Below are 57,671 nucleotides of genomic sequence, written 5' to 3'. Positions count from 1 at the left end.
GGCTGGTGGCAAAAGCGATGTGCGAAGGCGCCTACGGCTTCTCGACCGGCCTGTTCTACGCCCCGCAAAGCTTCGCCAAGACCGACGAAGTGGTCGCCATCGCCCGCGAAGCCGCGATCCGCGGCGGGATGTACGACACCCACCAGCGCGATGAGTCCAACTACAGCATCGGCCTCATCAATTCGACCAAGGAAGTGATCGAGATCGGCCGAGAGGCAAAAATGCCGGTCCACATCGCGCACCTCAAGGCGCTCGGCGTCGACGTACAGGGCAAGGCCCCCGAACTGATCGCGGTGATCGAGGCGGCACGGAAAGCCGGCCAGAACGTCACCGCCGACCAATATCCCTGGCTCGCGTCGGGCTCCAGCGTCGACGCCTCGCTGGTCCCGCGCTGGGCCAATGACGGCGGCTATCCGCGCCTGATCCAGCGGTTCGACAACCCGGCGACGCTGGCCAAACTCAAGCAAGAGATGGCCGAAAACCTGCGCCGGCGCGGCGGCAAGGACTCGCTGCTGCTGACCAGCGCGGGGATGCCATGGACCGGCAAGACGCTGGGCCAGATGGCGACGCAGTGGAACCTCGACCCCATCGACGCCGCGATCAAGATCCTGCGCGTCGCCGATGCCACGGGCAAGGAACCGGCCGGCGTCTCGGTCGCCAGCTTCAACATGGTCGACGCCGACGCCGACCTGATCATGCAGCAACCATGGGTCGTGACCAGCTCCGACGGATCGAACGGCCACCCGCGCCAGTACGCGACCTTCCCGCGCAAATATCAGACCTATGTTCGCGAACGGAAGGTCATCTCGCTGCGCGACTTCATCCACCGCTCGACCGGCGCGACCGCCGACATGTACCGCATGGACCATCGTGGCTACCTCAAGCCCGGCTATTATGCCGATGTCGTCGTGTTCGATCCCGTCGGCTATGCGCCACGCGCAACCTACGTAAATCCGCGCGTGCCCAGCGTCGGGGTGAAGGCGCTGTTCGTAAACGGCAAACTCGCACTGAGCGACGGCGCCACCACCGGCACCGCCCCCGGCCGCGCCCTGCTGCGCCCCACGCCGAAACAGTGCCCGGCCACCTGACCTCCCCGTCACCCCGGGCTTGACCCGGGGTCCCGCTTCTCCTTCCTCCAACGCCAAAAAAGAAGCGGGACCCCGGATCAAGTCCGGGGTGACGACGATAGTTGCGGCCTTCCGACCACCCCATAACCCTGCGCTATACCTCCCCCCGACAGCACGATATGACGTGCGCGACCACCCCGCCCTATCCCGATGGTCCATACAGCCAGCAGGGTGCGCGATGATCCCCGGTCCCTTCCTCCTTTATCTCGGCCATTCCGACGACGCGGTCGGTATCAAGACCTCGCGCGGGGTCGCCACCTTCCGCCCCGACGACTGCGTCGGCGAATGGCGGCACGACGACTGCCCGCTGACCCTGGGCCTGCCACGCATGGATGCGGCAGAAGGCCGCGCCGCCGGGGCCAATACCCTGATCCTCGGCATCGCCAATGCCGGCGGCCGCATGGGCGATGCGCTGATCCACGACGCCCTTGCGGGGATTGCCCAGGGCATGCACGTCGCCTCCGGCCTGCACCAGCGGCTGCGCGATGTTCCGCAGATCGCAGCAGCGGCAAAGCAAGCCGGCGTCCAGCTGTTCGACGTCCGCGATCCGCCGGAAAACCTCCCCGTCGGCAATGGCAAGCGTCGCGCGGGCAACCGCCTGCTGACCGTCGGCACCGACTGTTCGGTTGGCAAGATGTATTCGACCCTCGCCCTGCACCGCACGATGGTTGCGCGCGGGATAAGGGCCGATTTCCGCGCCACCGGACAGACCGGCATCCTGATCGCGGGCTCGGGCGTTCCCGTCGACGCGGTGGTCGCCGACTTCATTTCCGGCGCGATCGAAACGATCACCCCGGCGCGCACCGACGATGGCTGGGACCTGATCGAGGGACAGGGCTCGCTGTTCCACCCGTCCTTCGCCGGGGTGTCGACCGGGCTGCTCCACGGTGCGCAGCCGCGCGCGATCGTCATGTGCCACGATCCCGCACGCGACCATATGCGTGGGCTTCCGCACTATGCCGTGCCCGGCATCGCCGAATGCCTCGCCGCCAACCTGTCGGTCGCACGGCTGACCAGCCCCGATGTGCAGGCGGTCGGCATCGCGCTCAACACCGTGAAGCTGCCCGAGGACGAAGCCCGCCGCCTGTGCGCCGAAACCGCCGACGCGCACGGCCTGCCCTGCACCGATCCCTATCGCTTCGGCGCGGACCCGATCATCGACTGGATGCAGACATGCTTCGACATCTCGACGTCGCCCATGACCGTTTCGGCCTGAGCACCCCGTTCCGCATCTCGCGGGGGGTCAAGACGGCGGCCGATGTCGTCACGGTGACGGTCGCACAGGGCGACGTCACCGGCCGGGGCGAGGCAGTGCCCTATGCCCGCTATGGCGAGGGGATCGAGGACACGATCGCCGCGATCCGCGCCATCGCCCCCGCGCTGGCCGATGGCGCCTGCCGCAAGGACCTCGCGACCCTCCTCCCGGCGGGTGCCGCGCGCAACGCCGTCGACTGCGCGCTGTGGGACCTTGAGGCACGCCTCGCCGGCCGCAGCGTCGCCGCGCTCGCCGGCCTGCCCGAACCGGTTGCGCTGCCCTCCGCCATCACCATCGGCCTCGACACCGCAGACGCCATGGCCCGTGCGGCGGCCAAGGTAGCGAGCGTCCCGCTGCTGAAGATCAAGGTCGACCGCAGCGACCCCGCCGCGCAGATCGCCGCCGTCCGCGCCGCCGCGCCCTCCCCCCGCCTGATCGTCGACCCCAACGAAAGCTGGACGATCGACACGTTGCAGGCGCTGAAACCCCACCTCCTCGACTGGCGCGTCGACCTGCTCGAACAACCACTGCCCGCCGGCGAAGACGGCGCGCTGGTGCAGTTCGACAGCCCGGTACCCATCGCCGCCGACGAAGCGCTCCACACCGCCGCCGATCTCGACCGCCTCGCCGGCCGCTATGACGTGGTGAACATCAAGCTCGACAAGACCGGCGGGCTGACCGAAGCACTCGTGCTGGCCCGCAGGGCGCGCGAAAAGGGATTCGGGTTGATGGTCGGGTGCATGGTCTGTTCGTCGCTGGGCATCGCACCGGCCATGCTGCTGGGGGCCGAGGCCGAGTTCGTCGATCTCGACGGCCCGCTGTGGCTATCCGAAGACCGCCCCGGCGGCGTCACCGACGATAACGGCATGTTGTCGCCCCCCGCCCCCGGCTTCTGGGGCAATTGATGCGCCGCTGGTTCAGGGTTCCCCTGTGGCAACGGGTCGTGGCTGCGCTGTTCCTCGGCGTCGCGATCGGGCTGTTGTGGCCGGACGGCGCAGCGGCGATCAAAATCATCGGCGACCTGTTCGTGCGGCTCATCAAGATGCTGGTCGTGCCGGTCGTTCTCATCACCATCGCCGCCGGCATCGCGTCGCTGGGCGATCCGCGCCGGTTGGGCGGGATCGGCGGGCGGACGGTCGCGCTGTTCGCCTTCACCACGCTGGTCGCGGTATCGGTCGGCATGGGGTTCGGCCTGCTCCTCCAACCGGGCAGCGGCATCGCGCTGGCCGGCGTCGCGCCGCATGTGCTGGGGCCACCGGTCACCCCCGCCGACCAGTTGCTCGGCATCGTGCCCGTGAACATCATCGACGCGCTGGCAAAGGGCGACATGCTCGCCATCATCTTCGTCGCGGTCCTGCTCGGCATCGCCAGCGTGGTGTCGGGCGAGGCCGGCAAGCCGGTCGTGGCGCTATTGCAGGGCCTGTCCGCCGTCCTGCTCCACCTCGTCCGCATCGTGATGGAGGTCACCCCGTTCGGCGTCCTCGCCCTCATCGCCAACGCGGTTGCGGGCAGCGGGCTGGCGGTGTTCGTCCATGTCGGCTGGCTGGCGCTGTGCGTGATCTTCGGCACGCTGGCCCAGATGGCGTTCCACGCCGGCCTGCTCCGTTTCGTGGCAAGGCTCCCGGTGGTCCGCTTCTTTCGCGGGATCGTCGACGCGCTGATCGTCGCCTTCTCGACCGCCTCGTCCTCCGCCACGCTGCCGGTGGCGCTGCGTGTGTCCCAGGACAATCTCGGCATCGCCCGCCCGATTGCCTCGACCGTGCTGCCGCTGGGGGCGAGCATCGGCAAGGACGGGACGGCGATGTATGTCGGCCTGCTCGGCCAGTTCGCGTTGCAGGCGCTGGGCATCGCGCCCGATGGCTGGATGCTCTGCGTCATGCTCGCGACCGGCGCGCTCGCCGCGTTCGGCACCGCGCCGGTCCCCTCCGCCTCGCTGTTCATGCTCGCGGCGATGCTCGGCGCGGTCGGGGTCGGCGCGGAGCAGACCGCGCTGGTCGTCGGCCTCGTCCTGCCGTTCGACCGGCTGCTCGACATGACCCGCACCGTCGCCTCGGCCAGCGCCAACCTGACCGTCGCGACGCTGGTCGCCCGCGCCGAAGACGGGCTGGACGAGGGCCGCTATCGGGGCCACACGAGACCATGAACCTGCGCCATATCGAGATTTTTCACGCCGTCTACGTCAACGGATCGGTCAGCGCGGCGGCTCGCGCGCTCAACATCTCGCAGCCCTCGGTCTCCAAAACGCTGCGCCATGCCGAGACATTGCTCGGCTTCGAACTGTTCCAGCGCACCAACAGCCGCCTGGTCCCGACCGAAGACGCCCACGCCCTTTTCGGCGACGTCGCCGACATTCAGGAACGCGTCCGGGCGCTGCGCGAAGCCGGCCGCAACCTGCGCAGCGGCGGCGGCGCGACGCTGCGCATCTCCGCGCTCCCCAGCCTCGCGCTCGGCGCGCTGCCGACGGCGGTCGCGCGCTTCATGACGAAGCGCCCCGACGTCCGCTTCGACCTGCAAACCGTCCATCACGACGACCTGCTGCGCAAACTGTACGAGCGCGAGACCGACATCGCGATCGCCGCCGAAGTCCCGCGCGGCGCACCGCTCGGCAAGGTGTGGCTCGGCGAAGGCGAACTGGTCGTCCTCTACCGCGACGCTGATCTTCCGGCCGCCGCCCAGCGGATCGAGCTGCCACAACTGGTCGGCCACCCGTTCATCACGCTGGCCGCCAGCGGCCCGATCGGCCAACTCTTCGCGCAGGAACAGGAACGGCTCGGCATCGAGCTTCAGGAGGTTGCCTCCGCCCGCACCTTCTACATCGCCGCCGCGCTGGTCCGCGCGGGCGTAGGGCTGAGCGTCGTCGACAATTTCACCGCCGAAGCCTCGCTCGCCGACGGCCTCGCGATGCGCCCACTCAAACCTTCGCTGACCTTCGACGTCCACGCGATGCACCTGCTCGACCGCCCGCCAAGTGCCCTCGCCAGCGAATTCCTAGGCGTCCTGCGCGAAGTCATCGAAGCGCCATAAGGGTCCCCCCCCCTAACCCCGACCAATCGTCACCCCGGGCTTGACCCGGGGTCCCGCTTCTTCTTCTCCGACAGCCGGAAACGCGCCCCAAGCTTTCCTACAAACCGCCGCCCCGCTACCCTATGCGGGCTCTTTCAAACCGCCGCATCTCGCCCAACACCAAACGCCACACGAAAACGTGGCAAGTGTGAACTTTGTGAACTTTGAAATCGCCCCTAACCGCTAACCCACTGATAACCCATCAAACCCTGCCACCACCGCATCCCCGGTCGCCGGCCGCAAGTCGAAAATCCCGCTGTCGAAATGCCGCGTCGGATGCACTCGATTGGTCAGCAGCGTCCACGCCAGCCCGCGCTCGAAATCGACCCACAACCCGGTCCCGGTAAAGCCGGTATGCCCGATCGTCCCCGCCGAACACGCCTGCCCCCCGGACCACCCCGGAAAGCGGATTTCCCATCCCGCCGTCCGATGCCCCTCGACCGGCGTCCGGATCGCGTCGAGCATCGCCGCCGACGCCCCGCTTCCGTCCAGCAGCCCCAGAGCGAAGTCCAGCACCCCGTCGACCGTCCCGAACAGCCCGGCATGGCCCGTCCGCCCGCCCATCGCCGAACAATTCTCGTCATGCACCTCGCCGACCAGCACCCGCCCGCGCCACTGGCAATGCTCGGTCGCAACGGCAGGTCCCGGCGGCGGCCCCCAGCTCAATCCCGGCCCCAGCGGCAGCGCGTCCAGCCCGGCATCGATGATCCGCTCGACCGCGATGCCCAGCAGGATGAAGTTGATGTCCGAATAGACCGGCGGCCCGTGCCGCCATTCCCGCTGCAACACGAACGCCCGCAACCGCGCGGGATCGTCGCCATAGGTATAGATCGGCTCGACCGCCGGCAGGAAGGTGCGATGGACCAGGCAATCGCGAAACGTCAGCCGCCGCTCCGCCGCGCCCGCCACATCATATTGCCTGAGGTCCGGGATCGCATCGATCAGCGGCCGGTCGAGATCGATCCGCCCCTCCTCGGCCAGTCGCAGCACGAACCGCGTGGTCGCGATGACCTTGCTGACCGACGCCAGATCGAACCAATGCGCGCGTGTCAGCGGCTCCTCGACCGGCACACGCTGCGCCAACCCCGCGACCCGCACCTCGCGCCGGCCATCGGCGGTGACGATGCCCAGCGTCGCCCCCGGTATCCGCCCCTCCGCGACAGAGCGCGCTGCTTCGCTGAACGCCCGGTCGATCACGCATCATTCTCCCGCGCCCGAATCTTTGACAGCGCCGGCAGCAGCGGAATGGCGGCAAGGCTGACCGCCCCCGACAACAGGAAGAACCCGTCATAGCCGATGACGCCCACCATCGATCCCCCCGCCCCGGCCAGCATCCGCGGCAACAGGAACGCAAAACCGGTCAGAAACGCATATTGCGCCCCCGGATAGCGCGGGTTCACCAGCAGCGAAAGATAGACGACGAACACCGCACCCGCGAAACCGTTGCCGAACTGGTCCAGCGCGGTCGCAACATATAACGTCGCTTCACTGACCGGCTGATGCGCCAGCCACACGAACCCGAAATTGCCGATCGCCGCGACGACCGCCCCCACCGCCAGCGCCCACAGCATCGGCCGCCGCGTGACCATCCATCCGCCTAAGCCAACGCCGATCATGCTCGCCGCCAGCGCGACCACGCCGTCCGCCCGCCCGATCTGGCTGAGCGAATAGCCCAGCCCCTTTATCATCGGCTTCGACAGGTTGAGCGCCAGCACGTCGCCCATCCGGTACAGCGAGACGAAGACCATCAACAGGATCGCGGCATACTGAAACCGCCAGAAGAAATCGACATACGGCCCGATCGCGGTCGAGGTCCGGATCGGCGCGGTCGGCGGTGCCTTCCGGATCCACGGCAGCGCGGCGGCCATGCCGAGGAACGGCACCATGCACAGCCCCAGCACCCACGGCGTGACATTGCTCTTCGCATCGATCCCGATCGCGGCGGCCGTGCCCAGCAGGACATAACCGACCCCCGCCGTCACCGCACAGGCCGCCGCCAGGATCACCGCCCCGCCACCGATCCCGGTCAGCAGCGCGACGATCCGCCCGCCACCGCGCCCCGCCTCCGGCCGCATGGCGGCAAGGATCGGGAACGGCAGAAACGCCGCCACCGCGACCAACAGATAGGCGAGCGTCCAGCCGCCATTGTCGGCCAGCAGCAACGCCCCGCTCCCGGCCGCGACCATCGCCGTGCGATACCCCCACAGGTTGGCGGCGACGATCGGCCCCTGCTGGTCCTGGGTCGGGAACAGCTCGATCCGCCACGCGTCCGCCGCGACCTCCAGCGTCGTGGTCCAGAACGCCAGCAGCACCGCGAACAGCGCGGTTACGGGCAGCGACGCATCGTCGGCGGTCCACGCCATCGCCCCCATCGCGCTGACAATGCCCAGCTGCGCCAACATGATCCACCCGCGCCGTTTCCCCCAGAAGCGGCTGAACCCCGGCACGTCATATTTGTCGAGCAGCGGTGCCCACACGAACTTCAGCGTCGGCAGCAGCTGCACCCAGGCAAAGAACCCCAGCACCGTCAGCGCGACGCCATGCGCCTGCAACCGCAGCGCGAGGACGGTCGAGAACATGTAGAAGGGCAGCCCGGCGGCAAAGCCCAGCAACCCGTAGAGCAGCATCGCGCTGCGCCCCGGATGCGGGGCGGCGTCGGCGGCGGGCGGGACCGCAGCGGCGGCGGATGCGGACATGGCTACTCCGGGCACGGGTAAAGCGCGAACCTCAATCGATCCGCCCCCGCCGTCAACCGGCCCATGGCCGCCGGTTATACCCCGCGACGCTTTTCGGCTCAATCGCGCACCAGTCCCCACTGGTCATAGCGATATTGCTGGCCGCCCAGCGCGAACCGCTGCCCGTCGATCCGTTCGACCGCGGCCGCACCGACGCCTTCGGCCATCCACGCCGGGATGGCGATCCGGTCGATCGTCCCGCCGAACGCCCCGTCCAGCGGCGCGGGCAGGTCGATCAACAGGTCGCGCGCACCCAGCCGCGTCGCGACATCCTCGCCCCCGATCGGAAAGCGCAGTTCGGTAAACCGCTTGCCGAGGTCCAGCGCGACGGTGTGCGCCGTCTGCGCATCGCCCGCCGTCCCGCCATTGCGCTGCCGTCGATGGTTCTGCCAGTCGCTGCCCAGCCGGTCGGCCAGGTCGTCGAGCAGGTCGGGGTGCAGCGCACGCTCGACCAGCATCCGGTTGTCGCGCGGGATGACGATCTGCGGCATCGTCTCCAGCAGCCGCAATGTCGCCTCGATCGGCAGCAGGTCGGGATAGGGCACGACCCGCTTCGTGCCCCCCAGCCCGTGCAACGCCCGCCCGCGCAGCAGCGGCGTCAGGTCGCGCGCCGCCGGCCGCAGCACGACGACACGGGCCTGCGCGAACGCCCCCCGCTCGCGCCCGGCATGCCGGTGCAGCCGCCCGATCCGCTGCAACAGCACGTCGATCGGCGCCAAGTCGGTGACGAGCAGGTCGGCATCGATGTCGAGCGACTGTTCCAGCGTCTGGGTACCCACCAGCACCCGCCCGCCACCGGCCCGCCCCTTGCCGAACGTCCGCGTCACCGCATCGTCCAGCTTCTTCCGATCCGCCGCCGCAAACCGCCCGTGATGGACCGCCGCCACGCGATCCACCGTGAACGCGAGGTCATCGGCCAGTCCAGCCACCGCCTGTGCGACGGCCACCGCGCCGGCCACGCTGTTGCGCACCACCAGCACCGCCGCCCCGGCCCGCGCCGCCGTGACCGCCCGCATCGCGATCGCCCGTGCATCGTCGAGGATCGGCGCGACCTCGACCGACACCGTCTTCTCGCGTCCCGCCGCCCCGCCCGCCGCACGCGGCGGGACGCTACGCCCCGACAGCGCGGGATACGGCACCGCCTCCGCTTCCTCGGGCGACGGACAGGGTTGCCGCAACAGCTTAGCCCGCGCCGCCGCACCCAGCGTCGCCGACAGCAGCAACGCCTGTCCGCCCGCCGCGACATGCTGGTCGATCAGCCGGTCGAGCAGCCCGGTCATATACGCGTCCGACGCATGCACCTCATCGACCACCAACAGGCTGCGCGCCAGCACGCTGGATCGGAACAGCGCATGTTCGACCGGCAACGCCCCCAGCAATGCCTGGTCGATCGTCCCCACCGCAACCCGCGCCGCGAGGAACCGGTTCGCCCGCTCCGCCGCCCAGCGTTCCTCGCCCTTATCGCCATCGTCCCAGCGCACCGCATAGCCCGGCAGCGCCTGCCCCTCCACGTCGCCGGCCCGCAGATATCCCGGCACCGCCAGCACCGCGCGCGGCCCGTCTGCGCCCCAGACGTCCGTCAGCATCTTGTCGACCCGCGCGTGCAGCTGCACCGCCGCCGACCGGGTGGGCAACGCAAAGAACAGCCCGTCGACCCGGCCAGCACGCCGCAGTTCCAGCCACCGCCACAGCGCCGCCTCGGTCTTGCCCGACCCCGTTTCCGCCTCGATCAACGCGACCGCCCCCAGATCGCCCGCCGCCTCGCGCTGAAACTCGAACGGGCTGTTGCCAAACGCCGCAACGAAATCCCCCGGCGGCGTATCGAGCGACAGGAACCCCCGCGCCCCCGCCGCCGCCAGCGCCGCCTGCGCCCGCAGCACGACCCGCTCCGCTCCATGCGGCCCCTCGATCGGGAAGCAGCGCGAGTCCGATCCCAGCCAGTCGGCCAGCGTCACCAGCCCCGCGAACATCGCCACAAAGCGCGGCGCCGACGGCAGCGCCGCCCCCGCCGCCCAAGCCAGCGGCCAGCGCGCCCGCACCGCGTCGATCAGCGGCAGGACGGCGGCGGCGGGATCGCCGTCAGAGCCGGGCCACCAATGCTCGTTATGCTTGCCCCAAACATTCGAGTTGGCCCCCTCCTCAAATTCGGCAAGCGGCTTGCCATGATGCGCCATCACCGCCGCGAAATGCTGTTCCGCGCCCCATTCGTCGCACATCGCCTGGATCGCCACCGCCGCCGGATGCCGCTTCAGCTTCGAATGCTCCAGCAGTGCCGCGACCTGCCCGGTATGGCCGACCCTCGCCCGAACCGTCGGATCGATCCGCGCCTGAAACCCCCGGTTCACCTTGCCCAGATCGTGCAGCGCGGCCAGCACCGCCAGCCGCGCGATATCCTGCTCAGTCAGCCCCCGCCCCGCCGCCGCCGCCAGCGGAGCCGCCCACGCCCGCACCACGATCTCCGCGACTTCGCCGACATCGAGGCAGTGATCGACCAGCGGCAGCGCCGCGATGGCGACACCGTCGTCATCGGTGATCGTCTTTGCCCACGGGCGCTGCAGGTCCGGCGTCATCCCTATCTCCCTCCCCCAACCGTCCACGCTGACGGTGCGGGCGGCAAGGCAAATGATCCGGAATGGATGTTTCCGGGGCAGGACCTCTCGATCGTCATCGACGACGATGCCCTGATCGCCGCGAAACCGGACCCATCCCGAATTGGCAGCCCCCACCCCCTCCCCCACCCTCATCGGCGAGAGGGGAACCACCATGGCCAGCCACAGCGGCATCCGCCCGGTCCAGCCGGGGATCGGCCAGTTCGTGTCGCTGCGCGGACGGTTGTGGATGGTAGAGGGGCAGCCCGACGGCCCGTTCGACGGCCACCGCCTCGCCTGTATCGACGACGACGCCAGCGGCGAGGATGCCCGCGTGCTGTGGAGCGCGGAGGTCGACGCCCGGCTGCATGATGAGGAGGCATGGGCGTCACTCGGGCGCGAAGGCGGCGTCGGCGGGGGCGATGCCGCCAGCTTTTCCGCCTATCTGCGCACCGTCCGCTGGCGCACCGCGACGGCGGCCGAACGCGACCTGTTCCAGGCCCCGTTCCGCGCCGGCATCCGGCTCGACCCCTATCAATTGCTCCCCTTGCGCAAGGCGCTGCGCCTGCCGCGCGTCAACCTGCTGATCGCCGACGATGTGGGGCTGGGCAAGACGGTCGAGGCGGGGCTGGTCCTGCGCGAGCTGCTGCTGCGCCGCCGGGTCGACTTCACCGTGGTCCTCGCGCCTGCCGCGATGACCACCCAGTGGCGCGACGAATTGCAAAGCAAGTTCGGCCTCGCCTTCGACATCATCGACGCCCGCCATCTGGAGGCGCTGCGCCGCCGTCGCGGCTATGGCGCGAACCCTTGGGCGGCGGGATCGCGCTTCATCCTGTCGCACCGGTTGCTGGGCGACGAAGCCTATGTCGCGCCCTTGCGCGACGTGCTGGACGATTTCCGCGCACGATCGCTGCTGATCCTCGACGAAGCGCACCACGCCGCGCCGGCCGGCGGCGGGCGCTATGCGATCGAGAGCCAGTTCACGCGTTCGCTGCGCGACCTGTCCGACCGGTTCGAACATCGCCTGTTCCTGTCCGCCACGCCGCATAACGGCCACCCCAACAGCTTCGCGACCCTGCTCGAACTGCTCGATCCGCAGCGGTTTACGCGGGGGCTGGCGGTGAAGCCCGCCGACCTCGAACCGGTCATGGTCCGACGGTTGAAGAGCGACCTGCGCGCGCTGGGCGAGCGTTTCCCCGAACGGATCGTCGAGCCGATCGTGATCGACGGCCTGCCCGACGACGCGCCCGAACTGGTGCTCGCCGCCATGCTCGCCGATTATCGCCGGCTGCGGGAGGCTCGGATCGCCACCCTGCCCCCGGCGCGGCGGGCACAGGCGCGCCTCAGCTTCGTCGGGCTGCAGCAACGGCTGCTGTCCTCGATCCCGGCCTTTGCCCGCACGCTGAAGGTCCATATCGACGGCCTCGACCGTGCCATCGCCGGCGCGGCGGCGGCGATGGTGGCCGAGGATGTCGAACCCGAAACCCCCGACCTCGCGGCGCAGGAGGATGCCGCGCTCGACCTGCTCGCCAGCAGCGAAGACGCCCGTGCCCAGGCCGACGCGCTGGCCGGCACACAGGACGCTGCGCCCGCCACCCTCGCCGCCGAACGCGCCCATGCCGCCGCGATGCTGGCGCTGGCCGATGCCCACCGCACCGGTCCCGATGCCCGCGTCCGCTGGCTGCTCGACTGGGTTCGCGACCACCTGCTCGACGCAGGCGGCAACTGGCGCGACCGGCGGCTGATCCTGTTCACCGAATATGAGGATACGCGCCGCTGGTTGCAGCGCCAGCTGTCGGTGCTGACCGACCCCGCCGACCCGGATCAGGCAGCGCGGATCGACAGCTTCACCGGCATCACCTCGACCGAACGACGCGAGGATATCAAGCGCGCCTTCAACGATCCCGCCAGCCCCTCGCGCATCCTGATCTGCACCGATGCAGCGCGCGAAGGCATCAACCTGCAATCGGGGTGCCACGACCTGATCCATGTCGACCTGCCATGGAACCCGTCGCGGCTGGAACAGCGCAACGGCCGCATCGACCGCAAGCTGCAACCCAGCGATACCGTCACCTGCCGCTACTTCACCTATGCCCAGCGGCCCGAGGACGTCGTACTCGACGCGCTGGTGCGCAAGACCGAGGCGATCCGCCGCCAGCTGGGGTCCGCCGGACAGGTACTGGGCGATCGCATCGCCGAAAGTTTCCGCAGCGGCATCGACCGCGACGGTGCCCGCGACCTCGCCCACCGCATCCGCGATGCGGAGGCCGACGCCCGCGTCGCCGCCGCCGTCCGCGATCTCGACGACGGGGCCGATGCCCGCCTCGCCCGGCTGCGGCGCGAACAGGCCGACCTTGCGCTCGCTTTGGAAAGGGCACGCGCGCGGGTCGGGGTCGACCCCGCCGAATTGCAGTCGGTGGTCGAACTGGCGCTCCACCGGTCGGGCGGCGACTGGACCATGCCCGGCGCGATCGGCAACACCCAGGTCTTCGCGCTCGACGAACCGCGTCTGGCGGGCGACCCCAGCTGGAGCCCGCTGATCGACGAACTGCGCGGCCGCCCCGCCCGCCCCGGCGAGCGTCCCGGCGAATGGCGCGCCAGCCCCGACGCCGCCGTCCGCCGGTTGAGTTTCGCGCCCGCGATCCTGCCCGACGGGCGCGATGCCGGCGATGTGGTGCAGCTGCACCTCGAACACCGTCTCGTCCGCCGACTGCTCGGCCGGTTCCTGTCGGCGGGGTTCCGGCAGGGGCTGGAGCGCTGCTGCGTCATCCGAACCGCCACCACCGCCAGCCCCCGTGTCGTCCTGCTCGGCCGCCTCGCGCTCTATGGCGAACAGGCGGCACGGCTGCATGAAGAGGTGCTGAGCGTCGCCGCCGACTGGCGCGACGATGCGCCCCTGCGCGCACTGGCCGAGGGGCGCGAGGCGGAGGCGCGGGTGCTGGACGAACTGCTCGCCGCGCTACGCGATGCGAACGATGCCGATATCGACACGGTGCGTCTCGCGACCGCCAGTGCGGCGCGCGACGTCGCCGACCTCCGCCCGGTGCTGGCCGAACGCGCCGAGGCCCGTGCGACACGGGTCGCCCACGACCTCACCCGCCGCGCCGCTGCCGAGGCGCAGGGGCTGGAAACGCTGCTCAAGCAACGCATCGCCCGTATCCTGCGCGAGCGTGGCACCGATAGCGGGCAGCTCGACCTGCTGCTCGACCCCGCCGAAGCGCGGCAGCGCGCTGCCGACCGCCGGTCGTGGGATCGCGCCGCCACCCGGCTGGACGACGAACTGGTCCGCGAACCCGAACGGCTGCGCGCCGCCGCCCGCATCCACGCCACCCGGCTGGAACCGATCGGGCTGGTCTATCTGTGGCCGGCCACATGAACCCGGCCAGCGGCCCGCACGACTGGATCGGCTATCTCCAACCGGTCGGGCTGGTCGTCGCCCCCGCCGCGCTCACCCGGATCGGCGCATGGGTCACGCCGCAGGACGCCGCCGACAGTGCCGCCGTGGCGACCGCCTTGGCCGGGTTCGACCGCGACCCGTGGCAGCTCTTCCGCGACGTCCTCGGCTGGCCCGCCTCGCGGGTCGCGGGCGCGCCCGGTGGGCCGCCGTTGCCTGACACGCTGCGGGTGACCTTCCCCGAACTCGACATCTTGCTCGAACCGCATTGGGCGGTGCTGGCGGCGGACGGGACACCGCAACTGCTGGTGCGGATCGAGGCACCGGACCTGTTGCTCGACCGGCGCGGCACGCTCGACGGGTGGGAGGCGACCGCGCAGCAGCGCTTCGAACGGCTGCTCCGCGAAACCGGCATCGGTGCGGGCATCCTTATCGGCGCACGCGAAACCGGCCGGCGGGAGGGCGCGACCACCGAAGCCATCCTCCGCTTGGTCGTCACCCCGCGCGGCGAGGTGTCGGGGCATATGAGCTGGCCGCTCGCCCCCTTGTCGGATGTTGCCGGGCGCGGGATGCTGGGCGGGCTGAAGCTACTGCTCGACGGCCACGCGCTGTTCACCGGCCCGCCGTCGCACCGCCTGCCCGCCCTCCTCGCCGAAAGTCGCGCGGCGCAGGCCGATGTGTCGACTCGGCTGGCGGGGCAGGTACTGGCGTCGCTCCACGAACTGCTGCGCGGACTGGACGCCGCCGACCCCGCGCGCGTGCGGACCTTGGCGCAGGACCGGCCGCAGCATCTCTACGAAGGGCTGCTGACCGTCCTGCTGCGGCTGGTCTTCGTCCTCTATGCCGAGGATCGCGCGCTGATGCCCTCGCAGCCCGGCGGGGCGGCGGCGACCCTGTATGAGCAGGGCTATGCGCTCGGCGCGCTCCACCTGCGGCTGCGCGACGATGCCGCGCTCTATCCCGATGTGATGGACGAACGGCGTGGCAGCTGGGGGCGGCTGGTCGCGCTGTTCCGGCTGGTCGGGCGCGGCGATCCGTCGGGCTTCATGCAGGCGCGCGGCGGCAAATTGTTCGACGAGGACGCCTTCCCCTTCCTGCTCGGCCGCGACGCGCCGGGCGATGCGGAGGCAGTACTGCCGGTCGGCGACGGCTGCGTCCTGCGCATCCTCGACGCGCTGCTGATCGACCGGGGCGAACGCATCGCCTACCGCGCGCTCAGCGTCGAACAGATCGGCTCGGTCTATGAAACGGTGATGGGCTTCACCGCACAGTGCGCGCCCGCCCCGATGCTGGCGATCCGCGCGGGCAAGGCGAACCGCGTGCCGGTCTGGGTCGACCTGTCCGCGCTGGCCGCGCTGCCCGGCAGCGAGCGGGAGAAGTGGCTGAAGACCACCACCGGACGCGGCGCATGGCCGACCCCGGTATCGCGTGCGCTGAAGACCGGCACCGACACAGCGGCCCTCGCCGCCGCGCTCGCCCCGGTCGCCGACACCCGCGCGTCACCCGGCTGCGCGCCGGTCGCGGCGGGCACCCCGATCCTGCAACCCACCGACGAACGCCGCCGCACCGGCAGCCACTATACCCCGCCCAGCCTGACCGGCCCGATCGTTGCCCATGCGCTCGCCCCCGCCTTCGCCCGGATCGGTCCCGACGCCGGCTCAGCCGACGTGCTCGACCTGAAAGTCTGCGACCCCGCCGCCGGATCGGGCGCGTTCCTGGTCGAAGCATGCCGCCAGCTGGGCGAACGCCTGGTCGCCGCGTGGACCCGCTGGCCCGCGCAGCGCCCGACGATCCCGGCCGACGAACATGAACTGCTCCACGCCAAACGGCTGGTGGCGCAACACTGCCTGCGCGGCGTCGACCGCAACCCCCTCGCCATCGACCTCGCCAAGCTCTCGCTCTGGCTGGAGACGCTGGCGAGCGCGCATGAATTCACCTTCCTCGACGCGGTGCTCCGTTCGGGCGACAGTCTGGTCGGCCTGCCCAACCCGAACATCGTCGCGGTAACCTGGGGCAAGGTGTCGCGCCAGCACGGCTTCGTCGAGGCGATCGTGCAGGACGGCATCGCCGCCGCCGCCGAACTGCGCCGGCTGATGCGGCAAGAGGCGGAGATCGCGCCCTATGCGACGCAGGAACGCCGCAACCTCGCCGCCACGGAGGCACTGCGGCGCGCCCACCGGATCGCCGATGCGGTCCTCTGGTCGTTCTTTTCCGGCAGCAACGCGCGCGACCGCCTCGCCCGGCTGGCGGAGGTGCAGCAGGCGGTGCTGGCCCCCGACGACATCGGCTGGGACCGCCTCGCCACGCTGCAGGCGGCACTGCACGCCGACCCGATCGGGATCGAGGGCTTTCACTGGGAACTGGCGTTCGACGATGTGTTCAGCCGCCCCAATCCGGGGTTCGACGCGATCATCGGCAACCCGCCGTTCGCCGGCAAGAACACCATCGCCGCCGGCCACGCCGCCGCCTATCCCGACTGGCTGAAGACGCTGCACGACGGCACGCACGGCAATGCCGACCTCGCCGCGCATTTCTTTCGCCGCGCCTTCAGCCTGTTGCGCGTCGGCGGCACCTTCGGCCTGATCGCGACCAACACCATCCGCCAGGGCGACACCCGCGACAGCGGCCTGACCCGCATCCTGGCCGACGGCGGCACCATCACCCGCGCGGTCAGCCGCCATGTGTGGGAAGGCGAAGCGGCCGTCGTCGTCGCGCAGGTCTTCGTCCGGCGCGGGCCGGACGACGGCGTGCCGGTGCTGGACGGCCGCCCGGTGCGCCGCATCTCGGCCTATCTGATGGAGGGCGATCTGGACGGCTCGCCGGCAGCGCTGAAGGCCAATGCGGGCAAGGCGTTCATCGGTTCGTTCCTGCTCGGGATGGGATTTACCTTCGACGATGTGAACGCGGCGAAGGGCAAGGCGACGCCGCTGCACGAAATGCACCGGCTGATCGCCAGCGATCCGAAAAACGCCAACGTCATCAAACCCTATCTTGGCGGCGAGGAAGTCAACAACTCTCCAACCTTCGCGCATCATCGCTATGTCGTTGATTTCTTTGACCGGCCGTTGCGTCGCGCAGAAGACGATTCCCGCTGGTCGGAACTGAGCGCTATCGTGCAACAGGATCAGCTCCGCCTTGGAATTGTCGCCACCGACTATCCGCTATCCGTCGCAGCGGACTGGCCTGACCTGCTCGGGATCGTGCGCACGCGGGTAAAGCCGGACAGGGACCTACAGGATCGACCAGCGCTCCGACAGCGATGGTGGCAGTACGCGGAGAAACGTCCCGGACTCTATGCCGCGATCGCCGGGTTGCCGGTGGTTCTGGTCGTGAATTGTGGGGCGACGCCGCATATGGCTTTTGCTCGGCTGCCAAACGGATCAGTGTATTCGCACACGACGGCCGTCTTTGCCCTTGATACGTTCGCCGCCTTCGCCACGCTCCAATCCCGCGTGCACGAAGTCTGGGCGCGCGCCTTCGCCTCCTCGATGAAGGACGACCTGCGCTACACCCCGTCCGACTGTTTCGAAACCTTCCCCCTGCCCCCGGCCTTCGACACCGACCCCACCCTCGAAGCCGCCGGCCAGGCCTATCACGACCACCGCGCGCAACTGATGATCACCCGCGAACAGGGCATGACGCCCACCTACAACCGCTTCCACCGCGCGACCGACACCGATGCCGACATCGCGACCCTGCGCGACCTGCACGCCCAAATGGATCGCGCGGTGCTGGCCGCCTATGGCTGGGACGACCTCGCCGCCGAGGAATCGCCGGTGTTCCTCGATCCCGAAACCGAAGACGACCACCGCTATCGCGGCCGCCTGTTCTGGCGCGCGCCATTGCGCGACGCGGTGCTGGCGCGGCTGCTGCGGCTGAACGAGGAACGCGCGAACATGGAGCGGATGGCATGAACGCAGCCGAAATACGCAGCGAACTGGTCGCCCGCCTCCGGCGCAACCTGATCGGCCCCGGCGAGGCGGACGACGCCGATCTCGCCACCGAACGCCTGCCGCCGGGCGAAAGCCCGTCGCGCTGGTACCTGTCCGGCTATATCGCACCCTCGGGCGAACTGACCGCCGGGACCGACGACACCCCCGATGCCGACTGGGACGAAATCGACCTGCTGCTCCCCGATGAAGGCTTCGGCGCGGGCGGCGCGGCGGGCGACCATGACGAGCCGGAGGCACCGCCTGCCCGTCGCCGCTTCCTGCCCAGCACCATCGGCCTGTCGACCATGGTCGACGCGTCCGTCGATACGCTGTCGGTCACGATCGAATGGGGCGACTATGCCCCCGAACCGCCGCTGCCGCCCGACATGCTGGAAAGCGGCGCGGAGCCGCACGGCACCCCCATCGGCTGGCGGCGCGTGCCCCGCCACGCCACCGAAACGCTGCGCATCCCGCGCGAGGCGGACGGGATCACCCGCGTGCCCCTTATCGGATCGGCCGCCACCGCGCGGCCCGGCGGCGCGCTGGAACTCGCCATCCGCGCCCGCCGGTTTGCGCTGGCCCGCGCCGACGGCACCACCCGCGACGTGCAGGTCGTGACGGTGTTTCTCGTCAACAAACGGCTGGAGCCCCCCTCGCGCTACCGCGACCTCGCCTATGCCTATCAGGTGCGCCTGACGCTCGATTGCGCCACCGGCTTCGTCGCGCAGCACGACCTGTCGCGCATCACCCGCGACGATTGGGACGACCAGCTGGCCGACCTGCAGTATCGCGACAGCGCCGCCTATGCCGTCGGCCTCGGTTGCGCGACCGGCCATGCCGCCGATGCCGATGATGTCGTCCGCCGGGTCCACACCACCCACCTGCCCCGTGCGGCGGTCGAGCGCACCGTGGCCGCCAGCGTCGCCGACGTGGCGTTCGGCATGGACCATCTGGCCACGCTGGCGACGGGCGACGGCGCGACCCTTGCCGACGCCTTGCAACCGCTCGTCACCGCCTATCGCACATGGTCCACCGACCAGCATGTCGCGGCGACCGCCGCCGACATCGCCACCGCCCCGCAGCGCGTCCGCACCGCCAGCCAACTGATCGCCGATCAGGCGACGGCCTGCGACCGCATCGCCGCCGGCATCGCGCTGCTGGCGCGGGACGCCACCGTCCGCCGCGCCTTCGCCATCGCCAACCGCGCCGTCGCCGATGCGACCCGCGCGCGCCGCCCAACCAACACGCACCCCGCATGGCGGCCGTTCCAGCTCGCCTTCATCCTCCTCAACCTGTCGGGCATGGCCGATCCGCACCATGGCGACCGCGACACCGCCGACCTGCTGTTCTTCCCGACCGGCGGCGGCAAGACGGAGGCGTATCTGGGCCTCGCCGCCTGCACCATCGCGCTGCGACGCCTGGGGGCCAGCGGCCTGCTCGGTGCCGGGGTCGCGGTCATCATGCGCTATACCCTGCGCCTGCTGACCCTCGACCAGCTCGGCCGCGCGGCAGGCCTCGTCTGCGCGCTCGAACTGCTGCGCACCGGACCGGACTATCGCGACGATGGCGGACGCCCGCTGCTCGGCGACTGGCCGATCGAAATCGGCCTGTGGGTCGGGTCGGACGCCAGCCCCAATTGGCTGGGCGGCAAAGGCGACAAGCGCGACGGCACCGCCGTCAAGCGCGTCCGCGCCTATACCACCGGTCGCGACAGCCGCGCACCCGCCCCGATCAAGGCCTGCCCGTGGTGCAACACCCCCTTCACCCCGCACAGCTTCCGCTGCGTGCCGAACAGCGACGCGCCGACCAATCTCGAACTGCGCTGCGTCAACCACGACTGCGCCTTCACCGGCGACCGCGCTCTGCCGGTGGTGACGGTCGACCAGGCGATCTATCGCCGCCTTCCCGCCTTCCTGATCGCCACGGTCGACAAATTCGCGGCGCTGCCATGGAATGGCGCGGCGGGCGCGTTCTTCGGCCATTTCGATCGCGCCGACGACAGCGGCTTCTACGGCGCAGCCGAACCCGGCAAGGGCCGCGCGCTCGACAACGGCCACAACCTCGCGCCGCCCGATCTGGTGGTACAGGACGAACTGCACCTGATCTCCGGCCCCTTGGGCACGGTGGCGGGCCTCTACGAAGCGGCGATCGACCGCCTCGCCTCGCGCACCATCGACGGACAGCGGGTCCGGCCCAAGATCGTCGCCTCGACCGCCACCGTCCGCCGCGCCCGCGACCAGATCCGCGCGCTGTTCGACCGCCACGACACCCGCATCTTTCCCCCGCCCGGCATCGACCGCCGCGACAGCTTTTTCGCGCTGACGAAGCCTGAAAGCCCCGACGATCCGGCCCGCTGGTATGTCGGCATTGCGGCGGCCGGACGCGGGCCGAAGCTGGTGTTCCTGCAAACGCTGGTGACGCTGCTCGGCGCGGCGCAGGGACTGGCCGATGCGGACGGCGCCGATGAAGCGAATGGGGCCGACGCCTATCGCACCGCGCTGTGCTACTTCAACGCGCTGCGCGAGCTGGGCGGTGCACGACGCATCGTCGAGGATGAGGTGGCCAACCGCCTGGCCGACTATGGCGACCGCCGCCGCCGGATCGAACCGGTCGACCGCCCCTTCGGCAATCGCAGCTTAAGCGAACCGGTCGAACTCACCTCGCGCGTCTCGACCGATCAGGTCGCAGCGGCCAAGGCGCGTTTGGAAACCCGCTTCGACGGCACCAGCGAACCGGTCGACGTGGCGCTGGCGACCAACATGATCTCGGTCGGCCTCGATATCGATCGGCTGGGGCTGATGCTGGTGCAGGGCCAGCCCAAGACTGCGGCCGAATATATCCAGGCGACCAGCCGCGTCGGGCGCAATCCTGCCCGCCCCGGCCTCGTCGCGGTCGTCCTCAACGTCCACCGCCCGCGCGACCGGATGCATTTCGAACAATTCGGCCATTTCCACGACACCTTCTACCGCGCGGTGGAGGCGACCAGCGTCACGCCCTGGTCGGCGCGTGCGCTCGACCGGTCGCTGGCGGCGGTGGTGGTGGCGATCGCTCGCCATCTCGACCCGAGCCTCACGCCGTCCAGCGCCGTCGCCGCACTCGCCAACGCGCCCGACACCCGCGCGGCGGTGATCGCGCATCTGGTCGACCGTGCGCCGGAAACCATCGACGGCGGGCGCGACCGGCTGGCGGCGACCATCTCCGGCCTGCTCGACGACTGGATGATGCTTGCCGATCAAGGGACGATGGCCGGCGGGCGCTTCAGCTTTGACGACCGGCCCCACCGCCTGCTCCATCCGCCGCTCGACCCGGCGCTCGCCAATCTCTCCCCCGCCCATGCGCGGTTTCAGGCAGGCTATAGTATGCGCGATGTCGAACCCGGCGTGCTGGTCAAACCACGCGGTCCCAATGGCGAACGCGTCAGCGGCGCGGGCGACATGGCATGACCGGCAAGCGCATCACGCTTCGCCAATCGCAGCTGGTCTTCGGCTTTGGTCCCGGCGCGATGGTCGACCTGCCGACCCGGTCGGTCGTGATCGGCGGGCTGGACCTGTGGCACATGCGCGAACGCGGCAGCTGGCGTCCGGTCCACGAACCGCGCGCGGTCGCCGTGCTCGAAACGCTGCTGCGCGCGACCGGGCGGCTGGCCGACGACGTACAGCTCACCCTGCGCACCCCGCCCGCCGATGACGAAGCGCGCGCCGGCAATGGCGAACCGCCGGGGATCGAGGCGCGCATCTTCCCCGCATGGTTCGTCGCCCGCGATGCGGAAACGGTGGGCGACACCCGCCGCCGCCGCCTCGTCCGCTGGCAGGACCTGAACCCCAAGGGGCGGGCCGACTTCATCGACGATGACGGCCGGCGCGTGGCCGTCACCCCGATCCGCTTCGTCGCGGGCTGTCACAAGGGGCATCTGCAGGACATCGACTGGTCCTACGCCGTCCATGTCGACCAGCCCGGCCGCTGCGTGCAGCCTTTGTGGCTGGAGGAACGCGGCACCTCGGGCGATCCCGCCTCGACCCGCATCACCTGCGGCTGCGGCGCCGCGCTGTCGCTGCGTGACGCGCAGGCCGATGGCCGCTTCGGCAAATGTCGCGGCCGCCGCCCCTGGCTAAACAAGGACGAAGCCGATTGTAGCGAGAACCTGCGCTTCCTCACCCGCACCGCGACCAACGCCTATTTCCCGCAGGTCCTGACCGTCATCTCGCTGCCGGCGGCAGAGGACGAACTGACCCGGCTGGTGGAGGGGCAGATGGACGCGATCGACTGGGTAACGACCGAAGCCGAAATGGCCCTCGCCCGCCGCGCCAACCCGTCGCTGCGGGCGGCGCTGGAGGGGTGGAGCGACGCCGACATCGTCGCCCGCGTGGCGCAATTGCGCGCCACCGGCCACCAGAATCTGGCAAAGGCACCCAAGGTCGCCGAATTCGACCTTCTCGCCTCCGGCCTGCCCGAAATCGGCGCCGACACCCCCGACGCCCGCCTCCACGCCCGCACCCTGACCCGCGACCAATGGGACGGCGACCGCCCCCGCCTTTCCCCCATCGCCTCGGTCGTCGCGGTCCACCGGCTGCGCGAAGTCGCCTGCCTCTACGGATTCACCCGCTTCGAAGCCGCCCCGACCGCCATCGACGGCGATCTGGAGGAACTGCACATCGCCGTCGAAGGCGCCGCCCTCGCCACCGATCTCGACTGGTTGCCCGCCGTCGAACAGCGCGGCGAAGGCATCTTCCTGCGCTTCGACGCCGAAGCCATCGCCGACTGGCTGGGCAAGCCCGCCGTCATGGCCCGCCACGAAGCGCTGTGGAGCGGCTGGGAACGCTGGCGCCAGGGACAGGCCTATGGCGACAAGCTGCGCTTCCCGAACCTCGCCTATTACGCGATGCACGGCTTTTCCCACGCGCTGATGAACGAGATCGCCCTCGACTGCGGCTACCCCGCCACCGCGCTCAAGGAACGGCTCTACGCAATCCTCGAGGAAGACGGCCCGCGCTACGGCCTGCTGCTCTACACCGCCTCGACCGGCGCGCAGGGGACGCTGGGCGGCCTCGTCGCCGTCCTCCCCCGCCTGGGCGCCATCGCCGAGCGTGCGCTCGACCGGCTGGCACTGTGTTCGGGCGACCCGATCTGCGCCGAACACGACCCCGACCACCACAGCGACGAACGCGCGCTGAGCGGTGCCGCCTGCCACAGTTGCCTGCTCGTCGCCGAAACCTCGTGCGAGGCCCGCAACCTCTATCTCGACCGCGCGCTCACCGCCCCGACCGTCCTGACCGATGCAACCGCGCTGTTCCATGGCTGAGCCTAAAGGCTTGACGCCGCCCGACGATCCGGCTTCCATGCCCCCGGCGGAGGGGTGCATGATCGGTTGGCAGGACGAACGGGGCGACACGCATCGCGGATCGCTGTTCGCGGCATTCGCGGCGCTGGCGAGCGGGCAGGCGTGGAGCTTCCCCGCGCTCCGCCCGCACCAGCGCGAGCCGTGGCATGCCTTCACCGTACAGGTCGCCGCCCTCGCGCTGATCCACGCCGGCACCGACACGCTGCCCACGACCGAAGCCGCATGGCGCGACCTGCTCCTCGCCCTCACCCCCAACCAGCCCGAGGCATGGGAACTGGTCGTCGACGACTGGTCGAAGCCCGCCCTGCTCCAGCCGCCGACCGCACAAGGCACCGACCGCGCCGCCTACAAGAACCGCGTCCCCACCCCCGATGCGCTCGACATGCTGGTGACCGCCAAGAATCACGACCTGAAGCAGGAGCGCATGATCGCCGCCGATGACGAACACTGGCTGTTCGCCCTCGTCACGCTGCAGACGACCGAAGGCTTTCTCGGCGCCGGCAACTACGGCATCTCCCGCATGAACGGCGGCTTCGCGAGCCGCATGAGCCTCGGCATCCGCCCGACCGGCGGCGCAGGCCGGGCGTTCCGCCGCGATGTCGAACGCCTCCTCGCCGACGCCCGCGCCCGCCCCGACCGCCGCACCGGCACGACGCTGCTGTGGACCGTGCCGTGGGACGGCACGGCCTCGCTCGACTACAACAAGCTTGACGAACTCTATGTCGAGATTTGCCGCCGCGTCCGGTTGCAACGCAGCGGCGACGCGATCGAAGCCTGCACCGCCGGATCGAAATGCGCCCGCGTCGCCGCGTCGGAACTGAAGGGCAAGACGCGCGACCCCTGGGCACCGATGAAGGCCGACGGCTCGACCAGCCACACCCCGACCGGCGCGGGCTTCGGCTATCGCCAGATGGCGACCCTGCTCGACAAGGCAAAGATCACCCGGCCCCACCTTGCCGAACCCCATCCCGACGACGACCGCGACGGCCTGTCGATTGTCGCCGCCGCGCTGGTCCGCGGACAGGGCAAGACCGAAGGGTTGCACCGCCGCGCCATCCGCACGCCGGCCGCGCTGCGCGACGCCAACGGCAATCGCCTGCCGCTCGACCGGATCGGCGTGGTGGCGAAGCAGCGCGCCGAGGAAGGCTATGAAGCCAGCCGCCGCCTCAGCCGCGCGCTGATCTCGCTGGTATAGGGCGGCCCCGAACGCGCCCGGCTGGACGATGATTCCGCCAAGAAAAAGATCGAACGCTGGATGACCCGCTTCAACGAAGCGGTCGACGGCATCTTCTTCGATCCGCCTTTCTGGGCCGAAGTCGCGGCGAGCGAGGAAAACCACCGCATGGCATGGCGCGAAACGCTGCGCGACCTCGCGACCGACCAGTTCGCCATCGCCGCCGAAGCCGCGCCCGGCACCGAAGTCCGCCGCGTGCCCGCACGCGCCCGCGCCGGATCGCTGCTGCATTATGAAATGAAGAAATGGGTCAAGGAGGCCGAACATGGCGAGTAACCCCGCCGCCGCGACCGCACCGAAGCCCGACGACTGGATGACGCTGGTTTCCCGCCACGTACACGGCATGTCGAGCAGCGACCGCGCGGCACTGCGCCGCATGGAACTAACCAGATCGCCCGCCGCCGATGCCGTCGCGATCAAGACGCTGCTCCGCGCGCAGGTGCCCGAAGCGCGGATCAAGGACGACTGGACCCGGCTGCGCCTGATCGGCCATTTCGCCGGCCTGCTGTCGGGCACCGCCGCCCTGTATCCGCATGACGAACGGCGCGGCGTCGGCGCGGCGCTGTTCGAGGCGAATTTTTCCGAAAAGCGCCTGCTGCGCCTGCTCGCCAGCCGGGGGGAGGCGCTGGGCGACCAGCTGGCACTCGCCGTCCGCATCCTGTCGCGCGAACGGCAGCCGGTGAACCTGTGGGACATCTATCACCTGCTGGGCGGCGATCCGGCCAAATCCGACGCCGCCCGGCTGCGCCTGGCACGGCATTACTACGCCGCGCAGGCCAAATCGAACTGAGGGGATTTCGCATGACGACCACCGCAACCGACGGCATCGTGCCGAAATTCATCCAGATCCATTTTCTCGCCGCCTGGCCCGGCGCGCTGCTCAATCGCGACGATGCCGGCCTTGCCAAGCGCCTGCCCTTCGGCACCGCCACCCGCACCCGCGTGTCGTCGCAATGCCTGAAGCGCCACTGGCGCATGGCGGACGATCCCCGCGCACTGCACGAACTGGCGAAGCAGAACGGCGTGGAGGGCGTCCGCTCCAAACAGGCGATCGAGCGCGACGTCACCGGCCCCTTACGCACCCGGTTCGACAAGGACATGGTGGATGCGGTCGAGGAAGCCTTCATCACCAAATTCTATGGGAAGAACGCGAAGGACAAGCAGCAGCGACAGGCCCTGCTGTTCGGCCGCCCCGAACTGGCATGGCTGGCGTCGGAGGCCGAACGCCTGCTCGCCGAAAGCGCCAGCGCAGCCGGCGTGAAGGCGGCGGCGGAAATCTGGGTGAAGGAACAGAAGAACAATCTGAACCAGTTGCGCGACCAGAATTTGCTCGCCGCCTCGCTGGAGGCCGCGCTGTTCGGCCGCATGGTGACCAGCGATACCCGGGCGAACCGCGACGCGGCGATCCATGTCGCCCATGCCTTTACGGTGCACGCGATGCAGACCGAGACCGACTATTTCACGGTCGTCGATGACCTCAGCGACCGCGAACAGGGCGACGATGCCGGCGCGGCGGGCGTGTTCGACACCGAACTGACCTCGGGCCTCTACTACGGCTATGTCGTGGTCGACGTACCGCTGCTCGTCTCCAACCTGACCGGTTGCGACCGGAAGGACTGGACCGGCGACCACGACCGCGCGCTGGCCGCGCAGGTGGTCGAGCATCTGGTCCACCTCGTCGCCGAAATCTCGCCGGGCGCCAAGAAGGGGTCGACCGCACCGTACAGCCGTGCCGAACTGGTGCTGGTGGAGGCGGGCGACCGCCAACCGCGCACGCTCGCCAACGCCTTTCGCGATGCGATCGCGACCGATCACGATCCCGAAGGGTCGCTTGGCCATCGCACGGCGCAGGCGATGGCAAAGCACCTCGCCGATTATGACAGGCTGTACGAAACCGGCGAGGCGCGTCGCCTTACGGCAATGCCGGACCTTACCATTGACGGCATCGCCAACGGCCCCCTGCGGGAGCTCGCCGCTTGGGCCGGATCGATCGTGCGGGACGCGGCTGCGTGAAACACCTGCTGCTCGATTGCGACGCGCCGCTGATGAGCTTCGGCGGCGATCTGGTCGATGCCTATGGCGTGGTGCGCGATTTTCCGGCGAAGTCGATGGTCGCGGGGCTGTTCGCCAACGCGCTCGGCTGGGAACGCCATGACGTCGATGCCCATGCCGCGTTGCAGGCGCGGCTGGTGATCGGATCGGCGCGCGTCGGCGAAGGGCAGCGCGACCGCGAGTTCCAGACCGCGCAATTGGGCGCGAACGATCGCGGCTGGACCACGCGCGGCCGGGTGGAGGGGCGCGCGGGCGGTGCCGACACCTACAAATCGCCGCATATCCGCTATCGCGACATGGACGCCGATGCGCGCGTCCTGATCGCCTGCCGGCTGGACCCCGCCGACACGGCACCCGACCTCGACACGCTGGCCCACGCCCTGCAACGCCCCGAACGTCCGCTATTCCTCGGTCGCAAACCCTTCCTGCCCTCGCGCCCGCTGCTGCTGGCGGTCGTCGAGGCCGACACGATCCTCGACGCGCTCGCGCAGGGATGTGCCCTTGTGGATACGCCCCTTCCCCCTTCGATCCGCGCGCAATGGCCCCATGGCGAACCGACCGGTGCCGTCGTGACCCACGACGCGCAGGTCGAGGAGCTGACCGACGAACGCCATTGGCCCGCCGGGGTCCATGCGGGCTTGCGCCGGGTGGTGCAGGGCCGGCTCGACTGGCCACAGGTGACGCCATGACGCTGCACCTCGTCCGCATCCCCGTCGACGTGCGCGCGCTGGCCGGCTTCGCGGTCGCGCGCCGGTTGGGCGATGACGATTTCGGCTATGCGCTCCACACCGCGCTCACCGCCCGGTTCGGCGATGCCGCGCCGCGTCCGTTCCGCTTCCTGCCCGATCATGAAACGGGGCCGCATCTGCTCGGCTATGTGCAGGACCCTGCCGCCTTTGACGACGCCGCCGCGCTGCCCCCCGCCGATGCCGCGCTGGACGCGCTGTTCGACACCCCCCGGCTGCGGCCAATGCCGGAGGCATGGCGCGAAGGGGCGCGCTACGGCTTCGAAGTTCGGGTGCGTCCCGTCGTCCGCTTCGGCAAGAGCGTCCGCGCCGCCCGCACCGACCGCGCCGGCGGATGGCTGGCCGGCGCGGGCGAGATCGACGCCCACACCGCCGCGCGCGAACGCGCCGAACGGGCGGGCGACGACCCCGATCTGGTCGACCGGGCGGCGGTGTATATCGACTGGCTGGCCGGTCGTCTCAGCGGTGCCGCGACGCTCGACCATGCCGACCTGCGCCATTTCCGCCGCACCCGCACCCTGCGCAACACCCATCGCAGCGAAGGGCGGCGCACCCACCGGGTCGAGGGACCCGACGCGCTGATCGGCGGCACGCTGACCATCACCGATCCGGCAGCCTTCCTGACACTGCTTAAAAAGGGCATCGGACGCCATGCCGGGTTCGGTTACGGCATGGTGCTGCTAGCCCCGCCCGGCCGGGCCGGATAGATGCTGTCGGGTCGCCTCGGGCTGGAAAAGGCGCGCATCCCCCATGCCGATCGGCAGGGGCTGGTATGGCTGGATCGCGGGCGGCTGGAGGTGGAGGACGGCTGCCTGCGCTTCGTGACGGCGGGTGGCGGCGCGCTTGTCGCGGGCGATTACCAGATTCCCTATCACGCCATCTCGATCGTGCTGCTGGGGCCGGGGTCCAGCGTCACGCACGACGCGCTCCGGCTGCTGGCGCGGCATGGCTGTGCGCTGGCGGCGATCGGCGACGGGGCGGTCCGCTTCTATACCGCGCCACCGCTGATGCCCGACAGTTCGGCACTGGCCCGCGCGCAGGTGCGCCGCTGGGCCGATCCGAAGCTCCGCATGGAAACCGCGCGGGCGATGTACGCGATGCGCTTTGGCGAGATCGTCCGCACCCGCGACATCACCGTGTTGCGCGGACAGGAGGGGGCACGGATCAAGCGCGCCTATGTGATGGCCGCCGAACGCCACGGCATCGCATGGAACGGCCGCCGCTACGACCGCGAGAACCCGGAGGGCGGCGACCTTGCGAACCAGGCGATCAACCATGCTGGCTCCGCGATGACGGCCGCGGCGGCGGTTGCGGTCGCCTCGACCGGCGCGATCCCGCAGCTGGGCTTCGTGCATGAGGATTCGGGGCAGAGCTTCGTGCTCGACATCGCCGACCTCTATCGCCACGACGTGCTGCTCGACATCGCGTTCGGCGCGGTGCGGGAGGCGCGGGCGCACGGCGCGCCGCCGATCGAACGGCTGGTGCGCAAGCGCGCGGCATTGCTCTTTCGACAGCGCAGCGTGATCCCCGGCATGATCGACCGGATCAAGGCACTGGTGATGCCCGGCGAGGCGGCGGCGACCTGATGCCGCTGACGGTCGTCATCACCCGCGACGTGGAGGACCGCTATCGCGGGTTCCTCGGCTCGGCGATGCTCGAACTGGCCCCCGGCGTCTATGCTCAGCCGCGCATGAGCGCCGGCGTCCGCGGCCGCATCTGGACCGTGGTGGAGGAATGGCACGGCCGGTTGCGGCGCGGCAGCATCGTGATGTGCTGGGCCGAACCCGCATCCGCCGGCGGCCTCGGCCTGTCGGTGCTGGGCGAACCGCCGAAAGACGTAATCTCCCACGACGGCATATTATTGGTCCGCCGCGCCCTGGCCTCCCGCCAGGTTTAACATCATCCTCCCAACAGTCTTTGACATAGTAAACAACTTCCGTAACTTAACGCCTAGAGTCTCCCCCGCACCCGCGGGGATCAACCCTGCCAGACGATCCGCGACCTGATCCTGCACGGGTCTCCCCCGCACCCGCGGGGATCAACCCCGCGCCAAGACGATGGCGGACATCAACACCGCGTCTCCCCCGCACCCGCGGGGATCAACCCACAAGACGACCACCGTTCACCGGTCTGACGGAGTCTCCCCCGCACCCGCGGGGATCAACCCCGTATGATCCGCGAGGCGACCGAATACATCATGTCTCCCCCGCACCCGCGGGGATCAACCCCGTTCCAGCACGACAGTACCGATACCCCTCGCGTCTCCCCCGCACCCGCGGGGATCAACCCTACCGGTTCGCGCGGATCACGGTGACCGTAGGGTCTCCCCCGCACCCGCGGGGATCAACCCGGCGTTAGCTTCGCCGACTCGATCCACCTCTAGTCTCCCCCGCACCCGCGGGGATCAACCCGACTGGGAAGGCACTGATATGACCAAGGACGAGTCTCCCCCGCACCCGCGGGGATCAACCGTCAATGCCGCCGGGGTCGAACAACCCGTTCGGGTCTCCCCCGCACCCGCGGGGATCAACCCTCGGGGGCGTCGACGGGCTCAATGTCGTGGATGTCTCCCCCGCACCCGCGGGGATCAACCCTACGCCATCGACTTCGATACGGCCCATGGTGGGTCTCCCCCGCACCCGCGGGGATCAACCCCGCATCGCCCCGGCTATCGACGGCATCCTCGGGTCTCCCCCGCACCCGCGGGGATCAACCCCGGATGGGTCCTGAAAGCCCGCCTCACCGAATGTCTCCCCCGCACCCGCGGGGATCAACCCACTAGCGTGGGCATCGACTGGTACGTCAAAGAGTCTCCCCCGCACCCGCGGGGATCAACCGCGAGTGCGCTGTCAGCGGTGGTTCAAGGATTTGTCTCCCCCGCACCCGCGGGGATCAACCCGAGCCGCGTGTTACGATTGATGACAGCGCGACGTCTCCCCCGCACCCGCGGGGATCAACCCGGTCCATCGCCCATGCCGCCGCGTCCCGATGCGTCTCCCCCGCACCCGCGGGGATCAACCCCACGGACTGCGGATCAGACGCCGGCACTTGAGGTCTCCCCCGCACCCGCGGGGATCAACCCAGGTCGTCCGATCGGCGGGCCAGATCGCCAACGTCTCCCCCGCACCCGCGGGGATCAACCCCCCGGAGGCTCCCCATGCAGACTGACGCAGAGGTCTCCCCCGCACCCGCGGGGATCAACCCTCGATGTCGGCATCCAGCGTGGTCGACCGCCCGTCTCCCCCGCACCCGCGGGGATCAACCCTTCGACTTTTCCCCGCCGTATCCGGCCGAACAGTCTCCCCCGCACCCGCGGGGATCAACCCGGATCGACGGTCAGAACATCGACTTTGCGCTCGTCTCCCCCGCACCCGCGGGGATCAACCCGGATCGGGAAGAGGGCTGGTGGGAAACATCAAGTCTCCCCCGCACCCGCGGGGATCAACCCGACACGTTGGCCGCCCGCATGTGGCAAGGGAAGTCTCCCCCGCACCCGCGGGGATCAACCCAAGAACGCCCTGCGAGTCGCGAGGCGGACGGAGTCTCCCCCGCACCCGCGGGGATCAACCCCAGATTGCGGAGGCGGTATGAGCGTTCCGGAAGTCTCCCCCGCACCCGCGGGGATCAACCCGCTGGTGGTTGGACAAGGCCGAGGAAGCCCGCGTCTCCCCCGCACCCGCGGGGATCAACCCCACCACCTGGCCAGGTGCCGGGCTGGTCGCCGGTCTCCCCCGCACCCGCGGGGATCAACCCTACATCGTCGGTTTTGCCAAGCTGGTCGGGGTGTCTCCCCCGCACCCGCGGGGATCAACCCTGGACCTGGACGGGGCGGTGTGGAGCATGCCGGTCTCCCCCGCACCCGCGGGGATCAACCCACAATTGACGATGTGATGACGCAGGTTGTCGGGTCTCCCCCGCACCCGCGGGGATCAACCCGGCTGCCAATCTCTATCAGTCACCTATTCCTCGTCTCCCCCGCACCCGCGGGGATCAACCCGAGGGCGGTCAAGTCGTGCCGCCGGGGCAGGAGTCTCCCCCGCACCCGCGGGGATCAACCCTCGCACCAAACCATATCTGGGAGCGGTTTCTAGTCTCCCCCGCACCCGCGGGGATCAACCCCCGCCCAGCGGCACGATGCCCGACCTGTAGCCGTCTCCCCCGCACCCGCGGGGATCAACCCGTGGACCGGTCATGGTCGCGTGACACCTTCGCGTCTCCCCCGCACCCGCGGGGATCAACCCCAGCGCCGGGTGCCTGACGCGCAGATGCCGACGTCTCCCCCGCACCCGCGGGGATCAACCCTGCGCAATCTGCTGGGGGATCTGGAACGGTCGGTCTCCCCCGCACCCGCGGGGATCAACCCGAGCCACCGGCATGATCTCGGTAGATCAGGTAGTCTCCCCCGCACCCGCGGGGATCAACCCAAATTGCGGGTCGCCTTGTCCTCATGCGTCAGGTCTCCCCCGCACCCGCGGGGATCAACCCGGCAATATCGCAGGCCGGGTGGGCACGACTGCGTCTCCCCCGCACCCGCGGGGATCAACCCGTCGGTCGTTATGCCAGCGAGGCCATCAAGCAGTCTCCCCCGCACCCGCGGGGATCAACCCGACGAGGGGCTGTTCGCATGGCAGCGGACGAAGTCTCCCCCGCACCCGCGGGGATCAACCGGTGAAGGGTTTGTCGAATTCGATCGGGAAGCCGTCTCCCCCGCACCCGCGGGGATCAACCCGAATCCATGCTCACCGAACAGCGACCCGACGCGTCTCCCCCGCACCCGCGGGGATCAACCCTACCGAGCCGGCCCCCGCGCCGGCCAAGGAAAGTCTCCCCCGCACCCGCGGGGATCAACCCCTTGCTGCCCATCGACTCATAACCGCCTAGCCGTCTCCCCCGCACCCGCGGGGATCAACCCGCTTACCTCCGAAGATCGCGCCCACTTGCTGCGTCTCCCCCGCACCCGCGGGGATCAACCCGAGAAGTTGTAATTCGGGGAAGTGCCGTCCCGGTCTCCCCCGCACCCGCGGGGATCAACCCTGACTATGGAACTGAAGACGAACGATCTCGCGGTCTCCCCCGCACCCGCGGGGATCAACCCCACTCGAAGTCCCGCGTGCCGTTGTCCGTGCTGTCTCCCCCGCACCCGCGGGGATCAACCCCTCCCGAAGATTCTGTTCGAGGCGCATATCTTGTTTCCCCCGCACCCGCGGGGATCAACCCTGGCGAGCGTCGAGCGCGGCGTTGCCGTAGAAGTCTCCCCCGCACCCGCGGGGATCAACCCCGCGCTGTTTCGCGTCGTCGGCGAAGATCACGGTCTCCCCCGCACCCGCGGGGATCAACCCTGCCCGGCCGCTGCCCGAACTGCAGCATCGCCGTCTCCCCCGCACCCGCGGGGATCAACCCTCGTCGCGGGCTCCGGCGCGCAGGACGTCGGCGTCTCCCCCGCACCCGCGGGGATCAACCCGCGCATCACGTCGTGCGGGCCAGATGCTTGCCGTCTCCCCCGCACCCGCGGGGATCAACCCGCGCCATCATAGCTTTGGCAGCAGCGAGCAGAGTCTCCCCCGCGCCCGCGGGGATCAACCCGTGTCGGGCACCGGTCTTAATCAATACGCCCTGTCTCCCCCGCGCCCGCGGGGATCAACCCATCGCGGGCCGCATCGGGTCGACGGCTGCTGCGTCTCCCCCGCACCCGCGGGGATCAACCCCTCGGGCGCCTCACCTCCCCGCCTCCCCGCGTGTCTCCCCCGCACCCGCGGGGATCAGCCCTACGGCCCCTAAACCCCTGCAGCATTTGGCGGCGACCGTACCGGGCCCTTACGACGCTTAATAACAATTGCACGCACTTCTCAGACCCGACCTACGACGACTACGCACCCAAGCATTCAGGGAAATGCAGTTACGAAAGTCATCGGTTCGCCACCGTGCCACCGTTCCCGTACACCGACGGACAGGTCTAATGCACGGATTGCCCCATCGCGAAATGCGCGGCCAACTGCGTTGGTGCCTCGTTGGCGCCGTTCCTGCCTACGGCTTCGCCCAAAGCCGGAAAATCTTGCGCGAGCCCCCCACCATAACCAACCATAAAAGGCCGTGTTCAATCGCATTGACAGATAGCCAAACCAATTCGTCTTAAATCAGCAAAAGCAGTCACGGTAACCATCCGCCGACTTCCGCGACCGGCAGGGCCGCCCTGCCCACCTATTGCGGCGTCTGCACTTCGGCATCCGACATCAGATCACGGCCCTCCAACCATCGCACCACCTCCGCGGTGGCGGGGTGTGGTGGGGGGGTAGTTTGGGATGGGGATGTTCAAGCGGTCGTGGCCCGCGTCCTGGAATTTCAGCAGGTCGCGCTGGAGCAGGTCGGCCAGTTCGCTGCCCAGCAGCGTGGTTGCCGCTTCGGCGAAGGCGGCGGCGTAGCGATAGTCTTCGCCGAGGCGGTAGAGCATCGGCAGCGTCAGCGCGGGGATGCAGGTCAGGTGCGCCTGGATCGCGGGGTTGATCGCATGGCCCGTCAGCCACGGCGCGATCGCCGCGCTGCGCCCGGTAAAGGCGCGCAGGTGGAGGTGACGCGACATCCGCGCCCCGTCGTTGACCGGATAATTGTCCCACAGACACACGCGGCGCCCGAGCGCATCGGCGACGCGGCGGAGATGGCCGACGCCGATCTCCTTCGAACACACCTCTTCGCCGGTCCAGTAAACCTGCACCGCGGGATCCAGCATCCGCCCGAGATCGCCGAGATAGTCCACCGGCCGCGCGCCGAACACGCGGTCGAGCACGGGATCGTCGGAATAATAGGTCGGGCACATATAGACCCGCGTCGCACGGGTGATCCCGGCACAGAAATTGACGACCTGCGCCTGCCGCGCCGCCAGTTCGGGCAGGTCACCGCGCAGGTCGTCGAACAGGATGGCAAGATCGTCGATGCCGATCGCGTCGAGATCGGCGATGCGCCGCGTGATGTCGGCGCGGACCGCATCGTCAAAGGGATGGGTCGAGCCGATCGGGGTCAGCGCCATGCCGAAACGCATGCCGGCTGCGCGCACCTGCTCCGAAAGCTGCGCCAAGGCTGCGGTTTGCGCCGCGTCGTGCGCGGTGCGCCAGGTCCGGCGGAGCGACGCATCCGCCTTTGGACCATAATGGTAGAAGCGGTAACCGGCGGCGGCGAGCGTTTCGACGACATAGCCGCGTTCGTCCGGGGTCCAGAGGCGGCCGAAGCGGCCCTCGATCATGCCGAGGTCGGGAAGTACGGGTTCGGTCATGGGCGACATAGATACCAGCTGCCATGGAATGACAAGTGGCATCATAGTGGCTTCATCTGCTCACTTGGCGGCAGGGCGAACACTGCCGTGACAATATCCAGGGCCTTTTGCGACGGTGACTGCTGCCAGAGTTAGCAGGCCGAGCAAGGGGTGCAGCGCATCGGCAGCGTCGGCAATCGGGTGAACGCCGATTTGCGGGACGTGCCCTCGGGACCGAGAAGCGGGACCCCGGATCAAGTCCGGGGTGACGTTGGGGTGCGGCGGGGGTCGTGGCGGGATTATGCCATACCAAATTGATACCACCTCTTTACTTGGTACCGGCAGGTATACATACTCCAACCGACCGCACCATGCGGACGGGACACCGACCGGGAGAGTCGGCGGTGCGAGACAGGGAGCAGAGCATGCGTTCATCGTTCCGGTATTCGACCGCGCTGGCGGCGCTGGCCATGGCGTTGACGCAGTTGCCCAACGTCGCGATGGCGCAGACGGCCCCCGCCGACACCGCGCCCGCCGGCGATGAGCAGGGCGAGATTGTCGTCACCGGCACGCGCATCCCGACGCCGGGGCTGGTGTCGAGCAGCCCGGTGGCATCGACCGGCGAGCAGCAGATCCGGTTGCAATCGGCGCTGACCATCGAGGATTTCTCCACCAAGCTGCCGCAGCTGTCGGGCGGCGTGCGGCAGGGGTCGCAGGGGAGCGATGCGTTCGGGGCGCAGGTGCTGGAACTGCGCAATTTCGGGCAGAGCCGGTCGCTGGTGCTGATCGACGGCACCCGCGCCGCACCGTTCAGTTTCCGCAACTCGGTCGACGTCAACGCCATTCCCGCCTCGCTCATCAAGCGGGTCGACGTGCTGACCGGCGGTGCCGCCGCCGTCTATGGCGCGGATGCGGTGGCGGGGGTCGTCAACTTCATCCTCAACGACGAGTTCGAAGGGGTGCGCGGGACCGCCGCCAGCCGGTTGTCGGTGCGTGGCGGCGCGCAATATGGCGGGTCGGTGATGCTGGGCTTAAGCGTCGGCGACCGTGGCAATTTGGTGTTCGCGGCCGATTATACGCAGCGCGACGGCATTCTCGCGCGACAGCGCGACTGGGCGGCGACGCCGAACCAGACCATTCCCAATGTCGGCGGCGTGTTCACCGATGTCGCAAGCGGACGGCGGTTCGGCTTTACCGATAGCGGCGCGTTCACCACCAGCCCGTCGGCAACGTCGAACATTTCGGGCAGCTATCCGCTGGTATCGCCGCTGAAGCGCATCAACCTGGCCGCGCTCTACAAATACGCAATCACCCCGGCGGTCGAGCTGTACGGCCGGGCGATGTTCACCAATGCCCGCACCGAAGAAACCGGCACGCCCGGCGCACAGCCGGCCAGCGTCAGCCGCACGGTCGGGATAAACGCGACCAACCCGTTCCTGACCGATGCGATCCGCAGCCAGCTGACGTTCGTGAACGGCGTGGCGCAGGTGAATGTCAGCCGATCGCTGGCCGAGCTGGGCCTCATCACCTATCGCACCGAACGCGATACGTTGCAGTTGCAGTCGGGGCTGCGCGGGCCGCTGACCGGCGCCCTCCAGTGGAACGTCTATGCCCAATATGGCCGGTCGGTCGAAAACTCGCTCATCGGCGGCGATGGGTTGGTCGCCAATGCCAGCGGGGTCAATAATTTCGCATCGATCGTCAACACGGTCGACATTTTCGGCCCCAACCGCCCCGGTATCGCAGGCGCGCTCGGCAGCCCGATCAACGGGTTCAACCGCAAGCGCGACCAGTTCGTGACCGCCGCGACGGTCAGCGGGACGCTGGACGATGTGTTCACCATGCCCGCCGGGCCGATCGGCTTTGCGGTTGGTGCGGAGTATCGCCGCGAGACGGCAAGCATCCAGCAGGATAGCGCGCTGCTGTCGGGCAATACGTATCGGCAGGGGGTGCAGGCGGCGTACACCGGCACGTTCGACGTGAAGGAGTTGTACGGCGAGCTGCGCGTGCCGCTGATCCACGACACGCCGTTCATCCGCCAGTTCGACGTCGGCGGGGCGTATCGCCTGTCCGATTACGACCTGTTCGGCACGCACGGGACGTGGAAGGTCGAGGCCAACTGGGCGGTCGACCGCAATTTGCGGCTGCGCGGCACGTATCAGCGCGTGCTGCGCACCCCCAATTTCGGCGAGTTCGCCGCCAGTACCTCTTCGCTGCCGTTCAGCAATCTCGTGACCGTCGACCGACTGAAGCCGCGTTATGGCGGCGATCCGTGCGTCATCGGCACCGGCAACCGGGCACAGTGCGACCGGCTGGGTGCACCGGCGCAAGGGGCGGCCAATTCGACGGCGTCGAGCTACCTGACCGGCAATTACTTCTACGGCGGCAATCCGGACATCCAGCCGGAGACGGGCTTTACCAAGACCATTGGCGGCGTGCTGACCCCGACATTCCTGCCGGGTTTCAATGCGACGGTCGACTGGTATGAGCTGGACCTGCGCGGTGCGGTGGGCGTGATCCAGCCGATCGCGGCGATCACCAGCTGCTACATCACCAATCCGAGCGCCGGCAATCCGCTGTGCAATCTGGTGACGCGCAACGCCGACGGGTCGTTCAAGGACGCGTTCGTCAACAACCAGAATCTGGGGCGGCTGCTCCAGCGCGGGCTGGACGTCGCGGCCAGCTATACGCTGCGGCCCGAATGGATGAACGGCGTCGGGCTGCGCGCCAGCTATCAGGGCAATATCGTCACGTCGTACCTGATCCAGGCGAACCCGACGGTGAACGCGGTGCAGTGCAAGGGCACGTTCGGCGCGACCTGTTCGAGCGACGGCACGACCCTGGTCCAGCCCGATTACCGCCATACCGCCGGCATCGGCATCCTGTTCGACCACGGCGTGATCCAGTTCGACTGGCAGCGGATCGGGCGGGCGAAGTCGAGCGCGGCGGGATCGACCGAGACGATCGGTGCGCAGGACACGTTCGACCTGTCGGCATCGCGCGATTTCACGCCGGCGATCACGATGAGCGCGGGCGTCTACAACCTGCTCGACCGTCGTCCGCCGCGCGTGTCGGCGGGCGGGGTCTTCAACACCTTCCCCGATACCTATGATATTCTGGGCCGGACGATCGGGTTCACGCTGACGGCAAAGATGTAAGGGCGATGCACCTGCCCTTTTCGCTGGCCGACTGGCTGGTCATCGCTGCGTACCTGTTGCTGCTGATCGCCGGGGGGTGGATCTTTACCCCGCGCAACACCGCGTCGGCCCACGACTATTTCCTGGCCGGGGGCAATGTGTCCGCATGGCTGGCGGCGGTGTCGGTGTTGTCGGCGACGCAATCGGCGGCGACGTTCCTCGGCGGGCCGGACTATGGCTATGGCAAGGACCTGACCTACCTTACCGGCAATATCGGCGGGTTGCTGGGCGCGATGTTCGTCGCGCATGTGATGATCCCGCGTTTCTATGCGATCCGCGCGACGACGGCGTATGAGCTGCTGACGATGCGGTTCGGCATCCGCGCGACGCGCTGGGCCGGCGGCATGTTCTTGGTCGGGCGGGTCTTTGCCGGGGGTGCGCGGGTGTATCTGGCGGCGATCGCGCTGGCGATGGTCATTACCGGGTCGGTCGATGCGACCGGCATCCTGATCGCCGCTGCGCTGCTGGTGGTCGCCAGCGTCCTGTTCACCTTTGTCGGCGGGTTGAAGTCGGTCCTGTGGAACGACCTGATCCAGTTCATCGTGTATCTGGGGTCGGCGATCGCGGTGCTGGTGTTCCTGCGGCTATCGATCCCGGCGTCGAACGAGGCGATTATCGATGCGCTGCGCAGCGCACCGGGCGGCGTCGACAAGCTGCGGCTGTTCGATTTCTCGCTGGATGTGTCGCGGCCGTTTTCGCTGCTGGCGATCGTGACCGGGATCACGCTCCTCTACATCGCCAATGCAGGCATGGACCAGGACACGACCCAGCGGCTGCTGGCGTGCAAGGATGCGAAGACCGGCGCGAAGGGACTGTACCTGTCGGTGTTCGCGACGATCCCGACGGTCGGGCTGTTCATCGTCATCGGATTGTTACTCCATATCTTCTATAACCGACCCGACCTGATGGGCGGTGCCGCCGCCACGGCGGGCCAGGCATTCGGGGGCGAGAAGATCAGCATCTTCATGCACTATATCCTGACGGAGCTGCCGGGCGGTTTGCGCGGGCTGGTGACGATCGGCATCTGCGCGGCCGCGGTCGCGACGACCAATTCGGCGCTGAACGCGATGTCGTCGGTGCTGGTGCAGGATTTCTATCGCCCGTGGCGCGAACGGCGCGGGAGCGTGGCGGAGCGGCATTATGTCAGCGCCGGGCGCGCGGGCATGGGGGTGATCGGCCTCGCGATGCTCGTGATGGCGGTCGCCTCCTATTACTGGCAGCGGCATAGCAGCATGGGCCTGCTGGAGTTCGCGTTGCAGGTGATGGTGTTCACCTATGCCGGGCTGCTGGGGGTGTATTTCACCGCGTTATTTACCGCGCGGGGGACCAGCGGGTCGGTGGTGGCGGCGTTGCTGGTCGGTTTTGCGGTGATCGTGCTGCTGCAACCGGGCATCGCGCGCGCCATCGGGCTGCCGGGCGTGCTGACCGGCCTCGCCTTTCCGTTTCAGCTGTGCATCGGCACGCTGGTCGCATTCCTCGTCTGCGCTGCCCCGGCGGGGCGGGGCCAACCGGATGGACTCCTGCCATGAATACCGAAACGCTGGACCCCCGCTATCGCGGCGTCGAACACTGGCCGACGACGTGCGCGGTCGAGGCGATGCTGGAGGGGCAGATGGCGGCGATCGCCGCGCTGCAGACGCAGACCGCCGCCATTGCCGCCGCTGCGGACGCTGCTGCGACCAGGCTGGCGACGGCCGGGCGGCTGGTGTTCGTGGGTGCCGGTACGTCGGGGCGGCTGGCGGTGCAGGATGGGACCGAGCTGCACCCGACCTTTGGCTGGCCGGGCGAGCGGCTGGTGTTCCTGATGGCCGGTGGTGCCGATGCGCTGACCCGTGCAAGGGAAGGCGCAGAGGATGACGCCGATGCCGCGCGGGTGGAGGTTGCCGCCGCCGGGATCGGCGCTGAGGACGTGATGATCGGCGTGGCGGCGAGCGGACGGACGCCCTTTACGGTCGCCGCGATCACGGCGGCTCGGGACGCGGGCGCACTGACCATCGGCATTGCCAACAACCCCGCGACGCCACTGACGCAGGCGGCCGAGCATGTCGTGGTCGCCGCGACGGGCAGCGAGATCATCGCCGGATCGACCCGGATGAAGGCGGGGACGGCGCAGAAGGCCGCGCTGAACCTCTTGTCGACCACGATCATGATCCGCTTGGGCCTCGTCTATGACGGGCGGATGGTCGCGATGCGGGTGTCGAACGCCAAGCTGCTGCGCCGTGCGCGGGCGATGGTGGCGGAGCTGACCGGGATCGAGGCGTCTGCCGCCGCCGATGCGCTGGCGCGCGGCGGCAACGACATTCGCCGCGCGGTGCTGATCGCGCGCGGGCTGGTGCCGGATGCGGCGGCGGCGTTGCTCGACGCACATCACGGGCGGCTGGACGCCGCGATCGCGGCGATCGGCTGATGCGCCAGATCGCATGGCCCAGCAGTGACGAGGACACGCCGCTCTACCTGCAGCTCGCCCGCAGTCTGCGCGATCATATCAGCGACGGCGGGATCGGGCCGGGCGGCGCCCTCCCCTCCGAACGCGACCTGAGCGAGATGGCGGGGCTGTCGCGGGTGACGGTGCGCAAGGGCATCCAGCAGCTGATCGACGAAGGCATCGTCGTGCGCAAGCAGGGGTCGGGTACCTTCGTCGCCCCCCGGATCGAGGCGCGCGGCAGCCGGCTGACCAGCTTCAGCGACGATGCCCGGCTGCGTGGCGAGGCGCCCGGCGTCGTGTGGATCTACAAGAGCTATGCGGTGCCGACCGAGGAGGAGGCTGCCGCGTTGGAGGTCGCGGCCGATACCCGCGTTGCGCGGCTGGGCCGGGTGCGGCTGTCGGGCGGCGATCCGCTGGCGATCGAACATGCCGTGGTGCCGGCCGAGTTCATGCCCGACCTCGCCCGGTTGCAGGATTCGCTTTATGAAGCACTGGAGGCGCATGGCTTTCGCCCGGTCGGCGGCACGCAACGGGTGCGCGCCTCGCTCGCCACCGCGACCGAGGCGGGCATCCTGTCGATCGAGCAATTGTCCGAGGTGCTGCGGATCGAACGTCGCACCCGCCTGTCCGACGGGCGGATCGTCGAATTCACCCGCTCGGTCTATCGTGGCGACCGCTATGAATTCGTCACGGAGCTGAACGAGGTATAGGCTGACGCGATGCAGCGTCTCCACATCGCCATTGCCGGCTGCGGCCCGGCCGGTCTTGCCACCGCGTTGCTGCTGCACCGCGACGGACATCATGTCACGCTGTTCGAACGGTTCGATGCGCCACGTGCCGTCGGATCGGGGCTGATGATCCAGCCGACCGGCTTTGCCGTGCTGCGCGAACTCGGGCTGGACGGCGCGCTGCTCGACCATGGCGCGCGGATCGACCGGCTGCACGGCGAGGCGGGCAGAAGCGGGCGCGTGGTGCTGGGCGTGCGCTATGCCGCGCTTGGCAAGCGCGCCGGGTTCGGCGTCGGGGTCCACCGCGCCGCGCTGTTCGCGCTGCTCCACGATGCGGTCGCGGCCGAGGGGATCGCGATCGAAACCGGTTGCGCGGTGACCGGCAGCGACGCCGCCGCCGGCGGTCGCCGCCTGCTGGTGCTGGAGGGCGGAAGACGGACCCCGCCGTTCGACCTGATCGTCGATGCGCTGGGCACGCTCACCCCGCTCGCCCCGCCCTGTGGCCGGGCGCTGGCCTATGGCGCGCTGTGGGGCACGCTCGACTGGCCCGAGGACGCCGGCTTCGACCCTGCCGCGCTCGAACAACGCTATCGCCGGGCGAGCGTGATGGTCGGCGTGCTGCCGATCGGGCGCTTTCCGGGCGCGCGGCGGCGGCAGGCGGCGCTGTTCTGGTCGCTGCGCGCCGACCGGCTGGCGGCATGGCACGCGGCGGGGCTGGACGCGTGGAAGGCGGAGGTCGCCGCGCTGTGGCCGGCGACGCAGGCGCTGCTCGACCAGATCGGGTCGAGCGAGCAACTGACCTTCGCCCGCTATGCCCATCGCACGCTGCGCATCCCTGCCGAGCCGGGCATGATCCATATCGGCGACGCGTGGCATTCGGCCAGCCCGCAGCTGGGCCAGGGCGCGAACATGGCGCTGCTCGACGCATGGGCGGTGGCGCGGGCGCTGCGGCGGGCGCCCGACATCCCCGCCGCGCTGGCCGATGCGGTCGCGATGCGGCGGCGGCACGTCCATCTCTATCAGGGGCTGACCGCATTGTTCACGCCGGTCTACCAGTCCGACAGCCGCATCCTGCCGTTCGTGCGCGACCGGATCGTCGGGCCGCTATCGAAACTGTGGCCCGCGACGCGCATCCAGGCGGCGATGGTCAGCGGCCTGATCGGCAATCCGATGCGGCCGCTGTTCGACTGAGGCAGCGGGAAGGCCAACCAAGCCGACAATCTCAATCGCTCCAGCCCACGACGTCGTGCCCGCCATAGACCATGCGGCGGATCGTGGGCGAGGTCAGCGCTGCGCTGAACCCCGTCGGCGCGGTGCTCGCTTCGTCCAGCAGCGCGAGATGCGCGGCGTCGAGGTGCAGGTCGGTGGCGGAGATGTTGCTGTCGAGCTGCGCGACCTTGCTGGCGCCGATCAGCGTCGATCCGACGCCCCTTTGCGCCAGCGTCCAGGCCAGGGCGACCTGCGCCACCGGGCGGCCAAGGTCGGCTGCCACCTGCTCGACCGCTTCGAGGATCGTCCAATTGCGGTCGGTGAACTTGCTGTCGCCAAACGGGTTCGCGCCGCTCAGCCGCCCCTTGCCGGCAATATCGCCGCGCCGGTACTTTCCCGACAGGAACCCGCCGGCCAGCGGACTCCACGGCATGATGCCCATCCCGCCATCGCGCGCCGCCGGGAAATGCTCCGCCTCCACATCGCGCGCGACCAGCGAATATTCGACCTGTAGCGCGATCGGGCCGGGGACGCGCCGTTCCGCCGCGATCGTCGCCGCCTTCGCCGCGACCCATGCCGGCATGTCGGACAATCCGTAATAGCGGATCTTACCGGCGCGTACGAGGTCGCCGAGCGTCTGGACGATCTCCTCGACCGGCGTCACCCCGTCCCAGATGTGCATCCAGTACAGGTCGATATACTCGGTTCCGAGCCGCCGCAGCGAGGCGTCGAGCGCGCGGTGGATGTTCTTTGCCCCGGCACCGCCCGCATTCGGATTGCCCCGCCCCGTTTGCGCCGCGGCCAGCGGGCTGGCCGATCCGTTGAAGGCGAACTTGGTCGACAACACGATCGCGTCCCGGTCGCCGCGCTCGGCGATGAACCTGCCGACCAGCCGCTCGCTTTCACCCCCCGCATAGATATCGGCGGTGTCGATGAAATTGCCGCCGGCGGCACGATAGGCGTCATACACCGCCCGCGCAGTCGCTTCGTCGGCACCCCAGTCACCGGGGCCGAAGGTCATGGTGCCCAGCGCCAGCGGGCTGACGATCAGGCCGGAGCGGCCAAGGGCACGGAAAGCGGTCAGGGACATGGCGAGTCTTTCATAGCGGTCGTTATGGAAGTCATGCTAGGAGTCGGGCTGACCGTCAACGCGTTTCCGAGTGAATACTATGAAAGTGGATCAGGGCCCGGCCGCGCGAAAGACCAGGACCGGCCGCCCGCTGTCGTTCGACCGGGATGCGGCGCTGGAGCGCGCGATGCTGACCTTCTGGCGGCATGGCTATGAAACCACGTCGATCACCGACCTGACCGACGCGATGGGGATCAGCACTCCCAGCCTGTACGGCGCGTTCGGTGACAAACGGCGGCTGTTCCTCGAATCGATGCAGCGCTACGCCGGCGATCCGGCGGCGACGGCAGCGGCGATCGACGCCGCGCCGACCGCACGGGCGGCGGCGGCGGAGCTGCTCGCCGGAGCCATCGTGCGCTATACCGGCGAGACGACCCCGCCGGGCTGCCTATTGGCCAGCGCGACGGCCAGCGGATCGGCCGCCTCCGCCGAGGTCCAGCGCGCCGTCGCCGATATTCGCCGCTTCGTGATCGACCGGCTGCAATCGCGGATCGCGCGCGATGTCGCGGAAGGCCTGTTGCCGGCGGCGACGGAGGCATCGGCGCTGGCCGGGCTGGTGATGGCGATGTTGCAGGGACTGTCGGTGCTGGCGCGCGACGGGCTGGACCGGGCATCGCTGCACGCGATTGCCGAAACCGCGCTACGGGCGTGGCCGGAACCGGGCGGGCGCGGCGGCGATGCGCTTGCTACAGGCGTATAACGAGCCTATCTAAAGCGCGTAACGCATATAAGGTTGCCGTGATGGATGAGGCCGCTTTCCTCGACAGCTATGATCCGACAGCGTTCGAGCGGCCATCGGTCGCGGTCGACCTGATCCTGACCAGCGTCGTGGACGGTGCGCCTGCGGTGCTGTTGCACCGGCGCGATGCGCCTCCGTGCCGGGACAGCTGGGCGCTGCCGGGCGGGTTCGTCGGCATCGGCGAGAGCATCGACGATGCGGCGCGGCGGGTGCTGGCGGCAAAGGCGCGGATGGACGGGGCCTATCTCGAACAGCTCTATACCTTTGGCGCGGTCGAGCGCGATCCGCGCATGCGGATCGTCAGCGTGGCGTATTTCGCGCTGCTCCCGGCCGAGCGTTTCACCGCCGCGCCGGGCCTGACGCTCGCGCGGGTGGCGGCAGACGGGGATGGCATGGCAACCGCGTGGGTGGACGGCGCCGCCGTCCCCCTCGCCTTCGATCATGGCGCGATGCTCGACCTCGCGATCCGGCGGCTGCGCGGCAAGCTCGACTGGTCGCCGGTCGCCTTTGCCCTGCTGCCCGAACGCTTCACGCTGCGCGCGTTGCAGGACGTGCACGAGGCGATCCTGGGCCGTGCGCTCAACAAGCCCGCCTTTCGCCGCCGGCTGATCGAAAGCGGACGGATCGCCGCCACCGGCGAACGAGAGACCGGCGCATCCTTCCGCCCGGCCGAACTCTATCGCTACGCCGGAGGGCGTTGACGGCCCCGGTCAGGGGGCTGCACCCGTGCGTGCGTCAGGCGATCGTCACCGCATGGGCCCCGCCCGCCTGCTGCGCGAACCGGGTGCGCCGCCCCGTAAAGCGCTCGATCACCGCCGCCGCCGTGCGGGCATGCTCGCTCGGCTTGACGGTGGTGAACGCGCCGCCGCCCGCCAGCGCCATCGGCAACAGCAGTTGGTCGGCGAGATACGGCCCGGCAAAGGCATCGCATGCCAGATAACCGCGCATCCGCCCGATCGCCGTCTTCGCGACGCGCTCGGCGGTTACGCCCAATCGTGCGAACCCGCTGACGATCTCCGTCGCCTGTTCGAACCGCGCCTCCAGCAGCAGGATGTTGCCCGGCCCCTGATCGACGGGCAGTTCGCGGACGAAGCATTCGCGGTCGCTCCAGTCGAACGCCTTGCGCACCATCGCGATCTCCCGCTCGGCGATTGATAGCGGCAGTGCCGCGATCAGCGCGCAGGCCGATACGCTGACCGGCGCGCCGCGCGTCAGGCATGCGACCGGCTGCAGCGGACCGGGGGTGATATCCACCTCTATCCGCCCGCCGCCGCGCGGGTAGAAGCCGTGCCGGATCAACCGCGCCTCGACCTGTCCGCCCATCCGCCGGACGACCGGCAGGAAGCAGCGATCGATGAACTCGAACGGCGGGGCCAGCATATTGTGGGTGCCGCCTTCCAGCACCAGTCGCGACGGCGCGTCGGCGAGCATCAACGGCATCAGCACCGTCTGCAACACCAGCCCCGTCGATCCCGCCGTACCGACCGAAAAGCGATAGTCGCCGGCGACGACCCGGCCGGGACGGAAGGTCAGGTCGCACGATCCGACGACCAGCCCCTCGCAGGTCGCGTTCCCGATCGCGCACGCCGCCTCGATCGCGGTGACGTGCTGGCGCATCAGCCCCGGCTTCGACCGTTTGGCGCGGATGTTCGTGATGCGAACCGCCGTACCCGTGACGAGCGACAGCGCGCACGCGTTGCGCACGACCTGTCCCCCGCCCTCGCCTTCGGCACCGTCGATTACGATCATGTGTTCACCAGATGCAGGAACAGTGCCTCCGCCCGCTCGCGCGAGCGCGGATCGATGGTGCCGCCCGGCACCTCGCCGGCGCGGGAAAGCTCGTCACGGATCAGCGCGTCGAGCGCGGAGATGCGCGCGGTATTGCTTCGCTCGTTGCTCCGCCGCTTCGCCGCCACGAGCGCAGCGATATCGTCCGCCAGCGCGTCCGACAGGCCGACGGCATCGATCAGCGACTGCAGGTCCATCGGCGGGCGGCCCCTCCCCTCGCGCCTCAGCCAGCGGATCGCGAGCGCCGGACGCAGCGCATAGAAATATTGCTTCACCGGCACAGCGCCGTCGTCCTCCAGCCAGCGATCGGCGGCGTTCCGCCCGAGGCTGGCATAATGCAGGGCGAGCGATCGCGCATCGATCACGCTGTCGGCCAGCGCCGCGAGGTCGGCGACGATCGCGTCGTCCGGGCGATAGCGGATCGGGCTCTCGATCCATTCGCTGACGACGGCATTCGACTTCAGCAGCAGCCCCAGTGCCTTGCGGATGTCCCAGCCGCTCAGGTCGATGTCGTCGACGATCGGTGCCTCGATCACGTCGCGGCCGGGCATCAGCGACAGATACCAGTCGCGCGGCCGGACATAGACGAAGCGCACATCGTAATCGCTGTCGGGTGACGGAAATCCCCATGCGCGCGAGCCGGATTCGACCGTCAGCAACAGGCGCACGCCCTCGTTCGCCTCGACGGCGGCAAGGCGCGTGTCGATCTCGGATCGCACCCCGGCGGGAATGGCTTCGTTGGTCAACGGCAACACGGTTCGTTCCTTTCATCCTTCCGCCCGATCCGGCGGCCGGCGAAGCGGCGGCGACGGCTCCCCCGCCCGTCGCCCCGCTTCACCCCTTCACGCACACCACCTGTTTCAGGGTGTGGACGATCTCCACCAGATCGGCCTGTGCGGCCATCACGGCTTCGATCGGCTTGTAGGCCTTTGGCGTCTCGTCGATCACGCCCTCGTCCTTGCGGCATTCGACGCCCGCCGTGTCGGCGATATGTTCGTCGAGCGTCACCAGCTTCTTGGCCGCCGTCCGGCTCATCACCCGGCCGGCACCGTGCGAGCAGCTGTCGAACGACTCCGGGTTGCCAAGGCCCCGGACGATGAACGACTTCGCGCCCATCGATCCGGGGATGATCCCCATCACGCCCTTCGCCGCGCGCACGGCCCCTTTCCGCGTCACCAGCACGTTCTCGCCGAAGTGATTTTCGCGCGTGACGTAATTGTGGTGGCAGTTGACCGCCTCCAGTTCCGCCTCGAACGGCTTCGTGATCACCTTGCGCAGCGCAGCGATGACGTTGGTCATCATCATCCGCCGGTTGAGCGCCGCATAATCCTGGGCCCAGCCGACCGCCTCGACATAATCGTCGAAATGGTCGGTTCCTTCGGGGAAATAGGCGAGATCTTCGTCAGGCAGATTCAGGTGCCATTTGCGCATGTCCTGCTTCGCCAGTTCGATGAAGAACGTGCCGATCGCATTGCCGACGCCGCGCGAGCCCGAATGCAGCATCACCCACACCGCACCCGATTCGTCGAGGCACAGTTCGATGAAGTGGTTGCCGGTGCCCAGCGTCCCCAAATGCACGAGGTTGTTCGTGTTCTTGAGCCGCGGATGCTTTTCGCACAGCCGGTCGAAACGCTGGACGAGCGTCAACCACGCCGCGACGATGGCGGGCGGGGGCGAACCCCAGCTGCCATTGTCACGCTTGCCCCGCCCGACGCTGCGCCCGTGCGGCACCGCCTGCTCAATCGCCGAGCGGACACCCTCCAGATGGTCGGGCAGGTCGCTCGCCAGCAGCGAGGTGCGCGCCGCCATCATGCCGCAGCCGATATCGACCCCGACCGCCGCCGGAATGACTGCCCCCTTGGTCGGGATCACCGACCCCACGGTCGCGCCGATGCCAATATGGACGTCGGGCATGGCGGCGACATGTTTGAAGATGAACGGCATCTGCGCCGCTCGCGCCAGCTGCGCACGCGCGCCGTCCTCGACGGGCACGCCGCGCGTCCATGCCTTGATCGGCACGCCGCCGGGCACGTCAGTATACTCGTACGTCGTTGCGGTCATCATGACCTCCTTTAGATTTCGGTGCCGGCGACGAGGGTTGGCGAGACGTTTCCGGGTTGCCCCGGGGCGGATTCGAACCGCCTGAACCGATGTAGTCCCGCCGGCATTCACCAGCTTGATAGGATCACGGCGACGAGGGATTGACCGGACATCTCCTGCTCTAACCACTGAGCTACCCGACCGAAGCCGGGGCGGGATTCGAACCCGCGACCTGGGGATGAAAAGTCCATGTAGTCCGGTCGGCATTCGCCGCGTTGAAATGGGCCATGGCGACGAGAATTGGCGAGACGTTGGTCGACCTTGAGCTACATTCCCATGGCGGGATTCGAACCCGCATCTCCCGGTTGTCCAGGCGCTCTACTCTCCGGTCTGGCACGGGATGTAGTCCCGCCGGCATTCGCCACGGCCTTCCTTCAAACCTCCGTTTCGTTGATGCGTTCTACCCAGTCGCGCGTCTGCCCGGCGGCAAAGCGCGCGATCATGTCGAACACTGCGTCGGAGAATCCCCCGACATTCAGTATCTCCGGCCGGCCCGCCGCCTGGGTAGTCCCATGCGGCTGGATGTCGACGCAGACGAGCCGCGCCGCCGGGTTGCGGCGCCTCAACCGGTCCCATTCGCGCATCGTCTCCGTCGCGCCGTGCCGCGTGGCATCGACCCATGACTCATTGTCGGAGACGATGACGACCAGATCGACCTTCGCCCCCTCCCGATTGAGCCGGGCGAGCGGGGCCGATACCGTGGTGCCGCCCCCGCCCACCGCCGCCAGCCGCGCCGCGTTCACGGCGAGACGGGCATGGGGATCGAGCGTGCAATCGACGACATCGACGGCGAACGGCAGCACGCGTGCATGGCCGTTGGTCCGCAGCATCGCCGGGGCGACCAGCGCCGCCACATCGACACAGCGCACCGTCGTCGACGCGCCCTTGCGATAGCCGGTTACCGACGACTGCATCGAACCCGACACATCCGGGCAGACCACGACATTGCCCGGCACCACCGGTACGCTTGCCAACGACGCCTCCAGCGCCGTCTCCAGCGCGGCCTGCACCGCCAGCGGCACCCCGCCACCCACCGATCGCAGCGCGACCAGCAATTGGTAGGGCAATACCCCCGGTGCCGGCACGGCCAGCCGCGCCGCGACCGCCTCGGTCACCCCCGGCACCCCGAACGCGCCGCTCCGCGCCAGCGTGTTGAGGTTGATCCGGAGCGCCTGCCACCCCATCCGCGTCGCCAGTTCGCCCCATTGCTCCGCGCGCAACGGAAAGGCGGTCAGCCACTGAAACGGCACGGGCGGCAGCGGCAACGCGGTATCGCGCTTCCACGCCTCGAAGGCGGCGATCTCCACCGGCAAGGCGGCAAGGTCGTACGGCTTGCCTATCAGCCAGCCATAGAAGGCGCGCCGCGTCACATCAGCCGGTTTGGGATGCACCATGCGGACGATATCGGCGAGGCTCGGGTCGTTGCCGGTCGCCGCCGCCATCAGATCGCGCATCGATGCCCGCTCCAGCCACTGCGTCACCAGCCGCTTCGGCCGCGTGCCGAGCGACGTCCGCCCGACCTGCCCCGAACGCAGGATCTGCACATAGCTGCGCAGCATCCGCCCGGTGTCGACGACCTGCCCGAACACCGGCACCGCAAGGTCCGGATCGGCAATCGTCAGATAGGCGGCCAACAGCGCCGGCATGTCCTTCATCGCCCCCGCCCGCCGCGCATAGATCGCGGCCTTCGCAACGAACATCGGATCGCAGGCCCGCGCTGCCGCCCCTGCGCGGTTCAATGTGTCGGTGCTCGGCAACAGCCGCGCCACCGCGCTTGCGAACAATCCTCTGTTGGCCATCGTCCAACTCCCTTCGAAATCCGGTCAGGGCGGCAGTTCAGCCTGCGACATCCTGCTGCTAAGCAGTCGCGCTTCGCGAAACGTGCCACGCCCTGTTCGCTTTGGGGGCGGCCGGCCCATTCCGACCGCCCCTGCCGCGCATCGGGCCGTTCGATACCATGCGACCCGATGCCCGATACTTTGCGAGAGACGTGCCAATTTCCCCGCACAACCAGGATTATCTATAATTTTGTTTATTTTCATATATTTATTGGATTGTCGTACAAATCGAACGTATGGGCGGCTGAAAAGCGGCTACCAGATAAATGATCGACAGAAATCGTATTTTATCCCATAGGATAGACATGCGCCCAACGACCGTTATCGGCTTTCTCGGCTCCACGCTTGACGCCAGCAAGTTTGGCCCGTCCCGTTGGTCGAAATGGCGACCGACCGTCGGCCTGACGATGCACGAGGATTTGCGGGTCGACCGACTGGTGCTGCTGCACGGCACGCGCCACGAGCGACTGGCCCATTATGTCGCCGAGGATATCGCCTCGGTTTCCCCCGAAACGCGGGTGGAGCCGCATGTCCTCGACTTCACCGATCCGTGGGATTTCGAGGAGGTGTACGGCAAGCTGCTCGACTTCGCGCGAGCCTATCCGTTCGATCCGGAGAGCGAAGACTATCTCATCCACATCACCACCGGCACGCACGTCGCGCAAATCTGCCTGTTCCTGCTGAGCGAGGCGCATTACCTGCCCGGTCGCCTGCTCCAGACACAGCCCAGCCGGGGCGGGGGCAGCGCAGCGGGCAACTGGAATGCGATCGACCTGGACCTGTCGCGCTACGACAGCATCGCCACACGCTTCGCCGCCGACCGGGCCGAGGGCACCAGCTTCCTGAAATCGGGGATCGACACGCGCAACGCCGCCTTCAATGCGATGATCGACGAGATCGAACAGGTCGCGATCCGCAGCCGCGCGCCGCTGTTGCTGATGGGGCCGACCGGGGCGGGCAAGAGTCAGCTCGCCCGGCGCATCTACGAATTGAAGCGCCTGAAACGGCAGGTGAAGGGCCCGCTGGTGGAGGTGAATTGCGCGACGTTGAAGGGGGACAGCGCGATGTCGGCGCTGTTCGGCCATCGCAAGGGCGCGTTCACCGGCGCTGCCGCCGATCGCGCGGGCCTGCTGCGTACCGCCGATACCGGCGTCCTGTTCCTCGACGAGATCGGCGAACTGGGCCTCGACGAACAGGCGATGATCCTGCGCGCGATCGAGGACAAGCGCTTCCTGCCGGTCGGCGCCGACCGCGAGGTCGAAAGCGAATTTCAGCTGATCGCCGGCACCAATCGCAACCTTGCCGCCTGCGTGGCGGAGGGCAATTTTCGCGACGACCTGTATGCCCGGCTCAACCTCTGGACCTTCGCCCTCCCCAGCCTTGCCGAGCGGCGCGAGGATATCGCCCCCAATCTCGACTATGAACTCGATCGCCACGCCGAGCGCGAGGGCGATCGCATCACCTTCAACAAGGAAGCGCGCGACCGGTATCTCGACTTCGCGACCAGTGGCCAGGCGCGCTGGCCCGGCAACTTTCGCGACCTGGCGGCCAGCGTGACGCGCATGGCGACCTTCAGCCCGGAAGGCCGGATCAACGTGGAGTGCGTCACGACCGAGATCGCACGCCTGCAACGGCTATGGCGCGGCGGAACCGAAGCGCCCGACCCGTTGACCGACCTGCTGACCGCCGGGCAGATGGAAGCACTCGACCCGTTCGATCGCGTTCAGCTGGCCCATGTCGTCGAAACCTGCCGTGCCAGCCGGTCGCTGTCCGATGCCGGCCGCACGCTTTTCGTTGCGTCGCGTCGCCAGCGAAGCTCGACCAACGATGCCGATCGCCTGCGCAAATATCTTGCGCGGTTCGATCTTAGCTGGGCGCACATCATCGACTGACTCCGGGTCGCTCACCCGGACAACGGCATTCCGTCAAAACATCTTGTACTGATCGGTATAATTATGTACCTATCAGTACAAGACTAGCGCAGGCGCCCTTCGCCGACGCGGGTCCCGACCGGAAAGGAAGCAAGATGTCCCGTCCACCCCTGCCCCCCTTCACCCACGACAGCGCCGTCGAAAAGGTTCGGCTGGCGGAGGATGGCTGGAACACCCGCGACGCGGCAAGGGTCGCGCTTGCCTACACGCCGGATACCCGCTGGCGGAACCGGGTCGAGTTCGCCGCCAATCGCGACGAGGCACAGGCATTCCTGACCCGCAAGTGGAACAGGGAACATGACTATCGGCTCATCAAGGAATTATGGGCCTTTACCGGCAACCGCATCGCCGTCCGCTATGCCTATGAATATCGCGACGACAATGGGCAGTGGTTCCGCGCCTATGGCAACGAAAACTGGCTTTTCGCCGACGATGGGCTGATGGCGAACCGCCATGCCAGCATCAACGAAATGCCGATCGCCGAGCCCGATCGCAAGTTCCGCTGGCCGCTTGGCCGGCGTCCCGATGACCACCCGTCGCTGAGCGATCTCGATCTGTGAGGGCAAAGCGCGTCCTCACCGACCGGCAAAGCGCCCTGCCCGCGCTTGCCGAGGCGTTTCGCGAACATGGCTATGACGGCGCGAGCCTGGCCGTGCTGACGCAGGCGACGGGCCTGGGCAAAGGCAGCCTCTACAACTTCTTTCCCGGCGGGAAGGAGGAGATGATGGCGGCGGTGCTCGACGATATCGACCGCTGGTTTACCGAGGCGATCTTTCGGCCGCTGGAAGACACGACCGACCCGGCAACCGCCATCGCGGCGATGTTCGATGTCGTTAGCACCTATTTCCTGTCCGGCAGGCGGGTGTGCGTCATCGGCAGCCTTGGCCTGAACGCCGCCGGGGAAGTCTTTGCCGCGCGGGTGCGGCAGTATTTCGCGCGATGGATCGGGGCCGTCGCCCGCTGCCTCGAACGCGGCGGCGTCCCACCCGCCCTGGCGATGGAGCTTGCCGAGGAGGCGGTGTCGGGAATCCAGGGCGCGATTGTCCTGACCCGCGCGCTGGGCGACGAAGCGGCCTTTCGGCGGGTCGTTGACCGGCTTCGATCGTCGCTGCTGGCCGCACTCGATCGCGGCGGTTGAACGGCGAAGGGGTCGGCCGCATCGGGGGCCGGCTGGACAGTTCCAAGGAGACATGCATCCCATGGCACAGACGTTCCTGAAGACCATGTTCGGCCCACGGTCGCGCGCGTTGCAGGCGCTGGACGGCTCGCGCGCATCCTATGCGCGGATGGAGGCGCAGGCGGGTGAGGCCGACCTGCTGACCGACCGGGAAGCGGACTTCATCGCCGCGCGCGACAGCTTCTACATGGCCAGCATCAGCGAGGAAGGTTGGCCTTACCTGCAGCATCGCGGCGGGCCGCCGGGCTTCCTGCGACGGTTGTCGGGCAACCGGATCGGCTTTGCCGATTATCAGGGCAACCGGCAGTTCCTGTCGGTCGCCAACGTGGCGCGCGACGACCGGATATGCCTGTTCCTGATCGATTATCCGACGCGGCGCAGGCTGAAACTGATCGGCCACGCGGAGACCAGCGACGATCCCAAACAGGTCGCGGTGCTGATGCCGCCCGGATATGCGGCCAGGGGCGAACGGGCGTTCGTCATCGATATTGTCGGGTTCGACTGGAATTGTCCGCAGCACATCACGCCCCGCTTCACGGCCAACCAGGTCGAGGCGGCGACGCAACCCCTCCACGAAGAGATCGCCCGCCTGCGGGACCGGATTTCCGCTTTGCAAGGAGCATGACCATGACCGACAAGCTGACGATCGGCGTCCACCATGTCGGGCTGACCGTGCCGGATATCGACCAGGCGCGCCTGTTCTTCTGCGACGTGCTGGGCTTCGATGTCGTCGGCGGGAAGCCGGAGTATCCCGCGGTCTTCGTGTCCGATGGCCGCATCCTGCTGACGCTGTGGCGCGCCGCCGATCCGGCTGCGGCACGCCCGTTCGACCGGCGGGCGAATATCGGACTGCACCATTTGTCGCTGGCGGTCGCGGACGACGCCGCGCTCGACGCGGTATGGGCGCGGGTGGGCGCGCATGCCGATGTCGTCGTCGATGTCGCGCCCGATGCTATCCAGCCGGGATCGGCGACCCGGCATTTTATCGTTTTCATTCCGGGCGGCATCCGACTGGAATTCGCGACCCCCTTCGTCCCGGACTGAAGGGCGTCATTTGACCCGCATGAAGCCTTCACGCGCACCAGCCGAACGGCTGCGGCCGATTTTGTGCCGTTGTCCAAATTCTCGGATTGCAGACTGGCTGCGGCGGCAGGACCGTCACGCCAAAGCTTTAACCATCTAAGTCCGTGTTCTAACGTCGGATCATCTGAGGCTCGTTAAACAGGATAGCCATGTACTGGTCGCATGGAAAGGGATCGGACTTAAAGAATCCACGGCGGCCGGCGACTGTTTAGAATTGCCCTGATCCGCTGATACCAACGCGGTGGCTCTCGCCAACCCTGCCCGCTTGCCGGCCGATCCCAGCCGAGGCCGTTCCGTAGCAGGGCTCGACTTCGAGTCACCCGCCTGTTTCTGGATACTCCATGTCCATGGAGCATTGCCGGAAAAGCATTTTGGGAAACAGGAACCGGCAAGACGCAGCAGACGCAACTGAAACGCGACCCTTCTCTCCGCATGGTCGTTCTCGGAAAGGGTGCGGCTCAGGCGGATGACGTGATGATGTAAGCCCCGATAGCAATCACCACGGCGGCAAAGCCGCGTTCGAGCAGCCCCTTCCGGGCGCCAAGAACCTTGCCCAGCGCGATGCCGCCGACCGTTCCAACGACGCCACCCATGACCAGCAGCGCGGTCACGCCCCAATCGACCAGACCCGACAGAGCGTAGGAGGTGGAGGTGGTCACCGCCCGTGCCGACTTTCCCGGTGGCGACGCGCGTACGCTCTACCGCTCGATTCGTCGCCTGCTGGCGTTGCCTGACGCGACGCGGCTGTTCCTGTGCCACGACTACAAGGCACAGGGTCGCGACGAGTATCGCTGGGAGACGACCGTGGGTGAGCAGCGCCGGTCGAGTGTCCACGTCCATGACGCCGTAAGCGAAGACGAGTTCGTCGCCATGCGCGAGCAGCGCGACGCCGGGCTATCCGTGCCCAAGCTGCTGCTGCCCTCGATCCAGGTCAATATCCGCGCGGGCCATTTCGAACCGGCCGAGGCGAACGGCATCACTTACCTGCGTATACCGGTGAAGTGGAAGGCGGGGTGAGGTTCCGCAATCCAGTGTCCCGTCGGCGGATCAGTGGCGGAAGGAAAAGCGCTACCTGCCCGTGCAGCCATATGCTGGCGGCTAGAAGGAGAACATGATCGACGCGTAGCCGTAACTGGACATCGCGCGGGTCCGGTGCATTCGGCGCCTCGCGCAGAAACCGGCCTTTGAACAGCCGCGCATAGCCGAGATCGAGCGCTAAGATATCCGCGACCAGATCATATTCGACCTGCAGCTGCACCTGCTGTCCGGCATTGCGCCCGGCACGCCCGGTGGCGTCGCGCACGTCGCTGTTGCTGAAACGATCGACCGCACTGGCGAGGCGGAGCAGGCGGTAATCGCCCATCACCGACAGCCCGCCTGTAGGGGCAGCCTTCAGCCGTACGCCGGGGGAGAGCATGTTCGACCGGTCCGCCGCGCCGAATAATTCGGTCGGCCCGAATTCGAACCGCCGTGCGCCGTACAGCGTGTCGAACCGGCCGATCCGATCCTCCCGCCTATTGCCGGTATAATAGTCGAAGAATGCGGTCAGCTCGAATTTCCATCCGCCTGCGAAGCGATAGCCGACATCGCCATGGAAACCATAAGCCGCGACCGGTACGACCGGTTTGCCGCTGTCCGGGCTGCCATCGCGCCCACGTCCATATTGCGCCATCGCCTCGACCTCGAACGTCATGCCTTGGTCGGGACGGACGAACAGTCGCGCCCCCGGCGTGACCAGCCGCCGGTCGCTACGATCTGCCTGGCTTTCGCCGCGTTCGATCAGGCCATAAACGTAGGTTTCGAGACGGATTTCGCCGCCGAGAGGCAGGCGGTTGAAGGCGCCGAACAGTTGCAGGTCGGTATTCTCGCGATCCCATTGCGGCCGGTTGCGCCGGATCGCGGTGGTGCCGGTCGGCAACCGGACGGTAGGCATGGTCCAGAAAGCGACGAAGGCACGATCATCCTCTCCCTCGCGCGTCAGCCGCAACCCGGTGAACGACGTTACCGAGGTTCGAAACCCCTGCCGCGCGACGAGCCGTTCGGACCCCAGTTGCATCGTCATCCGACCGGCCTTCAGATAGCTGGTACTACCGCTACCCGGTGCCTCGCCAAGATCGCCCTGGGCATAATATTGCGAAAACTCGAGCGCATTCACAACATCGGTCCCGACCGACGATCCGCGCCGCTGGAAATAGGCGCGGGCGTCGTGGAATTCCGCACCAAACCGCACCGGCCCGGCATCATATTCGGCGAACAGCGTCGTGCGCAGCGCCAGCACCTGATTGCGGTTGACCGCGTCCTCGCGAAACTGACCGTCGATCGCCTCGAACCGGGCACGGACGCTGCCCGACAGGTGCCAGTTATCGGGCGCGCCGACCGCTTCGTGCAGCAGACCGTCCTCGGTGATCTGCGCCACCGCTGCGGATGGCATGGCTACCGTCAGCAGCGCCAGCAATCCAAAGGATGTGATGTTGGCCAGTTTGCGCACGCCTGCTCCCGTCGGCGAGCTGGTTCCATGCGGCGCTTCTTCGAAGTCCCGCCCGCCATCCGGCTTGAAATATCGACCTTGCCGATCGATCCACCGCACGGCGCATGTCAGGGGCGACGTTGCTCCTCGTCATATTCCTGCAAGACCTCCTTCACGTCGCGGCGGTCCTCGCGCGATACGGATTCGGGGCGCTTGCTGTCCGCAGGCCGTCCGGTCAGGCACAGGCGGGCATGGACCGGCAGATGGTCGGAACCGACATCCTCCAGCACCGCAAGATCGCGCACGGCGAATTCCGGCGTCACGAACAGGTGATCGAGCGGCCAACCGAGCAGCGGCGTTCGCGCCGGAAAGGTTGCGAACGTGCCGCGCCCGATACGCGGGTCGAGATAGCCGCCGACACGCTTGAACAGCTGCGACGTGTGCGACCACGCCACATCGTTGAAATCGCCGATCGCCAGAACCGGCAGTCTGGTGCGGGCAGCGCGCCGTGCCGCAATCGCTATTTCGGCGTCGCGTGCCTCGGTGACCTGTCCTGGCAAGGGCGGCCGGGGATGCAATGCGATCAACCTGAACGGGTCCCCCGCTGTCAGTTCGGCATGCATTGATGGTGTGTTCTTTTCGGCGATCGTTTCGATGTTGGCGTCGCGCATCGGCAAACGTGTCGCCAGGATCATGCCATAGGTGTTGCCGAGAGGGCGTTCGAGCCGGTTCGGATAGCGTGCCAGTTGCGGTGCCAGCGCCGCTGCCCAGCGCTTGTCGGTTTCCATCAGCAACAGGAGGTCGGGGCGGACCTGATCGATCAGCTGTACTGTCCAGCGATAGTCGCGGTTGGATTCGAGGACGTTCAGCGAGAGTATGCTGAAGCACCGATCCGTTGAGGTGGAACCGGCCTTCGCGAACGCCAATTCCGTCCGGGCGAGCGGCGTATAGGGATAGATGCGATAGAGCTGCCACCCGGCCGCGACCGCGCAGCACTACCCAGCGCCCGACCCGTCGATCCAGCCACAGTGCCGTCCCTCCCGTGAACAGCAGTGCCACCAGGATCTGGACCCGCGGGAAATCCCAAATCCTGATCCACCATTCATTCGATTCGACGATGCCGAGCGCGGTGACCAGGACCAGCAATCCCGCA

The 57,671-nt window shown here is 68.5% G+C and carries 41 protein-coding genes, 1 pseudogene and 1 CRISPR repeat array (1 of these 43 cut by a window edge); of the genes and pseudogenes, 30 read left to right on the top strand and 12 right to left on the bottom strand.

From position 1 onward, the window contains the following. The 5 genes from ASE58_RS06610 to ASE58_RS06590 form a co-directional block, all read left to right on the top strand. Positions 1-1,088, top strand: partial view of an N-acyl-D-amino-acid deacylase family protein gene (locus ASE58_RS06610; protein ID WP_055819015.1) — the 3' portion only. Its footprint begins 502 nt before the window's first position; only the last 1,088 of its 1,590 coding nucleotides appear in the window; its start codon lies beyond the left edge, outside the window; the stop codon is at positions 1,086-1,088. A gap of 217 nt (positions 1,089-1,305) precedes the next feature. Then, the gene (gene dgcN, locus ASE58_RS06605) at positions 1,306-2,343 is read left to right on the top strand and encodes an N-acetyltransferase DgcN (protein ID WP_055819012.1); all 1,038 of its coding nucleotides are present in this window, start codon (positions 1,306-1,308) and stop codon (positions 2,341-2,343) included. Next, the gene (gene dgcA / locus ASE58_RS06600) at positions 2,301-3,287 is read left to right on the top strand and encodes an N-acetyl-D-Glu racemase DgcA (RefSeq protein ID WP_055819009.1); all 987 of its coding nucleotides are present in this window, start codon (positions 2,301-2,303) and stop codon (positions 3,285-3,287) included. Before dgcN ends, dgcA begins: the two co-directional genes overlap by 43 nt. Beyond that, entirely contained in the window at positions 3,287-4,525 is a 1,239-nt protein-coding gene (locus tag ASE58_RS06595) for a dicarboxylate/amino acid:cation symporter (RefSeq protein WP_055819006.1), read from the top strand. Before dgcA ends, ASE58_RS06595 begins: the two co-directional genes overlap by 1 nt. Next, a complete protein-coding gene (locus tag ASE58_RS06590; RefSeq protein WP_055819003.1) occupies positions 4,522-5,406 on the top strand; it encodes a LysR family transcriptional regulator in 885 nt (294 codons plus the stop codon). The genes ASE58_RS06595 and ASE58_RS06590 overlap by 4 nt, the downstream gene beginning before the upstream one ends. A gap of 222 nt (positions 5,407-5,628) precedes the next feature. On the opposite strand, the gene ASE58_RS06585 is transcribed toward ASE58_RS06590, so the two are convergent. The 3 genes from ASE58_RS06585 to ASE58_RS06575 form a co-directional block, all read right to left on the bottom strand. Beyond that, positions 5,629-6,642 carry a serine hydrolase domain-containing protein gene (locus ASE58_RS06585; protein ID WP_055819000.1) on the bottom strand — a complete coding sequence of 338 codons (1,014 nt, stop codon included), beginning with the start codon at positions 6,640-6,642 and terminating at the stop codon, positions 5,629-5,631. After that, a complete protein-coding gene (locus ASE58_RS06580) occupies positions 6,639-8,141 on the bottom strand; it encodes a hypothetical protein (protein ID WP_055818997.1) in 1,503 nt (500 codons plus the stop codon). The genes ASE58_RS06585 and ASE58_RS06580 overlap by 4 nt, the downstream gene beginning before the upstream one ends. A gap of 98 nt (positions 8,142-8,239) precedes the next feature. Beyond that, positions 8,240-10,750 carry a CRISPR-associated helicase/endonuclease Cas3 gene (locus ASE58_RS06575; RefSeq protein ID WP_055818994.1) on the bottom strand — a complete coding sequence of 837 codons (2,511 nt, stop codon included), beginning with the start codon at positions 10,748-10,750 and terminating at the stop codon, positions 8,240-8,242. Positions 10,751-10,943: 193 nt separating this feature from the next. On the opposite strand from ASE58_RS06575, the gene drmD reads away from it, so the two are divergent. From drmD to cas2e, 12 genes are read left to right on the top strand one after another with little or no spacing between them, the layout of a single operon-like run. Continuing rightward, positions 10,944-14,144, top strand: a complete 3,201-nt coding sequence (gene drmD / locus ASE58_RS06570; RefSeq protein WP_055818992.1) for a DISARM system SNF2-like helicase DrmD — start codon at positions 10,944-10,946, stop codon at positions 14,142-14,144. Continuing rightward, positions 14,141-18,076 (top strand): Eco57I restriction-modification methylase domain-containing protein, encoded by a 3,936-nt coding sequence (locus ASE58_RS06565; protein ID WP_082467723.1) that lies wholly within the window; start codon positions 14,141-14,143, stop codon positions 18,074-18,076. Before drmD ends, ASE58_RS06565 begins: the two co-directional genes overlap by 4 nt. After that, the gene (gene drmA, locus ASE58_RS06560) at positions 18,073-21,537 is read left to right on the top strand and encodes a DISARM system helicase DrmA (RefSeq protein WP_055818990.1); all 3,465 of its coding nucleotides are present in this window, start codon (positions 18,073-18,075) and stop codon (positions 21,535-21,537) included. Before ASE58_RS06565 ends, drmA begins: the two co-directional genes overlap by 4 nt. Beyond that, on the top strand, positions 21,534-23,393 hold the full coding sequence (drmB, locus tag ASE58_RS06555; RefSeq protein WP_055818988.1) for a DUF1998 domain-containing protein: 1,860 nt from the start codon (positions 21,534-21,536) through the stop codon (positions 23,391-23,393). Before drmA ends, drmB begins: the two co-directional genes overlap by 4 nt. A 58-nt stretch (positions 23,394-23,451) precedes the next feature. Then, the gene (locus ASE58_RS06550; protein WP_055818985.1) at positions 23,452-24,627 is read left to right on the top strand and encodes a hypothetical protein; all 1,176 of its coding nucleotides are present in this window, start codon (positions 23,452-23,454) and stop codon (positions 24,625-24,627) included. Between the two features lie 60 nt (positions 24,628-24,687). Beyond that, positions 24,688-24,942 (top strand): hypothetical protein, encoded by a 255-nt coding sequence (locus ASE58_RS06545; protein WP_055818982.1) that lies wholly within the window; start codon positions 24,688-24,690, stop codon positions 24,940-24,942. Beyond that, the gene (locus ASE58_RS06540; protein ID WP_055818980.1) at positions 24,932-25,456 is read left to right on the top strand and encodes a type I-E CRISPR-associated protein Cse2/CasB; all 525 of its coding nucleotides are present in this window, start codon (positions 24,932-24,934) and stop codon (positions 25,454-25,456) included. The genes ASE58_RS06545 and ASE58_RS06540 overlap by 11 nt, the downstream gene beginning before the upstream one ends. A gap of 11 nt (positions 25,457-25,467) precedes the next feature. Next, a complete protein-coding gene (gene cas7e / locus ASE58_RS06535) occupies positions 25,468-26,679 on the top strand; it encodes a type I-E CRISPR-associated protein Cas7/Cse4/CasC (RefSeq protein ID WP_055818976.1) in 1,212 nt (403 codons plus the stop codon). Continuing rightward, a complete protein-coding gene (cas5e, locus tag ASE58_RS06530) occupies positions 26,676-27,407 on the top strand; it encodes a type I-E CRISPR-associated protein Cas5/CasD (protein WP_200909303.1) in 732 nt (243 codons plus the stop codon). The genes cas7e and cas5e overlap by 4 nt, the downstream gene beginning before the upstream one ends. Continuing rightward, positions 27,404-28,171: a type I-E CRISPR-associated protein Cas6/Cse3/CasE gene (locus tag ASE58_RS06525; RefSeq protein WP_055818973.1), complete on the top strand. Its 768-nt coding sequence runs from the start codon at positions 27,404-27,406 to the stop codon at positions 28,169-28,171. Before cas5e ends, ASE58_RS06525 begins: the two co-directional genes overlap by 4 nt. Then, complete coding sequence (cas1e, locus tag ASE58_RS06520; protein WP_055818970.1) at positions 28,172-29,050, top strand: type I-E CRISPR-associated endonuclease Cas1e; 879 nt, start codon at positions 28,172-28,174, stop codon at positions 29,048-29,050. Then, on the top strand, positions 29,050-29,361 hold the full coding sequence (gene cas2e, locus ASE58_RS06515) for a type I-E CRISPR-associated endoribonuclease Cas2e (protein WP_055762995.1): 312 nt from the start codon (positions 29,050-29,052) through the stop codon (positions 29,359-29,361). The genes cas1e and cas2e overlap by 1 nt, the downstream gene beginning before the upstream one ends. A 58-nt stretch (positions 29,362-29,419) precedes the next feature. Continuing rightward, a CRISPR array of direct repeats spans positions 29,420-33,230; the repeat unit is 29 nt; unit sequence GTCTCCCCCGCACCCGCGGGGATCAACCC. A gap of 469 nt (positions 33,231-33,699) precedes the next feature. On the opposite strand, the gene ASE58_RS06510 is transcribed toward cas2e, so the two are convergent. Next, a complete protein-coding gene (locus ASE58_RS06510; protein ID WP_235513516.1) occupies positions 33,700-34,728 on the bottom strand; it encodes a beta-N-acetylglucosaminidase domain-containing protein in 1,029 nt (342 codons plus the stop codon). A gap of 404 nt (positions 34,729-35,132) precedes the next feature. On the opposite strand from ASE58_RS06510, the gene ASE58_RS06505 reads away from it, so the two are divergent. The 5 genes from ASE58_RS06505 to ASE58_RS06485 are packed head-to-tail and all read left to right on the top strand — an operon-like array spanning position 35,133 to position 42,248. Next, entirely contained in the window at positions 35,133-37,865 is a 2,733-nt protein-coding gene (locus tag ASE58_RS06505; protein ID WP_055818967.1) for a TonB-dependent receptor plug domain-containing protein, read from the top strand. Between the two features lie 5 nt (positions 37,866-37,870). Next, on the top strand, positions 37,871-39,433 hold the full coding sequence (locus ASE58_RS06500) for a sodium:solute symporter (RefSeq protein WP_055818964.1): 1,563 nt from the start codon (positions 37,871-37,873) through the stop codon (positions 39,431-39,433). Continuing rightward, complete coding sequence (locus tag ASE58_RS06495; protein ID WP_055818961.1) at positions 39,430-40,311, top strand: N-acetylmuramic acid 6-phosphate etherase; 882 nt, start codon at positions 39,430-39,432, stop codon at positions 40,309-40,311. The genes ASE58_RS06500 and ASE58_RS06495 overlap by 4 nt, the downstream gene beginning before the upstream one ends. Beyond that, positions 40,311-41,039, top strand: coding sequence for a GntR family transcriptional regulator (locus ASE58_RS06490; protein WP_055818958.1), 729 nt, complete (start codon positions 40,311-40,313; stop codon positions 41,037-41,039). The genes ASE58_RS06495 and ASE58_RS06490 overlap by 1 nt, the downstream gene beginning before the upstream one ends. 9 nt (positions 41,040-41,048) lie before the next feature. Beyond that, complete coding sequence (locus tag ASE58_RS06485; protein WP_055818955.1) at positions 41,049-42,248, top strand: FAD-dependent oxidoreductase; 1,200 nt, start codon at positions 41,049-41,051, stop codon at positions 42,246-42,248. Positions 42,249-42,279: 31 nt separating this feature from the next. Here the strand turns inward: ASE58_RS06485 and ASE58_RS06480 are convergent, their stop codons facing one another. Next, positions 42,280-43,356 (bottom strand): aldo/keto reductase, encoded by a 1,077-nt coding sequence (locus tag ASE58_RS06480; RefSeq protein WP_055818952.1) that lies wholly within the window; start codon positions 43,354-43,356, stop codon positions 42,280-42,282. Positions 43,357-43,435: 79 nt separating this feature from the next. Between ASE58_RS06480 and ASE58_RS06475 the strand changes: the two genes are divergently transcribed. Together ASE58_RS06475 and ASE58_RS06470 are read left to right on the top strand one after the other, a co-directional pair. Next, positions 43,436-44,095, top strand: coding sequence for a TetR/AcrR family transcriptional regulator (locus ASE58_RS06475; protein ID WP_055818949.1), 660 nt, complete (start codon positions 43,436-43,438; stop codon positions 44,093-44,095). 41 nt (positions 44,096-44,136) lie between these two features. Beyond that, entirely contained in the window at positions 44,137-44,835 is a 699-nt protein-coding gene (locus ASE58_RS06470) for an NUDIX hydrolase (RefSeq protein WP_055818944.1), read from the top strand. 34 nt (positions 44,836-44,869) lie between these two features. Here ASE58_RS06470 and rtcA read toward each other — a convergent pair whose 3' ends face one another. From rtcA to ASE58_RS18435, 4 genes are all read right to left on the bottom strand, one after another. Further along, the gene (gene rtcA, locus ASE58_RS06465) at positions 44,870-45,883 is read right to left on the bottom strand and encodes an RNA 3'-terminal phosphate cyclase (RefSeq protein ID WP_055818942.1); all 1,014 of its coding nucleotides are present in this window, start codon (positions 45,881-45,883) and stop codon (positions 44,870-44,872) included. After that, positions 45,880-46,677, bottom strand: coding sequence for a nucleotidyltransferase domain-containing protein (locus ASE58_RS06460; protein WP_082467721.1), 798 nt, complete (start codon positions 46,675-46,677; stop codon positions 45,880-45,882). The genes rtcA and ASE58_RS06460 overlap by 4 nt, the downstream gene beginning before the upstream one ends. 79 nt (positions 46,678-46,756) lie before the next feature. Then, on the bottom strand, positions 46,757-47,983 hold the full coding sequence (locus ASE58_RS06455; RefSeq protein WP_055819601.1) for an RtcB family protein: 1,227 nt from the start codon (positions 47,981-47,983) through the stop codon (positions 46,757-46,759). A 413-nt stretch (positions 47,984-48,396) separates the two neighbouring features. After that, on the bottom strand, positions 48,397-49,821 hold the full coding sequence (locus tag ASE58_RS18435) for an RNA-binding protein (RefSeq protein ID WP_055818937.1): 1,425 nt from the start codon (positions 49,819-49,821) through the stop codon (positions 48,397-48,399). 344 nt (positions 49,822-50,165) lie between these two features. Here ASE58_RS18435 and rtcR point away from each other — a divergent pair, with 344 nt between their 5' ends. The 5 genes from rtcR (at position 50,166) to ASE58_RS06425 (ending at position 54,012) form a co-directional block, all read left to right on the top strand. Then, complete coding sequence (gene rtcR, locus ASE58_RS06445) at positions 50,166-51,752, top strand: RNA repair transcriptional activator RtcR (protein WP_055818934.1); 1,587 nt, start codon at positions 50,166-50,168, stop codon at positions 51,750-51,752. 134 nt (positions 51,753-51,886) lie between these two features. Further along, positions 51,887-52,351, top strand: coding sequence for a nuclear transport factor 2 family protein (locus ASE58_RS06440; protein ID WP_055818931.1), 465 nt, complete (start codon positions 51,887-51,889; stop codon positions 52,349-52,351). Next, on the top strand, positions 52,348-52,929 hold the full coding sequence (locus ASE58_RS06435; RefSeq protein WP_055818928.1) for a TetR/AcrR family transcriptional regulator: 582 nt from the start codon (positions 52,348-52,350) through the stop codon (positions 52,927-52,929). The genes ASE58_RS06440 and ASE58_RS06435 overlap by 4 nt, the downstream gene beginning before the upstream one ends. Before the next feature lie 61 nt (positions 52,930-52,990). Next, entirely contained in the window at positions 52,991-53,593 is a 603-nt protein-coding gene (locus ASE58_RS06430; protein WP_055819598.1) for a pyridoxamine 5'-phosphate oxidase family protein, read from the top strand. 2 nt (positions 53,594-53,595) lie between these two features. After that, on the top strand, positions 53,596-54,012 hold the full coding sequence (locus tag ASE58_RS06425) for a VOC family protein (protein WP_055818925.1): 417 nt from the start codon (positions 53,596-53,598) through the stop codon (positions 54,010-54,012). A 497-nt stretch (positions 54,013-54,509) separates the two neighbouring features. Here ASE58_RS06425 and ASE58_RS17495 read toward each other — a convergent pair whose 3' ends face one another. After that, positions 54,510-54,710 carry a hypothetical protein gene (locus ASE58_RS17495; RefSeq protein WP_235513515.1) on the bottom strand — a complete coding sequence of 67 codons (201 nt, stop codon included), beginning with the start codon at positions 54,708-54,710 and terminating at the stop codon, positions 54,510-54,512. Between ASE58_RS17495 and ASE58_RS06420 the strand changes: the two are divergent. Next, a pseudogene (locus ASE58_RS06420) lies at positions 54,709-55,068 on the top strand (MBL fold metallo-hydrolase); the annotation flags it as partial. The gene ASE58_RS17495 and the pseudogene ASE58_RS06420 sit on opposite strands and share 2 nt — an antisense overlap. Here ASE58_RS06420 and ASE58_RS06415 read toward each other — a convergent pair. Then, positions 55,028-56,539 (bottom strand): alginate export family protein, encoded by a 1,512-nt coding sequence (locus tag ASE58_RS06415; RefSeq protein ID WP_156347641.1) that lies wholly within the window; start codon positions 56,537-56,539, stop codon positions 55,028-55,030. The pseudogene ASE58_RS06420 and the gene ASE58_RS06415 overlap by 41 nt on opposite strands. Positions 56,540-56,646: 107 nt before the next feature. Further along, complete coding sequence (locus tag ASE58_RS06410; protein WP_055818918.1) at positions 56,647-57,444, bottom strand: endonuclease/exonuclease/phosphatase family protein; 798 nt, start codon at positions 57,442-57,444, stop codon at positions 56,647-56,649. Between the last annotated feature and the right edge of the window lie 227 nt (positions 57,445-57,671).

Origin of the sequence: Sphingomonas sp. Leaf9, from assembly GCF_001421355.1 — a bacterium.
GTDB lineage: Bacteria > Pseudomonadota > Alphaproteobacteria > Sphingomonadales > Sphingomonadaceae > Sphingomonas.
The sequence above is the reverse complement of the archived record's forward strand: the minus strand, read 5'-3'. Positions and strand labels throughout refer to the sequence as shown.

Coding starts and splice junctions, on each gene's coding strand:
- ASE58_RS06480 (WP_055818952.1), bottom strand. CDS start 43,356: ATGTCCCTGACCGCTTTCCGTGCCCTTGGCCGCTCCGGCCTGATCGTC.
- ASE58_RS06590 (WP_055819003.1), top strand. CDS start 4,522: ATGAACCTGCGCCATATCGAGATTTTTCACGCCGTCTACGTCAACGGA.
- ASE58_RS06505 (WP_055818967.1), top strand. CDS start 35,133: ATGCGTTCATCGTTCCGGTATTCGACCGCGCTGGCGGCGCTGGCCATG.
- ASE58_RS06575 (WP_055818994.1), bottom strand. CDS start 10,750: ATGACGCCGGACCTGCAGCGCCCGTGGGCAAAGACGATCACCGATGAC.
- rtcA (WP_055818942.1), bottom strand. CDS start 45,883: ATGATCGTAATCGACGGTGCCGAAGGCGAGGGCGGGGGACAGGTCGTG.
- ASE58_RS06470 (WP_055818944.1), top strand. CDS start 44,137: ATGGATGAGGCCGCTTTCCTCGACAGCTATGATCCGACAGCGTTCGAG.
- ASE58_RS06490 (WP_055818958.1), top strand. CDS start 40,311: ATGCGCCAGATCGCATGGCCCAGCAGTGACGAGGACACGCCGCTCTAC.
- cas2e (WP_055762995.1), top strand. CDS start 29,050: ATGCCGCTGACGGTCGTCATCACCCGCGACGTGGAGGACCGCTATCGC.
- ASE58_RS06540 (WP_055818980.1), top strand. CDS start 24,932: ATGGCGAGTAACCCCGCCGCCGCGACCGCACCGAAGCCCGACGACTGG.
- dgcA (WP_055819009.1), top strand. CDS start 2,301: ATGCTTCGACATCTCGACGTCGCCCATGACCGTTTCGGCCTGAGCACC.
- ASE58_RS06495 (WP_055818961.1), top strand. CDS start 39,430: ATGAATACCGAAACGCTGGACCCCCGCTATCGCGGCGTCGAACACTGG.
- ASE58_RS06525 (WP_055818973.1), top strand. CDS start 27,404: ATGACGCTGCACCTCGTCCGCATCCCCGTCGACGTGCGCGCGCTGGCC.
- ASE58_RS06485 (WP_055818955.1), top strand. CDS start 41,049: ATGCAGCGTCTCCACATCGCCATTGCCGGCTGCGGCCCGGCCGGTCTT.
- ASE58_RS06595 (WP_055819006.1), top strand. CDS start 3,287: ATGCGCCGCTGGTTCAGGGTTCCCCTGTGGCAACGGGTCGTGGCTGCG.
- ASE58_RS06455 (WP_055819601.1), bottom strand. CDS start 47,983: ATGACCGCAACGACGTACGAGTATACTGACGTGCCCGGCGGCGTGCCG.
- ASE58_RS06545 (WP_055818982.1), top strand. CDS start 24,688: ATGACCCGCTTCAACGAAGCGGTCGACGGCATCTTCTTCGATCCGCCT.
- cas1e (WP_055818970.1), top strand. CDS start 28,172: ATGCTGTCGGGTCGCCTCGGGCTGGAAAAGGCGCGCATCCCCCATGCC.
- cas7e (WP_055818976.1), top strand. CDS start 25,468: ATGACGACCACCGCAACCGACGGCATCGTGCCGAAATTCATCCAGATC.
- dgcN (WP_055819012.1), top strand. CDS start 1,306: ATGATCCCCGGTCCCTTCCTCCTTTATCTCGGCCATTCCGACGACGCG.
- ASE58_RS06510 (WP_235513516.1), bottom strand. CDS start 34,728: ATGACCGAACCCGTACTTCCCGACCTCGGCATGATCGAGGGCCGCTTC.
- ASE58_RS06580 (WP_055818997.1), bottom strand. CDS start 8,141: ATGTCCGCATCCGCCGCCGCTGCGGTCCCGCCCGCCGCCGACGCCGCC.
- ASE58_RS06550 (WP_055818985.1), top strand. CDS start 23,452: ATGATCGGTTGGCAGGACGAACGGGGCGACACGCATCGCGGATCGCTG.
- ASE58_RS06500 (WP_055818964.1), top strand. CDS start 37,871: ATGCACCTGCCCTTTTCGCTGGCCGACTGGCTGGTCATCGCTGCGTAC.
- drmD (WP_055818992.1), top strand. CDS start 10,944: ATGGCCAGCCACAGCGGCATCCGCCCGGTCCAGCCGGGGATCGGCCAG.
- ASE58_RS06430 (WP_055819598.1), top strand. CDS start 52,991: ATGGCACAGACGTTCCTGAAGACCATGTTCGGCCCACGGTCGCGCGCG.
- drmA (WP_055818990.1), top strand. CDS start 18,073: ATGAACGCAGCCGAAATACGCAGCGAACTGGTCGCCCGCCTCCGGCGC.
- ASE58_RS18435 (WP_055818937.1), bottom strand. CDS start 49,821: ATGGCCAACAGAGGATTGTTCGCAAGCGCGGTGGCGCGGCTGTTGCCG.
- ASE58_RS06425 (WP_055818925.1), top strand. CDS start 53,596: ATGACCGACAAGCTGACGATCGGCGTCCACCATGTCGGGCTGACCGTG.
- ASE58_RS06475 (WP_055818949.1), top strand. CDS start 43,436: ATGAAAGTGGATCAGGGCCCGGCCGCGCGAAAGACCAGGACCGGCCGC.
- ASE58_RS06440 (WP_055818931.1), top strand. CDS start 51,887: ATGTCCCGTCCACCCCTGCCCCCCTTCACCCACGACAGCGCCGTCGAA.
- rtcR (WP_055818934.1), top strand. CDS start 50,166: ATGCGCCCAACGACCGTTATCGGCTTTCTCGGCTCCACGCTTGACGCC.
- ASE58_RS06565 (WP_082467723.1), top strand. CDS start 14,141: ATGAACCCGGCCAGCGGCCCGCACGACTGGATCGGCTATCTCCAACCG.
- drmB (WP_055818988.1), top strand. CDS start 21,534: ATGACCGGCAAGCGCATCACGCTTCGCCAATCGCAGCTGGTCTTCGGC.